The organism is Jannaschia faecimaris (genome assembly GCF_900107415.1).
Lineage (GTDB): Bacteria > Pseudomonadota > Alphaproteobacteria > Rhodobacterales > Rhodobacteraceae > Jannaschia > Jannaschia faecimaris.
In genome coordinates this window covers 1-57071 of record NZ_FNPX01000007.1, presented here as the reverse complement: position 1 = coordinate 57071, position 57071 = coordinate 1, and the positions used below count along the sequence as shown (strand labels likewise).

55 protein-coding genes (1 of these 55 running past the window's edge) are annotated in these 57071 nt (G+C 61.6%); 27 read left to right on the top strand and 28 right to left on the bottom strand.

What is annotated here, in order from left to right:
• The 5 genes in view from BLV27_RS09765 to BLV27_RS09745 are tightly spaced (at most 33 nt apart) and all read left to right on the top strand, a layout consistent with a single transcriptional unit that may run on beyond the window.
• Window positions 1–180 carry the end of an ABC transporter ATP-binding protein gene (locus BLV27_RS09765; RefSeq protein WP_092645400.1) on the top strand. It extends 906 nt beyond the left edge of the window, so the window shows 180 of its 1086 coding nt (coding positions 907–1086); its start codon lies off the left edge, out of view; its stop codon occupies window positions 178–180.
• A complete protein-coding gene (locus BLV27_RS09760) occupies window positions 177–1049 on the top strand; it encodes a carbohydrate ABC transporter permease (protein ID WP_092645398.1) in 873 nt (290 codons plus the stop codon). The genes BLV27_RS09765 and BLV27_RS09760 overlap by 4 nt, the downstream gene beginning before the upstream one ends.
• Window positions 1049–1939 (top strand): carbohydrate ABC transporter permease, encoded by an 891-nt coding sequence (locus BLV27_RS09755; RefSeq protein WP_425283653.1) that lies wholly within the window; start codon window positions 1049–1051, stop codon window positions 1937–1939. The genes BLV27_RS09760 and BLV27_RS09755 overlap by 1 nt, the downstream gene beginning before the upstream one ends.
• A gap of 12 nt (window positions 1940–1951) precedes the next feature.
• Window positions 1952–2227, top strand: a complete 276-nt coding sequence (locus tag BLV27_RS09750) for a DUF2160 domain-containing protein (protein WP_092645396.1) — start codon at window positions 1952–1954, stop codon at window positions 2225–2227.
• Window positions 2228–2260: 33 nt separating this feature from the next.
• Window positions 2261–3976 (top strand): ABC transporter substrate-binding protein, encoded by a 1716-nt coding sequence (locus BLV27_RS09745; protein ID WP_092645394.1) that lies wholly within the window; start codon window positions 2261–2263, stop codon window positions 3974–3976.
• A gap of 610 nt (window positions 3977–4586) precedes the next feature.
• Here the strand turns inward: BLV27_RS09745 and BLV27_RS09740 are convergent.
• A complete protein-coding gene (locus BLV27_RS09740) occupies window positions 4587–6101 on the bottom strand; it encodes a hypothetical protein (protein WP_211605500.1) in 1515 nt (504 codons plus the stop codon).
• Window positions 6102–6422: 321 nt separating this feature from the next.
• On the opposite strand from BLV27_RS09740, the gene BLV27_RS09735 reads away from it, so the two are divergent.
• A complete protein-coding gene (locus BLV27_RS09735; protein WP_092645390.1) occupies window positions 6423–6788 on the top strand; it encodes a response regulator in 366 nt (121 codons plus the stop codon).
• 25 nt (window positions 6789–6813) lie between these two features.
• Here the strand turns inward: BLV27_RS09735 and BLV27_RS09730 are convergent, their stop codons facing one another.
• The 6 genes from BLV27_RS09730 to BLV27_RS09705 form a co-directional block, all read right to left on the bottom strand.
• On the bottom strand, window positions 6814–7875 hold the full coding sequence (locus BLV27_RS09730) for a protein-glutamate methylesterase/protein-glutamine glutaminase (protein ID WP_092645388.1): 1062 nt from the start codon (window positions 7873–7875) through the stop codon (window positions 6814–6816).
• A 4-nt stretch (window positions 7876–7879) separates the two neighbouring features.
• The gene (locus BLV27_RS09725) at window positions 7880–8587 is read right to left on the bottom strand and encodes a CheR family methyltransferase (RefSeq protein ID WP_170831411.1); all 708 of its coding nucleotides are present in this window, start codon (window positions 8585–8587) and stop codon (window positions 7880–7882) included.
• 182 nt (window positions 8588–8769) lie between these two features.
• Complete coding sequence (locus tag BLV27_RS09720) at window positions 8770–9384, bottom strand: chemotaxis protein CheW (protein WP_092645384.1); 615 nt, start codon at window positions 9382–9384, stop codon at window positions 8770–8772.
• 11 nt (window positions 9385–9395) lie between these two features.
• A complete protein-coding gene (locus BLV27_RS19325; RefSeq protein ID WP_092645382.1) occupies window positions 9396–11657 on the bottom strand; it encodes a methyl-accepting chemotaxis protein in 2262 nt (753 codons plus the stop codon).
• Window positions 11658–11696: 39 nt separating this feature from the next.
• Entirely contained in the window at window positions 11697–12197 is a 501-nt protein-coding gene (locus tag BLV27_RS09710) for a chemotaxis protein CheW (RefSeq protein ID WP_092645380.1), read from the bottom strand.
• Window positions 12198–12214: 17 nt separating this feature from the next.
• Window positions 12215–14200, bottom strand: a complete 1986-nt coding sequence (locus BLV27_RS09705; protein ID WP_092645378.1) for a chemotaxis protein CheA — start codon at window positions 14198–14200, stop codon at window positions 12215–12217.
• A 484-nt stretch (window positions 14201–14684) separates the two neighbouring features.
• Here BLV27_RS09705 and BLV27_RS09700 point away from each other — a divergent pair, with 484 nt between their 5' ends.
• On the top strand, window positions 14685–16379 hold the full coding sequence (locus BLV27_RS09700; RefSeq protein ID WP_170831409.1) for a methyl-accepting chemotaxis protein: 1695 nt from the start codon (window positions 14685–14687) through the stop codon (window positions 16377–16379).
• Between the two features lie 1234 nt (window positions 16380–17613).
• Here the strand turns inward: BLV27_RS09700 and BLV27_RS09690 are convergent.
• The 3 genes from BLV27_RS09690 to BLV27_RS09680 all read right to left on the bottom strand — a co-directional run bounded on the left by BLV27_RS09690 (window position 17614) and on the right by BLV27_RS09680 (window position 20562).
• Window positions 17614–18384: an ATP-binding cassette domain-containing protein gene (locus tag BLV27_RS09690; protein WP_092645372.1), complete on the bottom strand. Its 771-nt coding sequence runs from the start codon at window positions 18382–18384 to the stop codon at window positions 17614–17616.
• Entirely contained in the window at window positions 18381–19463 is a 1083-nt protein-coding gene (locus BLV27_RS09685; RefSeq protein ID WP_092645369.1) for an ABC transporter permease, read from the bottom strand. Before BLV27_RS09685 ends, BLV27_RS09690 begins: the two co-directional genes overlap by 4 nt.
• A gap of 79 nt (window positions 19464–19542) precedes the next feature.
• Window positions 19543–20562: a sugar ABC transporter substrate-binding protein gene (locus BLV27_RS09680; RefSeq protein ID WP_092645367.1), complete on the bottom strand. Its 1020-nt coding sequence runs from the start codon at window positions 20560–20562 to the stop codon at window positions 19543–19545.
• 180 nt (window positions 20563–20742) lie between these two features.
• Here BLV27_RS09680 and BLV27_RS09675 point away from each other — a divergent pair, with 180 nt between their 5' ends.
• Together BLV27_RS09675 and BLV27_RS09670 are read left to right on the top strand one after the other, a co-directional pair.
• Window positions 20743–21939, top strand: a complete 1197-nt coding sequence (locus BLV27_RS09675) for an ROK family transcriptional regulator (protein WP_092645365.1) — start codon at window positions 20743–20745, stop codon at window positions 21937–21939.
• 80 nt (window positions 21940–22019) lie between these two features.
• Window positions 22020–22580: a DUF2585 domain-containing protein gene (locus BLV27_RS09670; protein WP_092645594.1), complete on the top strand. Its 561-nt coding sequence runs from the start codon at window positions 22020–22022 to the stop codon at window positions 22578–22580.
• An 8-nt stretch (window positions 22581–22588) separates the two neighbouring features.
• Here BLV27_RS09670 and BLV27_RS09665 read toward each other — a convergent pair whose 3' ends face one another.
• The 4 genes from BLV27_RS09665 to BLV27_RS09650 are packed head-to-tail and all read right to left on the bottom strand — an operon-like array spanning window position 22589 to window position 25460.
• A complete protein-coding gene (locus BLV27_RS09665) occupies window positions 22589–23500 on the bottom strand; it encodes a ribokinase (protein ID WP_092645363.1) in 912 nt (303 codons plus the stop codon).
• Window positions 23500–23958 carry an RbsD/FucU family protein gene (locus BLV27_RS09660; RefSeq protein WP_092645361.1) on the bottom strand — a complete coding sequence of 153 codons (459 nt, stop codon included), beginning with the start codon at window positions 23956–23958 and terminating at the stop codon, window positions 23500–23502. The genes BLV27_RS09665 and BLV27_RS09660 overlap by 1 nt, the downstream gene beginning before the upstream one ends.
• Before the next feature lies 1 nt (window position 23959).
• Complete coding sequence (locus tag BLV27_RS09655; RefSeq protein WP_092645359.1) at window positions 23960–24598, bottom strand: SGNH/GDSL hydrolase family protein; 639 nt, start codon at window positions 24596–24598, stop codon at window positions 23960–23962.
• Window positions 24599–24620: 22 nt separating this feature from the next.
• Window positions 24621–25460: a LysR family transcriptional regulator gene (locus BLV27_RS09650; protein WP_092645357.1), complete on the bottom strand. Its 840-nt coding sequence runs from the start codon at window positions 25458–25460 to the stop codon at window positions 24621–24623.
• A gap of 94 nt (window positions 25461–25554) precedes the next feature.
• On the opposite strand from BLV27_RS09650, the gene BLV27_RS09645 reads away from it, so the two are divergent.
• Complete coding sequence (locus tag BLV27_RS09645) at window positions 25555–26838, top strand: serine hydroxymethyltransferase (RefSeq protein ID WP_092645354.1); 1284 nt, start codon at window positions 25555–25557, stop codon at window positions 26836–26838.
• Window positions 26839–26856: 18 nt separating this feature from the next.
• Window positions 26857–27882 carry an aldo/keto reductase gene (locus BLV27_RS09640; RefSeq protein ID WP_092645353.1) on the top strand — a complete coding sequence of 342 codons (1026 nt, stop codon included), beginning with the start codon at window positions 26857–26859 and terminating at the stop codon, window positions 27880–27882.
• 3 nt (window positions 27883–27885) lie between these two features.
• Here BLV27_RS09640 and urtE read toward each other — a convergent pair whose 3' ends face one another.
• The 8 genes from urtE to BLV27_RS09600 form a co-directional block, all read right to left on the bottom strand.
• Complete coding sequence (urtE, locus tag BLV27_RS09635; RefSeq protein ID WP_092645351.1) at window positions 27886–28575, bottom strand: urea ABC transporter ATP-binding subunit UrtE; 690 nt, start codon at window positions 28573–28575, stop codon at window positions 27886–27888.
• Window positions 28568–29320 carry an urea ABC transporter ATP-binding protein UrtD gene (gene urtD / locus BLV27_RS09630; RefSeq protein ID WP_092645349.1) on the bottom strand — a complete coding sequence of 251 codons (753 nt, stop codon included), beginning with the start codon at window positions 29318–29320 and terminating at the stop codon, window positions 28568–28570. Before urtD ends, urtE begins: the two co-directional genes overlap by 8 nt.
• Window positions 29317–30534 carry an ABC transporter permease subunit gene (locus BLV27_RS09625; protein WP_092645347.1) on the bottom strand — a complete coding sequence of 406 codons (1218 nt, stop codon included), beginning with the start codon at window positions 30532–30534 and terminating at the stop codon, window positions 29317–29319. The genes urtD and BLV27_RS09625 overlap by 4 nt, the downstream gene beginning before the upstream one ends.
• Window positions 30531–32474, bottom strand: coding sequence for an urea ABC transporter permease subunit UrtB (urtB, locus tag BLV27_RS09620; protein ID WP_092645345.1), 1944 nt, complete (start codon window positions 32472–32474; stop codon window positions 30531–30533). Before urtB ends, BLV27_RS09625 begins: the two co-directional genes overlap by 4 nt.
• A 68-nt stretch (window positions 32475–32542) precedes the next feature.
• Window positions 32543–33781 (bottom strand): urea ABC transporter substrate-binding protein, encoded by a 1239-nt coding sequence (gene urtA / locus BLV27_RS09615; protein WP_244504614.1) that lies wholly within the window; start codon window positions 33779–33781, stop codon window positions 32543–32545.
• 294 nt (window positions 33782–34075) lie between these two features.
• Window positions 34076–35629 carry a glycerol-3-phosphate dehydrogenase gene (gene glpD, locus BLV27_RS09610; RefSeq protein ID WP_092645341.1) on the bottom strand — a complete coding sequence of 518 codons (1554 nt, stop codon included), beginning with the start codon at window positions 35627–35629 and terminating at the stop codon, window positions 34076–34078.
• Between the two features lie 158 nt (window positions 35630–35787).
• A complete protein-coding gene (locus tag BLV27_RS09605) occupies window positions 35788–36612 on the bottom strand; it encodes a bifunctional allantoicase/(S)-ureidoglycine aminohydrolase (RefSeq protein WP_092645339.1) in 825 nt (274 codons plus the stop codon).
• The gene (locus BLV27_RS09600; protein ID WP_092645592.1) at window positions 36609–37406 is read right to left on the bottom strand and encodes a phytanoyl-CoA dioxygenase family protein; all 798 of its coding nucleotides are present in this window, start codon (window positions 37404–37406) and stop codon (window positions 36609–36611) included. The genes BLV27_RS09605 and BLV27_RS09600 overlap by 4 nt, the downstream gene beginning before the upstream one ends.
• A gap of 111 nt (window positions 37407–37517) precedes the next feature.
• Between BLV27_RS09600 and BLV27_RS19705 the strand changes: the two genes are divergently transcribed.
• From BLV27_RS19705 to BLV27_RS09570, 6 genes are all read left to right on the top strand, one after another.
• A complete protein-coding gene (locus BLV27_RS19705; RefSeq protein ID WP_244504611.1) occupies window positions 37518–37913 on the top strand; it encodes a methyltransferase family protein in 396 nt (131 codons plus the stop codon).
• Between the two features lie 314 nt (window positions 37914–38227).
• The gene (locus tag BLV27_RS09590) at window positions 38228–38686 is read left to right on the top strand and encodes a (2Fe-2S)-binding protein (protein ID WP_092645590.1); all 459 of its coding nucleotides are present in this window, start codon (window positions 38228–38230) and stop codon (window positions 38684–38686) included.
• Complete coding sequence (locus BLV27_RS09585; protein ID WP_092645337.1) at window positions 38686–40920, top strand: xanthine dehydrogenase family protein molybdopterin-binding subunit; 2235 nt, start codon at window positions 38686–38688, stop codon at window positions 40918–40920. Before BLV27_RS09590 ends, BLV27_RS09585 begins: the two co-directional genes overlap by 1 nt.
• On the top strand, window positions 40917–41444 hold the full coding sequence (locus BLV27_RS09580) for a hypothetical protein (protein ID WP_092645335.1): 528 nt from the start codon (window positions 40917–40919) through the stop codon (window positions 41442–41444). Before BLV27_RS09585 ends, BLV27_RS09580 begins: the two co-directional genes overlap by 4 nt.
• Window positions 41435–42106, top strand: a complete 672-nt coding sequence (gph, locus tag BLV27_RS09575) for a phosphoglycolate phosphatase (RefSeq protein ID WP_170831408.1) — start codon at window positions 41435–41437, stop codon at window positions 42104–42106. The genes BLV27_RS09580 and gph overlap by 10 nt, the downstream gene beginning before the upstream one ends.
• Before the next feature lie 81 nt (window positions 42107–42187).
• Window positions 42188–42652 (top strand): NUDIX hydrolase, encoded by a 465-nt coding sequence (locus BLV27_RS09570; RefSeq protein ID WP_092645330.1) that lies wholly within the window; start codon window positions 42188–42190, stop codon window positions 42650–42652.
• Between the two features lie 359 nt (window positions 42653–43011).
• On the opposite strand, the gene BLV27_RS09565 is transcribed toward BLV27_RS09570, so the two are convergent.
• Entirely contained in the window at window positions 43012–43821 is an 810-nt protein-coding gene (locus BLV27_RS09565; RefSeq protein WP_092645328.1) for a protein-disulfide reductase DsbD domain-containing protein, read from the bottom strand.
• A gap of 52 nt (window positions 43822–43873) precedes the next feature.
• Window positions 43874–44842: an L-threonylcarbamoyladenylate synthase gene (locus BLV27_RS09560; protein WP_092645326.1), complete on the bottom strand. Its 969-nt coding sequence runs from the start codon at window positions 44840–44842 to the stop codon at window positions 43874–43876.
• 73 nt (window positions 44843–44915) lie between these two features.
• Here BLV27_RS09560 and BLV27_RS09555 point away from each other — a divergent pair, with 73 nt between their 5' ends.
• The 5 genes from BLV27_RS09555 to BLV27_RS09535 all read left to right on the top strand — a co-directional run bounded on the left by BLV27_RS09555 (window position 44916) and on the right by BLV27_RS09535 (window position 49086).
• On the top strand, window positions 44916–46586 hold the full coding sequence (locus BLV27_RS09555; RefSeq protein ID WP_092645324.1) for an acyl-CoA dehydrogenase: 1671 nt from the start codon (window positions 44916–44918) through the stop codon (window positions 46584–46586).
• Between the two features lie 64 nt (window positions 46587–46650).
• Window positions 46651–47703, top strand: a complete 1053-nt coding sequence (locus tag BLV27_RS09550) for an MBL fold metallo-hydrolase (RefSeq protein WP_092645322.1) — start codon at window positions 46651–46653, stop codon at window positions 47701–47703.
• Between the two features lie 48 nt (window positions 47704–47751).
• Window positions 47752–48255, top strand: coding sequence for a DUF6173 family protein (locus BLV27_RS09545; protein ID WP_092645320.1), 504 nt, complete (start codon window positions 47752–47754; stop codon window positions 48253–48255).
• 61 nt (window positions 48256–48316) lie between these two features.
• On the top strand, window positions 48317–48454 hold the full coding sequence (locus BLV27_RS09540; protein WP_092645318.1) for an aa3-type cytochrome c oxidase subunit IV: 138 nt from the start codon (window positions 48317–48319) through the stop codon (window positions 48452–48454).
• Between the two features lie 5 nt (window positions 48455–48459).
• On the top strand, window positions 48460–49086 hold the full coding sequence (locus tag BLV27_RS09535; protein ID WP_211605499.1) for a hypothetical protein: 627 nt from the start codon (window positions 48460–48462) through the stop codon (window positions 49084–49086).
• Window positions 49087–49391: 305 nt separating this feature from the next.
• Here the strand turns inward: BLV27_RS09535 and rpsU are convergent, their stop codons facing one another.
• Window positions 49392–49598: a 30S ribosomal protein S21 gene (gene rpsU / locus BLV27_RS09530; protein WP_055082236.1), complete on the bottom strand. Its 207-nt coding sequence runs from the start codon at window positions 49596–49598 to the stop codon at window positions 49392–49394.
• Window positions 49599–49718: 120 nt separating this feature from the next.
• Here rpsU and BLV27_RS09525 point away from each other — a divergent pair, with 120 nt between their 5' ends.
• On the top strand, window positions 49719–50405 hold the full coding sequence (locus BLV27_RS09525; RefSeq protein WP_092645316.1) for a COQ9 family protein: 687 nt from the start codon (window positions 49719–49721) through the stop codon (window positions 50403–50405).
• A gap of 41 nt (window positions 50406–50446) precedes the next feature.
• Window positions 50447–51118 (top strand): 5,6-dimethylbenzimidazole synthase, encoded by a 672-nt coding sequence (bluB, locus tag BLV27_RS09520; protein ID WP_092645314.1) that lies wholly within the window; start codon window positions 50447–50449, stop codon window positions 51116–51118.
• Window positions 51119–51136: 18 nt separating this feature from the next.
• On the opposite strand, the gene BLV27_RS09515 is transcribed toward bluB, so the two are convergent.
• Entirely contained in the window at window positions 51137–51625 is a 489-nt protein-coding gene (locus BLV27_RS09515; protein WP_092645312.1) for a GFA family protein, read from the bottom strand.
• Window positions 51626–51880: 255 nt separating this feature from the next.
• Entirely contained in the window at window positions 51881–52240 is a 360-nt protein-coding gene (locus tag BLV27_RS20200; RefSeq protein ID WP_092645310.1) for a GFA family protein, read from the bottom strand.
• 409 nt (window positions 52241–52649) lie between these two features.
• On the opposite strand from BLV27_RS20200, the gene BLV27_RS09500 reads away from it, so the two are divergent.
• Genes BLV27_RS09500 through BLV27_RS09490 form a run of 3 tightly spaced genes read left to right on the top strand, consistent with a single transcriptional unit; the run spans window position 52650 to window position 55366 of the window.
• Complete coding sequence (locus BLV27_RS09500) at window positions 52650–53636, top strand: NAD(P)H-quinone oxidoreductase (protein WP_092645306.1); 987 nt, start codon at window positions 52650–52652, stop codon at window positions 53634–53636.
• Between the two features lie 4 nt (window positions 53637–53640).
• Window positions 53641–54168, top strand: coding sequence for a GNAT family N-acetyltransferase (locus BLV27_RS09495; protein WP_170831407.1), 528 nt, complete (start codon window positions 53641–53643; stop codon window positions 54166–54168).
• A gap of 55 nt (window positions 54169–54223) precedes the next feature.
• The gene (locus tag BLV27_RS09490) at window positions 54224–55366 is read left to right on the top strand and encodes an alpha-hydroxy acid oxidase (RefSeq protein WP_092645302.1); all 1143 of its coding nucleotides are present in this window, start codon (window positions 54224–54226) and stop codon (window positions 55364–55366) included.
• A 12-nt stretch (window positions 55367–55378) separates the two neighbouring features.
• Here the strand turns inward: BLV27_RS09490 and glpK are convergent, their stop codons facing one another.
• Window positions 55379–56851, bottom strand: a complete 1473-nt coding sequence (glpK, locus tag BLV27_RS09485; protein ID WP_092645588.1) for a glycerol kinase GlpK — start codon at window positions 56849–56851, stop codon at window positions 55379–55381.
• Between the last annotated feature and the right edge of the window lie 220 nt (window positions 56852–57071).

Genomic DNA, 57071 nt, shown 5'->3' with positions numbered 1-57071 from the left:
GTGGAAGATGTCGGTCGCCACAAGATTGTTCGCGCGGATGTCTTCGGGACAGAAGTGAACATCATCATAGGCGAAAGCGAGGAAATCCCTGCGGACGCCAACCGCATCACTTTCGACCCCGAGGGCGTCAACGTTTACGCCGATAGCTGGCGCATCAAGCCCGAGGGGGAAGCGGCATGAACAAGACCGTCAATCAGAAGGCCTGGTTCCTCATTCTTCCGGTTCTGGTACTGGTCGCGTTTTCTGCCGTGATCCCGCTGATGACCGTGGTGAATTACTCGGTTCAAGACACCTTCGGGAACAACCAGTTCTTCTGGGCCGGCATCGAATGGTTCCGCGAGATGCTTGAGTCCGACCGGATGTGGCAGGCGCTTGGCCGTCAGATCGTATTCTCGGCCATCATCTTGGCGATCGAGATTCCACTGGGTATCTTCGTGGCGCTCAATATGCCCAAGAAGGGTTTCTGGGCGTCGCTCTGCCTTGTGCTGATGTCGCTCCCCCTGCTGATCCCGTGGAACGTGGTTGGCACGATCTGGCAGATCTTCGGGCGCGTGGACATCGGCCTGCTTGGCTATGCGCTGGACGCCATCGGCATCGACTACAACTACACCCAGGACTTCTACGCCGCCTGGGCGACAGTCATCGTGATGGATGTCTGGCACTGGACGTCGCTGGTGGCGCTGCTGGCCTATGCTGGTCTGCAATCCATTCCCGACGCCTACTACCAGGCCGCCAAGATCGATCAGGCAAGCCGCTGGAAGGTCTTTCGCTTCATTGAACTGCCCAAGATGATGGGCGTATTGATGATCGCGATCCTGCTGCGATTCATGGACAGCTTCATGATCTACACCGAGCCGTTCGTCGTGACCGGCGGTGGCCCCGGCAACTCGACGACGTTCCTGTCGATCGACCTTGTTAAGATGGCCCTCGGTCAATTCGACCTTGGCCCGGCGGCGGCGTTCTCAATCATGTACTACCTCGTGATCCTGCTGATTTCCTGGGTGTTCTACACCGTGATGACGAACCTCGACAAAAGGGATGGTGTCTGATGTCCGATACCGCACAGGCTCCCGGCGCGGCTTCACTGCCCGGCAAGATGACCGCCTCCGTGCCGCGCGCGCGCACGCGCCGCCAGTTCCGGCCCAGCGGCTCGGCCGTGGTGATGGGACTCTATCTGCTGTTCCTTCTGCTGCCGCTTTACTGGCTGCTGAACATGTCGCTCAAGACGAACACGGAAATCCTCTCGTCCTTCACGCTCTGGCCGAATGACCTGACGCTGGAGAACTACCGTACGATCCTGACGGACCCCAGCTGGTACATGGGCTACATCAACTCGATGATCTACGTGACGATGAACGTCACGATCACGCTGGTCGTGGCTTTGCCCGCTGCCTATGCGTTCAGCCGCTACAGCTTCATGGGCGACAAGCATCTGTTTTTCTGGCTGCTGACCAATCGGATGGCCCCGCCAGCCGTCTTCGCGCTGCCGTTCTTTCAACTCTATTCCTCGGTCGGCCTGTTCGACACGCACATCGCGGTCGCGCTGGCGCATTGCCTATTCAACGTTCCGCTGGCCGTGTGGATCCTGGAAGGGTTCATGCGCGGCGTGCCTAAGGAAATCGACGAGACAGCCTATATCGACGGCTACTCCTTCCCGCGCTTCTTCATCCGCATATTCATGCCCCTGATCGCGAGCGGGATCGGCGTCGCTGCGTTTTTCGCCTTCATGTTCTCATGGGTTGAACTATTGTTATCGCGCACTTTGACAGCCGTCGATGCCAAGCCAATCGCGGCGACCATGACCCGCACCGTGGGGGCATCGGGCGTCGACTGGGGTGTGCTGGCCGCCGCGGGGGTGCTGACGATCCTGCCCGGCGCACTCGTCATCTATTTCGTGCGCAACTACATCGCCAAGGGCTTCGCCCTGGGCCGCGTCTGAGGAGAACTGACCATGCTTGACTGGATGGCCTGGACTTGGCCCACAGCGCTCTTCTTTATCATCATCGCGGGCATCCTGCTGGTTTTCACAGTGCTTGCGATCAAATTCCCGGAGACGCCGCGGACCGGCATTCTCCGGATCGAAACGACGCGGGGTGACAGGTTGTTCATCACGCTTCTGGGCTCGGCCTTTATTAACCTGGCCTGGCTCGGTCTCAGCGGACTGCCCCAACTGGGCGCGCTGGTCGTCTGTGCCGTCTACGCCGCAGCGGTGTTCCGCTGGGTCTGACGCGCCAATAATTGTCACCAAGGGAGGAAAGACATGAACAAGATCTTTACCACAACCACGGCATTAGGGCTTGCGCTGTTCGGCGCGCCAGCCTTTGCCGACATGGACGCGGCACGCGCGTTCCTCGACTCGGAGATCGGCGATATGTCCTCGATCGACCGCGCCGCACAAGAAGCCGAAATGCAGTTCTTCGTCGATGCCGCAGCACCTTACGCGGGCATGTCGATCAACGTCGTGTCGGAAACGATCACCACGCACGAGTATGAATCGCAGGTCCTGGCCCCGGCCTTCACCGCGATCACCGGCATCCAGGTCACACATGACCTGATCGGCGAGGGCGATGTCGTCGAGAAGCTTCAGACCCAGATGCAGTCGGGCGAGAACATCTACGACGCCTACGTCAACGACTCGGACCTGATCGGCACCCACTGGCGCTACCAGCAGGTACGTAACCTCACCGACTGGATGGCTGGCGAAGGTGCCGCCGTGACCCTGCCCACGCTGGACGTCGCCGACTTCATCGGCACCAGCTTCACGACCGGGCCGGACGGCAAGCTCTACCAGCTGCCGACCCAGCAGTTCGCGAACCTTTACTGGTTCCGGTACGACTGGTTCAACGACGAGCAGAACAAGGCCGACTTCCAGGAGAAGTACGGCTACGAACTGGGCGTTCCGGTGAACTGGTCCGCCTACGAGGACATAGCCGAGTTCTTCACCGGCCGTGACCTGAGCCGTCTGGGCGTCGAAGGTGAAGTCTTCGGCAACATGGACTACGGCAAGAAGGATCCGTCGCTCGGCTGGCGTTACACCGACGCATGGATGTCCATGGCCGGAATGGGCGACGTGGGTGAACCGAACGGCCTGCCCGTCGACGAATGGGGCATCCGCGTAAACGAGAACTCGCAGCCCACCGGCTCCTGCGTGGCACGCGGTGGTGCGACCAACTCACCCGCGGCCGTCTATGCCGTGACCAAGGCGATCGAGTGGCTCAACAAGTACTCGCCGCCCACCGCAGCCGGCATGACCTTCGGCGAAGCCGGCCCGATCCCCGCGCAAGGCAACATCGCCCAGCAGATGTTCTGGTATACCGCCTTCACGGCCGACACGGTGAAGCCCGGTCTGCCCGTGATGAACGAGGACGGCACGCCCAAGTGGCGCATGGCCCCATCCCCGCACGGCGTCTACTGGAAAGAGGGACAGAAGGTCGGTTACCAGGACGCAGGGTCCTGGACGCTGATGAAGTCTACCCCTGTCGACCGGGCGCAAGCCGCATGGCTCTATGCCCAGTTCGTCGTGTCCAAGACGGTGGACGTGAAGAAGTCCCAAGTGGGTCTGACCTTCATCCGCGAGTCGACGATCCAGCACGAGTCCTTCACGGAGCGTGCCGACAAACTAGGTGGTCTGGTCGAGTTCTACCGCTCGCCCGCCCGCGTTCAGTGGTCGCCGACCGGGACGAACGTGCCCGACTACCCGAAGCTGGCTCAGCTGTGGTGGCAGAACATTGGCGACGCAATGTCCGGTGCAAAATCCCCGCAGGAGGCGCTGGATTCACTCTGTGCCGATCAGGAGCGCGTGCTTGAGCGTCTTGAGCGGGCTGGTGTCCAAGGTGACCTAGGACCCGTCCTGAACGAAGAGCAGGACGCCGAGTACTGGTTCGAACAGCCGGGTGCGCCCTATGCCAAGCTGGAGAACGAGGACGAAGAGCCGATGACCATCTCCTACGATGAGCTCATCCAGTCCTGGAACTAAGCCAGACGCGGGGCCGGTTCGCCGGCCCCGCCCCTTCGCGGGCACACCTGCGCACTTTCAGTCAGTTAAAATCGGCAGCGTCGACCCACGCACCAGTTGCACGACGCCTTCGCGACTGATCAGAGGTCAGCGCGCTTTCGTCTGAAGCGCCAACCATAGAACCCGTTGCCCCAAAGCTCCACGCGCGAAGCACGCTGCGTCATCATCAACGCGCGTCATCGTCTGGGTACCAAGATGACGGCCCCCTTCCGCCGTCATGACGTCAGCCGGTCAGCCAGCCGGTCAAAAATTGGCCGAACCCGTGCAGACGGGATTTAAGTTAGGATTCTCGGTGGAGACGCACATCAGGAATGCGACCGTTCCATGGGAAATAGTGCTCGCACATCCGAGGGCTCGTGGAGTAACGCGCTAAACGGGCCTAGCACCTCGCTTGAGTTGGAGGCGGTCAACATCGTATTCTATCTTGAAGTGAACCAAATAAAGCAGCGCGAAGCAAGAAACGTGCGGTTCACGGCCCTTTGCGAGGGAAGCCGTTGCGCTATTATTGAGGTGTTCTCTCCTTGGGTGATGGCGGCGGATCGGTGCCTTGAAGCACATTTTTGCATCGACGCTAGAATAGAAGATCATCGATGTCATCGCCCTCGGGTGCCGATGAAGAATGCCCTTCCGGTGTGCTGTAGAGCGCCGCGTGAACGGCACGCTCTTGGTCCATCGTATAAAGCGCCCAAGCCCAGTCAATCAGGTCCTCAGCCGGCGGAGCATCGTCGTCCGGAAGCGCCGCGAGCGCATCGAGTTCGGCCAAGATCACATTGAGCCGGGTTGTATCTTCCACGACTGCGGAAAGCTTACCGAGAAGGACGCGGGTTTCCTCGCCGGCCTTTTCTTGAAGATCGAACAAGACAGTCAGCCGTCTACCACAATCGGACCGCCCGCTCCGAATGTTTTCCATGGAAAGAGCGAGAGCCTCGCCCTGCGCAAGAAATGCTTCCTGTCTACGGATGCTCCGCGACGTCAGGCGTTCGAGGGCAGCACTCCCGCCGATCGTGGCCCGAACGGAGTTCTTCGCGATCTCCTGAACCTCTGCGGACAGAACGACTTGAGCCTTTGCAGTGGTGCCCGATTGAGACGCCATCAGAGCGGAGTTGATACTGACAGTCCGAATATCGCGAGATGCGCTCTTGATGCTATCAAGGCCACGGGTGACCGCCGCATCTGACAACGCAAGGGCCTTCACGTCTAGCCTGGCATCCTGAAATGCTAGTTCCGTTGCCGCAAGGCGTTCGCCTATCGTGTCTATCATGTCAGCTTGCCGGTTCATGCTCTGTTCAATGGTTCCGGCAATCTCCCCCGAAGAGAACAGGTCCGCACTCCCTCTGGCCGCAGTTGTAAGCCCTTCTATGATCGCCCTAAGTTCGGCCCGGGTATCACGAATGTCACTCGCGATATCACTTGCTTGACCTCGCCGAAGCCGATTCAGCCCCGGAAGATTACAGTCGCAAATCTGCTTGAGATGATCCAACCGTTGGGCCATTCGATCAGAGAACTGGATGACAACGATAAATGCCTTTAAGTGTACGCCACATTGTTGAGACAGCGCCGCCGCCCGCAAATCGATATCACGGGCGAGATCGATTTCTGTCGCACTCAGCTTTGCTATCTCGGCACGTTGTTGCGACATGAACGGCAGAGACCCCTGCAGCCCCCCAGCTGCGGCGTCGCAGCTGTTTTCAACACGTCCACGCCGTCGGTCCAAAGTCGAGAGTTCGTCAACAACAGCACCGACAACCGTTTCAATTCGATCCGCAATCTCGCCGAGATCAGCTAGGTAAACCTCAAACCGGCCAGTCTTGACCGACGCCGAGATCGTACGAGCCAGCGTTATCACGGGACCAAGGGTTCGACTGACTTGCAGGATCATCTGAAGGCTCCGCTCCGCTTCCATCGCGTCTCGGCGATCCTTGGCACTCCGACTTCCCTCGACGATGTCTTTGAGCGCCCGAATTACTCCTGTCATGCGGGCCTCGACCTCCTTGATCTGGTCTTCGGCACCGGCACCATCGTCTTCAGTCCCCTGCCTGACAAGTGTCGAGAAGGCCGCGAGATTATCCGTCATCTTCGCTTGCAACGTTCGGATTTCCATCAGCCCGGTCGTAATCTCGGAAAATGCAGCGATGCCCTCACCGACCATTGCCTGCGTCAGCCCATTTCCAGCGTAGGACTGTGCCGACGGGTCGAATTGGGCAAGCGATGAGGACATTGAAACTCCAAGGCAGCGAGGTATGAGCCCCTTCTGCCCTTCAGGTCTTAAGAACACGCTAAAAATCGGTCTTTATCCCGGTGGGGCGGCAACTACGGTCTCCACCCTTTATTCATCAAATCGATGTAGGTCGTGGAGAGCAACTGAACTGCGCCTTCGGCGCGCATTCCACCGGCAGCGGGAAAGCAAATGGCAAAAACAATTCTTACCATCGACGACAGCAAGGCCGTCCGAGACATGGTCGCATTCACGCTTGAGCCCGAAGGATTTCGGGTGATCGGGGCAGAAAACGGCGCGGAAGGCTATGACCGGATGCGCGATCAAAAGCCCGACCTCGTGATTACGGACCTCAACATGCCGATTATGGATGGACTGACTTTCATTACAAAGGTTCGCGCGGACAAGATCGGTGACGGGACGCCAATCGTCCTGCTCACGACCGAAAGCGCGCCGGAAATGAAGGCCCAAAGCAAAGCTGCCGGGGCAACCGGATGGATAAACAAGCCCTTTGACGCCAACAAACTTATTGCAGTGACCCGGAAGCTTCTGGGCTAGGCGCGACGCGCTGTTGACACCCCTGTCAGGGGCCGGCGGCGCGCAAAATACCGGCGGGGAGCCCATCAAGCGGCAGCTGCTTATCTACGGCCCCGCGCTCGAATGCAACGCGGGGCATACCATAGACAACCGAGGTCGCTTCGTCCTGACCTAGGGTGCACGCTCCAGCTTGGTGCATTTCTCCAAGTCCGATGGCCCCGTCATCGCCCATTCCCGTCATGATAACACCCACCGCGTTCGATCCCGCGGCCCGCGCAACAGATCGAAAAAGAACGTCAACTGACGGCCGATGGCGAGAGACCAGCGGCCCATCGCGGACCTCCACCTGATATTGGGCCCCGTGCCGTGTAACGATGAGGTGGTGTCCGCCGGGTGCGATCAAGGCCTGCCCCCGCAGGAGCCGATCGCCCGTTTCGGCCTCCTTGACAGTGATCTGGCAAACACTGTCGAGCCGTTTCGCAAACGCGCGCGTAAAAGCCTCTGGCATATGCTGGACAATCACGATCGGAGGGGAATTCAGCGGCATCGACTCAAGAAGAAACCGCAATGCTTCCGTTCCACCTGTGGAAGCGCCGACCGCTACGACCTTTTCGGTTGTCTTTGTCATCGCATAGCGACCAGGTGCGGCAAGAACATCATCGGGGGAATGTCGCGGCTGCGCCTTCACAGAAGGAACACGAACTTGACGCGCACTGGCCGCGGCACGGATCGCATCGCAAATCTCGATCCGGCTTTCATTCAGGAACCCCTTGACGCCCAACTGCGGCTTGCAGATGACATCGACCGCACCTGCGGCCAAAGCTTCGTGCAGTGTCTGAGAATTCGGCTCTACCAGTGACGAACACATCAAGACAGGGATCGGGTACTGGCTCATCAGGCGGCGCAAAAATGTGATCCCATCCATTCGCGGCATTTCCACATCAAGTGTAATGACGTCCGGCACCTGCTTACGGATTAACTCGGCGGCCCGGATTGGGTCAGCCGCCGTCGCCATGACCTCCAGATCCGGAGCGCTTCGCACAAGGGCTGACATTGCTTCGCGAACTGCGGCACTGTCATCCACGATCAAGACTTTAATACGCCCCATGGCTTCAGAATTCCTTTCGATAGATCGACGATCCGATCGCAAGCAATCCGCTATGCCTGCTTCGCAGAGATTCTGTATGCCCTGTCAATAGGATGCCGCCGGGTAGCAATCGTCGGACCAGAGCATCCACAACCTGAACCTGCGTCGACGGATCGAAATAGATCAAAACGTTGCGCAGCATTATGACATCAGCTTGCGGCGGGCCGTCACTGACCAAATTCGTCAGGTTGGCGTAAGACCAACGGCAAAGATTGCGTAACTCTGGCGTGAGGCGAAATCGATCGGATCCGTCCTTGGCACGCATCAGAAACCGCCGGTGCCGCGCCTCATCCAAACCGCGGACATCTGCCCGTGGATAGACCGCAGTCCGCGCGTTCTGCAGGATTCGGGTAGAGATATCGGTTCCGAGCCCTTCCATACGAACAGGCGTGCCAATCTCGTCCGAGTGCTCAATGAGGGAAATCATCGCGCTGTAGAGTTCCTGTCCACTTGAGCAGGCTGCGCTCCAAACCACGAGAGGCCAGTCTCGCCCCGCCCCGCGCTCGATCAGATCAGCCCAGCCGGTCCGACCGAGCCAATCGAAGTGTGGCTGCTCCCGAAAAAATGAGGTCGTATGGGTTGTCAGCGCCTCGACGAAAGACCGGATCTCTGCCCCCCCCATCCCGGACATTTCCAAAAGCCTGCAATAGCTGGAAAATTTTGTCTGGCCCATAGTGGCCACCTGCCGGGCAAGACGCTGGTGAAGGAACTCAATTCGGCGCGGATCAAGGTGCAGCCCAGCGGCACGATGCGCGACTTCAACAATGACCCGTGCTTCTCTTTCTGTTGGATAATTGATGTCGGACGTTGACACGTCGCCGGGCCGCAATGGCGACTCCCTTTGCGCTTTCCCACTCATACAAAGTCGAACAAGTCCGCGTCGATCGATGGGGAGGCGTTTTCAAACACGGCCCGCATGTCCATCACGATCACAATCTTGTTGTCGATCCGCGCCACGCCCATCACCGCTCTACGATCCCATGATCCCAACGTTTGCGGGGCCATTTCAATCTCGCCAGCGCCCAACACCAGAACGTCCCGCACCTCGTCTGTGCGAACGCCAATCGGGATCGGGGATCCTTTATCCGTGTTCGCCTCGAAAACGATAATTCGGGTCACAGTCCCCCGCCCCGCCGGGGGGAAACCCAAATGGCGGGCCAAATCAACGACTGCAATCCCGCTGCCGCGGACATCGATCATGCCCTCTATTTCAGAAGGAGTCTTCGGCAACGGGGTCACCGTCTGTTCGGCCAAGATTTCCCTCACCTGAGCAACGTCACATGCAAGCCAATGACCACTTAGCTTAAAGATCAGAAAGGCACGCGCCTCCCCCTCTGAGATAATCGGATTTATGCCTTCGACTTGGCCGATATCCGAGAGCGGATCCCATGGTATCAATGCGTTTTTCAACGCAGTTGCTTGACGCTGCATGTTCATCATCCTGTTCTTGATTGGCAAATCGCTAGGCATCGGCGCTTGCTTCAAACGTAGCGTTCAAAATCGCTGTCAGAAACTTCCAGACCGAGATCCAGAGCCACACCACCGATGACCGTTGCGTCCTCCGCGCGCAGGCCAGAACGCAATTGATTACGATTGGTTGCGTTATCGAGGACTTTAGATTCCGAGACTTTTGCATTTATGATCTGCGACGGCGCAGTTTTAGATTCTCCTAAAACAGATTTGCGCGGCCGGTTCAGCGGCTTTTCTCTAACCTGCCGGGCAGGGCTGACGGCATCACCCGAAACGGCAATTTCGCCCTTAACTCCAGGATCGAACTCCCCAAGCATATTCCGAAGCGCTTTGGCCTGCGTCACAAGATACACTGCCGCCGCCACGCTTTCGTCCGTAGAATTCGCGCGGGTCTGGGTTTCCTGGGCAAGTTTAGCGATCGCTTCTTTGACTTGGCCTGCGCCCACCGCCCGTTCAGAGGCCGAAGCCGAAAGCCCCAAGGCGAGATCTGCGGTTCGTTGGATGTCAGGGATAAGTTCCGCTAGCATTTCATTGGCTCGCTCGCCAAGTCCTACGGTACTCTGCGCCAGCCCAGATATCTCGGACGCGGAAACTTGACTGCGTTCTGCCAATTTTCGCACTTCAGAAGCGACTACTGCAAAACCGAAACCGTGCTCACCGGCCCGCGCCGCTTCCACTGCTGCGTTCAGGGCCAATAGGTCAGTTTGACGTGCGACCTCTTTGAAGGAGTCGATTTTACGTGCCATTTCTCGAATTGCAATCACCGCGTCGCCCATTGCCTGCTCGCCCTCTTGGAACCGGGAGGACAACTGTTTTATGGCCTGCTGATTTCGTCTGCCATTTTCATTCGGTATAAGATTTTCATCCATCAGTTCAGCACATGAACCAGAAGCATCCTGAATTACGGCCACCTTCCAATCAGTATCTTCTTTCAACTGCCTTGTTAAAGTCAAAAGCCTTTCTGCCCCCTCAATCATTCTATGTGAACATTGGACAGAGTTCTTTGTGGCGGGACGTAGTTTGTCCAACATATCCCGAAGCGCCAGTCCAAGCGTGTCATCAGAATTTCGAGGGCTGTGCTCAACGGAGAGATCGCCAGCGGTAATGCTTGAAGCAATGGCAGCCGCCTGCTTTAGATTCGACCGCACTCGGAAGAGTTCTTCTAAAAGTATTCCAATCTCGCCACGCCGAAATTCCGCATAGTCTTTAGGACTGGACACGTTGCCGTCGGCCAAGTCTCTGCTAACGGCAATCGCGCGGGCAAGGCCTCGAGTGACGCGCACGATAATCCAGAGCGCGGCACCGAGACCCATGCTCATCGCAACGCCAGCAAGCGCCGTCACGGCGCTTATAGCTCTCCCGGTGCCTTTATTCCTGGCCTCCCGCTCTTTGGCGATAGCGGCAGTGACTGCACGCGACATCTGATCAATTAATGCAAGCGCCTCGTGATGCGCGGAAACTATATCTGCATCCAGCATCATCGTGGTATTCGCACCTAAAATTCTAACAAACCGTCTGCTCGCGTCTGGTATTTCGCGAAAAATGGGTAAGAGAACCCTCGCCGCATTCGGATCTACCAGCGAAACCATTCTATTCAAGCGAGAGATTGAAAGTGTCAATTCGTGAAGGATGTCTGAGTGGGCAGTTGCGAGCGCATCATTCGTCTCGGGGTCGGTAGATTTCAACATTGCCCTTTCGATATTTCTAGCACTGTCAATGAAATGGCTGATTGCTGTCCCTAGTGTGAAAATCCGATTACGGAGACCCTCTTCAAGCGAGCCGGCATCTTCAACTAGCGTGACAAGCGCCGCATCAGCCTCGTCCCAAGCCGCGCGACTCGCCGAACTAAAGTCGACTCGGAGGGCGGAACTTTTCCGAGCTTGTACAACGGCCTGCCGGAGAGCTTCAGCAAAGCTGTGAACCTTGTTAAACATTACGTCGCTTTGGTCCCTACCGCCCGGCCTCGCCAGGCCCTGCAGTTTGCTTATGGCCTCCATCATAGTGGCTGATTGATGCTCGATTTGGATCGCGAGATCCTCGACATCCGCATCTGTCGCGGCGCGAATTATACTTTCGTAAGCGACGGCAGCTGCAGCGACTGCTGTCAACAGTTCAAAACTTGTAGTTAGAGCGACCTCTTCCTGTTCCGCCGCCTTGGACCATTGGACCGCTTGCCGCTCAAAATTCTGGAATACCAAGAGGGCTGCAAGGCCAAACGCCGCCCCGATTCCCATGAAGAAAATCAGAGCCTTTTTTTCGATCGAGATGCGCATTTCAAGTTCCCTTTAAGAGGCACACGCGAAGCTGACGGCTTAGGTCTCGACTGAGAACAAGGCCACGGCATCGAACAATACGACGATGTCATCATCATGATGTAGGACACCCTCAATTAGTTCCGGCGGCCAGAGCGTTCCCAAATCCGGGATCGGTACAATTGAAGTTGGATCGCTCTCAAGCACATTCTCGACCGCATCCACTGGGATTGCGAGCCGCGTAGGTTCTCCTCCGAGATCAAGGTCGAGTACAACGGTCCGTGCGGCGGCTACAGTCTCCGATCTGGAAATTCCCAGACGCTGGCGAATATCGAACAGTGGTACGATCGAACCGCGCACATTAATTAAAGCCGGAACATAGACCGATGCACGGGGCACCGGAGTCTGTTGGATGGGGTCAAGAATCTCATTTACGTAATCGACACGAAGGGCGAATCGCTCTTCGTTTAGACGAAATGTAAGGAGCATCTTGCTTCGTTCAGTTAGGGCCTCGTTTCGGTTTTCTTTTGGCGTGGCAGATTCGCTACGGGCTGGAAACATGGCTTTGCTTCTTTCAATCAAGCAGCATCGAACACGCCGGCGACTTGGTCTTCGGCGATCGACCGAAGCAACGCCGGCGGGTCGAGGATGAGAGCAACCTGGCCATCGCCTAGAATCGTGCTGCCAGCGAACCCCGGAATATTGCGGTGGAACCGACTGAAGGTCTTGATAACGGTTTGATGCTGTCCAATCACGTCATCCACAACGAGGCCGACCCGGAGCCGCTGATCATTGACGATCACGACACGTCGTCTTGTCCCATCCTCTGACTGCTTGCCAAAGGCGCGGTCAAGTTTGACAAACGGAACGAGTTCATCCCGAATTTTCAGGAGTGTCCTTCCGCTTGCCCGGTCATAGTCGAGATTGTTCAATTCAACGCATTCATGGACCGCCGAGAGCGGGACAACGAAAACGCCGTCGCCTACCCTGACCAGGAGCCCGTCAATGATCGCCAAGGTCACCGGCAGACGTAGCGTAATCGACGTCCCGACACCCAAACCTGTGCGAATATCGATTGCACCTCGCAAATCGGCAACGACCTTTCGAACCGCATCCATACCAACGCCGCGGCCCGATACGTTCGATACGGTTTGTGCCGTAGAGAACGCAGGTTCGAAGATCATCTGGTGAAGCTCTTCTGGCGCAAGTATCTCATCGGGTCCGATAAGCCCGCGCTCAACAGCACGCGTTCGGATCGTACTCTCGTTAAGACCCCCACCGTCGTCACTGACACTGATCAGGACTTCGCCTCCGGACTGGCGCGCAACCAATGCAACTGTCGCCTCTTCGGACTTACCCGCAGCGATACGCTCGGCCCTACACTCAATCCCATGATCTATCGCGTTGCGGATCATGTGAACCAGAGGTTCTGTCAGCCCGTCAATAACGTTCTTGTCAAGTTCTGTCTGTCCGCCTTCAGTGACAAGGCGTATATTCTTACCTAGATCATCTGCAAGGGACCGTACGATCCGGCGGAATTTTCCAAATGCTATTTCTATGGGAAGCATCCGCATTGAGAGTGCAGATTCGCGCAACCCGGCAATCAGGCGATTGACCTCTTCGGAGACGGAGTTCAGAGCAGGGTCAGACGATCCAACCGCCAGACTCGCCAGCTTGGCCTGCGCGATCACGAGTTCCCCGAGTTGGTCCATGAGGTCATCCAGACGGGTAGCCGGAATTCGCAACGACGGAACGTTCGCTCTCGATTTGTCGGAGGCGGCCCGTTCAATTGGCAGGGCATCGCCCACAACGTTCTCATCCTTGCCCGACATAACGGGTCCTAAAAGTATGCCATTTTCGTCAGTGATCGAGAACTCTGCTTCATCCACAAAAACGAAGATTTCCCTAATATCTTCGAGAAGACGATCGGTCTTCAGCTGAACGTTCCAGACAAGATAACTTGCCTGCGGATCAATCTTCGCCAGACAGGGAACAGCTGTTGCGTCGCAACTCAAGTCGACATTGCCCAAGCTGTACAATTCTTCGAGGAGAAGGTTTGGACGAGCGCCAAATCTAAAACTTTCACTCGCTGGCGCGTATCGAATTCTCACGGTTCGGCTTGACGCAAAATGCTTTACCGGTGCGACAGGATGTCCCCGCTCGGGGCCAGGGGCCCCTGACTTCACGAATCCTGCGATCTGGCGTTCAAGATTTCTTGCACTGTCCGACGTCTCGATTTCAACTAGCCGGGCTGGATCGCCGTTGTGGTTTAGAAGCTCCGCCATGTGGTCACGTGCCGCGAGTGACAAATCGATGAGGACACGGTCAAGCGGCAGTTCACCACCGCGTACAAGCTCGAATGCATTTTCGAAAAGGTGCGTGAAGCGCGCAAGCGCGTCGTATCCAAACATCGCACCCGACCCCTTGATCGTGTGCATCGTCCGAAACAGATCATCCACCAGGGCAGCGTTCGGTGAGTCCTCGAACCGAAGTAGTAGGCTTTCGATCGCCTCCAGCCCTTCAAGCGTTTCCGCCACAAAGGTGTCGGTTGGGAAATCGTTCATGCTGCGGGTTCCCTCTCAGTGAAAAGCCGCGGCCCCACCGGGTCGGAAACCGTAACCCGTGCCGCCAAGCCACGTTCAATTGCTGAGCGCTGCGCAGCGACGGCCAATTGCACGGCCACTGAACTGACGAGCGACGGAAGTCGGAACTCCAGATGTGCACCCTTTGGGGCTTCTGATATCCAAGCTTCAAGCAATGGGAGCAACTCTGTCGCGCCGTCTAAGGAAAGATCTCTGCTGAGATCGAATACCCGGTGCGGGTTCGATGCTTCTTCTGCAAGCGTGCAGCCGGATTGTCCGCGGTCTGTCATGTGGCTCTTCCCGTCCAAGTCTCCAAGCCGGTCTAAAGGGCAAACCTTTCCATATTCTTATTGCGGAACGATTTTTTTCCGCCTCGCTTCACTCAATCTTAGGATAATACCCGCACAACTCGCCCATCCCGCCGTCTAAACGGTCGGCTAGTATGTCATGGAAAGAGGTCCGTGGAATGGCGTTTTCGTTAAAGTATAAGGCGATAGTTCTCACTATAGCTGTCGCGTTCGGCACGGCCGGTTTGATTATCGGGACTGAATTATGGGAAAAACGAACAGAGGCGACTACGGAAAAACTGCATGGCAGTATGCGAGTGGCAGCCTCGGTTATCGAACTCGGAAAAGACTCGGTCAGTTTGACAATCGGTGACGATGGGAATTTGGAACGGATCGAATGGACCCTTCCGCCAATGTTTCTGAACCACGAATTGATGGACGAAATCGGCGCGATAACCGGCGAAAAATCTACTGTCTTCGTCCTTGACAGGGAACAGGGTGAATTTGTCCGCCGGTCAACCAACATTCTCACCGTCGACGGTGAACGAGCAATTGGAACGGCCCTGGACAAGACAAGCGAAATTCATGCAGCGGTCAGTGCCGGTGAGATTTTTGAAGGCGAGGCAACCGTTCTTGGAGTCGACTACAAGACGGAGTTTTTCCCAATATATGGAAAACGAACGGGCGAGGTCGAAGGGATTCTCTATATTGGTGTCAGCAGTAGCGGGCTGGCTAAAGCATGGTGGGCGTATGCGAAACACAAGGGTTTCTTGGCCCTTGTGGCAATTGCGCTCGCGTCGATCATCACATTTGTTGCGGCCCGATCTGCCGGTGCCGCCCTTGACGAGGCCGTTCGCGTCGTCCGCGAGGTTGCACGGGGAAATCTCGACATCGAAATCGAGGCTCGCCGAAACGACGAAATCGGGGCTCTGCTTCGTGAGATGGCGGCCATGACGTCGGATTTGCGCGCAATGAGCCTGGCGGCAGAGCAGATATCATCAGGTGACTTGACTGTATCGGTCGAACCGCGGTCAGAATCCGATCGCCTTGGTATTGCCCTTCGCGACATGGCGTCCCGCATCCGCAGGGTAATCGCAAATGCGGCGCGCAGTGCCGAGAGCGTATCGGAAACGGCAGAATTGATGTCCCGCACAGCCGCGCAGCTTTCAGCAGGCTCTACTGAGCAGGCGGCAGCAGCAGAGGAAGCATCGGCGTCCATCGAGGAGATGACCGCAAATATTCGGCAGGCCGCCGATAATGCCGGGCAGACAGAGAAGATTGCAAATCAGTCCGCGAGCGATGCTCGTGTTTCGGGCGAGGCTGTCGAGCGCGCGGTACGCGCCATGCGGACGATCGCCGAAAAAATCAACGTGATCCAGGAAATTGCACGGCAAACGGACCTCCTCGCTCTGAATGCGGCTGTAGAGGCCGCCCGGGCGGGACAACACGGTCGGGGCTTCGCGGTCGTAGCTTCCGAAGTTCGCAAGCTTGCAGAACGCAGCCAGGATGCTGCCGCCGAGATCGGGTCACTTTCCGGTGAAACCATCGAAGTCTCAGGGGAAGCCGGGCGCATGCTGCAAACGTTGGTCCCGAACATCCAGCGAACCGCGGACTTGGTGGCCGAGATTTCTGCTTCAACGCGAGAACAAAATGTGGGGGCGGATCAGATTAACCAGGCAATCCGCGAACTTGACCGGGTCATTCAGCAAAATGCGACTTCAGCGAACGAAAGCGCAGAGACTTCTCGCATGCTAGCTGGACAGTCTTTGCAACTGAACGATGTCATCTCATTCTTTGATATCGGTGATGGCAACATGGAGGATTCCGAAGATATTGATGACCATGAGCTCTTTGAAAAAAATGCAGCCGCATAACATGACAGTTCGCGCAGCACTGATCTGGCCGCCGATCAAGAGATCAATTAGGTACACTTCAGGAGGTCTTGGTTCATCGCGTCAACCTTTGGCTTTCGGCGTTGGTCGAGTTACTCCGAACATGCGGAAACGAGCCCGGGCCCAAATCAAAGAGAGGAGGCGCGCGGAACTGGTTGTGCGCTTTTCGCCAGTCGCGCTCAGCGAGGGTTGGGGGCTACGGACCGTATGGCTCGTGCATATGCCCAACGCTCACAGCGGATCAGGTCCAGTCGCTTGCCTGGGAGGCGAAGACGACCAAACGATAGGTCACGAGATTTCTCAGTTTCAAGCTGATCCAGTTACAGGCGCAGTGTCCACTTTTAGCGCGGCACAAAAGACGTGGCGGACGGAAGCCGTGATCCTTGGCCCGATGGGACCCGCTCTGCGGCAGGCATACCGCCACCCGCGAACCAGATCGGGCGGACTGAACTGCCGGGCTGGCCAGACCATCGGCGTGGGTCCCATCGAAAAAGGCGCCGAAGCGGAGAAACGCCGGACCATCGGGCAGGTTCACATCCAAGCGAGCGCAGTTGGTCGAATTCGCGCAGCCTGTCATCCGGATCATGCCCAAGCCAGGCCCCAAGTATCATAAGCTCCGTCTTAGGGCACATGCCACAACAAGAATTGTTACGGAGTACTGACGTGACCAGACGAAGTTCGAGTTGCCCCTCCAAGAGTGGACTGTCCAACACGTTTCAGGGTTTTTTGAAAGCGCATCTCGGCTCTATATGCACCAGTCTTCAACGGCCTTTCAGGGCCCGGTCTTGGCTCTTCCTCGCACAAAGTTGAACAGGAGGTGGGAAGCGACCCGCAGTGTCTGCCTCCGGATCAGCAAAGAATTAGACACTGCCTGTGTCGCGTACTGCTGGCGCGGCCATCCATCCAGTCGCGGACCGGCAAAGGGGTTCTGCCGGGGAAAGTGGGACTTCGGAGCCGTCGCGTCCCGACCCGGAGTAGTGCCAAGTCGTGTGACTTCACGCGAGTACATCAGGAGCATTCGGGCACGGGGCAATGCAGGATCAAACAATCCTCCCCGCATAACTTGCAATTGTCCTCGCGCCTCATTGCCAACTTCGTTTGCCGCACCAGCATCGCAGCCTACCAATCACATGACAAGAAATTCGATCCAGAGCCGAATCTGAAACCCAACTCCGACCGCTTCGGGACCGAAAGGGATTTTTCCGATGCCGAAAAGTCAGGCAGCCAAGGGGGCGTCCTTGGCACCAGTCATGAAGGCCACCGCGTCGGACATGGTGTAGTCCTTGGGGTCAATCACACACAGCCGCTTGCCGAGCCGATGTACGTGAATCCGGTCCGCCACCTCGAAGACATGGGGCATGTTGTGCGAAATCAGCACGATGGGAATTCCTCGGGACCGCACATCCAGGATGAGTTCCAGCACCCGGCGAGACTCCTTGACGCCAAGCGCGGCTGTCGGTTCGTCCAAGATGATGACTTTTGAGCCGAATGCCGCAGCGCGGGCCACCGCCACACCCTGCCGTTGTCCGCCAGAAAGGGTTTCAACCGCCTGGTTGATATTCTGAATTGTCATCAGTCCCAAATCCGACAGCTTGTCGCGTGCGACCTGCTCCATCTTCGCGCGGTCGAGCTGTCGCAGAACGGACCCGCGCCAACCGGGCTTTCGCAGTTCCCGGCCCATGAACATGTTGTCCGCGATCGACAAGGCGGGCGACATGGCAAGCGTCTGGTAAACCGTCTCGATCCCTTCGGCCCTCGCATCGTTGGGAGTGTTGAAACGAACCGGTTTACCTTCCAGAAGGATTTCCCCTGCATCGGGGACGACCGCACCAGACATCGCCTTGATCAGCGACGACTTGCCCGCCCCGTTGTCACCGATGACGGCCACGATCTCGCCTGCGTGCAGGTCGAAGTCGCAGTCATCCAGCGCGGTAACTCGACCATAACGCTTAACGAGGCCCCGGGCCTGAAGGATTGGATTGCTCATGCCGACACCTTTCTAATCCATTGGTCAACCGCGACGGCGGCAATGATCAGGACACCGATCAGAAGGTATGTCCATTGCGCATCCGCCCCGGCCAAGCGCAGCCCCAAGGTAAAGACGCCGACGATCAGGGCCCCGAAGAACGTGCCCATGATCGACCCGCGCCCACCGAAGAGAGAGATGCCGCCAATCACCACGGCCGTGATGCTTTCGATGTTGAGAAGCTGACCAGACGTGGGGCTGACGCTACCGATCCGGCCGATGAGTGCCCAGCCTGCGATCGCACAGATGAACCCGGTCAGCGCGTAGACAGAAATCAGGGTGCGGTTGACGTTCACGCCGGACAGCTGCGCCGCTTCCGGGTCGTCTCCCACAGCGTAGACATGACGCCCCCAAGCCGTTTGGCGCAGTGTATAGGCCAGTATGACCACGATTAGGACCATCGCAATCACGCCGTACGTAAACGTCGCCCCGCCCCGTCCGTCTGCGTCAGCACCGATCTTGAAGGTCGTGCCAAGGAATTGCAGCAGCGGGGCCTCGGCCTCGATTTCCTGACTGCGGATGGTTTCGTTAGCGGAATAAAGGAAATTCGCGGCAAGAACAATCTGCCACATGCCCAGCGTGACGATGAAGGGCGGAAGCTTCATCCGCGATACCAGCCAACCGTTGAGTGCACCGATAGCCGTGCCGAATGCCAGGCCCAGCGCCACCGACAGGCCGACCGGGATGCCGTACCGGAACGTGAACTGCCCCATAATAACCGAGGAGATGACCGCAATAGCACCCACGCTCAGGTCGATGCCGGCAGTCAGAATGACAAGGCTCTGGGCTGCGGCCACGATCCCGACGATTTGCACCTGTTGCAGGATCAGCGTCATCGCGAACGGGCTGAAGAAACGCGAACCCAGCAGAAGGCCGAAGACGAGAATGGACGTCAGCAGCACGAACAGCGGGACAAGCGCGGGATTGACGTGCAGCGCGTGTTGCACCTTGGCCATGAACCCCCGGCGTTTATCCTCGAACTGGGCAACAGCCTCGACCCTGTTGCTTGCGCCTTCGTAGTTATCCGAATCCGTCGTCATGGTGCCCTCTCCCACGTCTGCCAGACGGGGCGACCGCGATGCGACCGCCCTGTCGATTCCATATCATGAAATGAGGCGATTAGCCCCAGCAGAGTTCCTTACCCTCGGCCACCGAGATGCTCTCGACGCCATCAACTGGCTGATCCGTAACCAAGGCGACACCGGTGTCGGTGAAATCCTTGCCCTCGGTCGGCTCAGGCATGGTGCCGTCGGCGGCGAAGGCGGCAATCGCCTCGATACCCATCGACGCCATCAGCAGGGGATACTGCTGCGAGGTGGCACCGATCACACCGTCTTCGATGTTGGCCACCCCGGGGCAACCGCCATCGACCGAAACGATCAGCACGTCGTTTTCCCGGCCAATGGAGCGCAGCGCCTCGTAGGCACCGGCGGCGGCGGGTTCGTTGATGGTATAGACGACGTTGATCTCGGGATCGACGGCCAACAAGTTCTCCATCGCGCGACGCCCGCCTTCCTCGTTGCCGGCGGTGACGTCGTTGCCGACGATACGGGGGTCGTCCTCGTCGCCGTTCACGTTCGGATCGGCAAGGTCGATACCGAAGCCCTGCAGGAAGCCCTGGTCGCGCAGCACGCCGACGGTGGGCTGGCTGACGGCGAGGTCGAGCATAGCGATTTTCGCGTTCGCGGCCTCATCGCCCAGCGACGCTGCGGCCCACTGGCCGATCAGCTCACCGGCCAGAAAGTTGTCGGTGGCGAATGTCGCGTCGGCGGCATCGATGGGATCAAGCGGTGTGTCCAGCGCGATAACCAACAGACCGGCGTCGCGGGCCTGGCTTACGGCACCGACGATGGAAGAGGTGTCGGATGCGGTGATCAGGATGCCCGATGCGCCATCAGCGATGCAGGTCTCAATGGCGGCGACCTGGGTCTCGTGGTCCCCGTCGATCTTACCCGCATAGGAGCGCAGCGTGATGTTATTCTCGGCGGCGGCAGCTTCCGCACCTTCACGCATCTTGACGAAGAACGGGTTGGTGTCCGTCTTGGTAATCAGGCACGCCGAAGTGCCATGTGCATCGGCAAGGGCCGCACCCCCCGAAAAGGCAATGGCAGCAGTGGAGCAGATAAGAAGCTTGTTCATGGTGTTCCTCCCTAGAACGTAAAACTGAACGGTCGCAGCGGCATGGCCGTGTTGGAATCGCCGTCCTGTGGGCCATTTCCTGCCAGCCTGCCGACACTGTGTCAATTAATTAATTAGGTTTCTTTACTAACTAAGGTAGCACAGCTAGATAGGATTTATGCGTCCCATTGAAGGAAGTGCATGAGCAATAGCGTCGTCAGAACAATCTCGACCGGGCTGAGCCAGAAGGGTGTGAGAAACCACAACGAAAGACTGCTTCTTTCGTTGCTCCTGCGCCATGGCTCTCTTCCTGCAAGCGATCTGTCGCGGCGTGCCGGGCTGTCGCCGCCGACGGTTTCGGCGATCCTGAAACGGCTGGAGTCGGACGGCCTTCTTGAACGCGGAGAGCCGGTGCGCGGGAAGGTCGGTAAACCGTCCCTTCCGATGCGGTTGTCCCCGGATGGGGCCCTGTCCTGGGGCCTCAAAATCGGGCGCCGCTCAGCGGAATTGGTGCTGATCGACCTGAGCGGAGAGACCCGCGCCTCTAGGGTCGTGACCTATACAAGACCAGACCCCGGCGAAGTGTTCGCCTTTCTCGACAACGCCACATCGGCGATTTCGGCCGGCCTGACGTCGGCTCAACTGTCACGGATCTGCGGCATTGGCGTCGCCGCCCCCTTCGAGCTGCAGGACGACCGGGAGACAGTCCGCAGCGGCGGCCCGTTCAAAACCTGGTCTGGCATCGACATTGTCCGGCGGGCCAGCGCACTTACCGGGTTGCCCGCCTCGATCGCGAACGACGCCACCGCAGCCTGTCAGGCGGAACAGGTATTCGGGCGCGGCAAGGAGTTTCGAGACTACGCCTACTTCTTCGTCGGGGCCTATGTCGGCGGCGGTGTGGTTCTCAATCACTCGGTCTACGAGGGGCGATTGGGCAATGCAGGCGCGCTTGGCTCACTCCCGACCATGGGACCGAATGGAGAAAGCCTTCAACTGGTCGACACCGCCTCAATCCATCTTCTGGAAAAGCGATTACGCGAATCCGACATCAGCCCGTCTGCCCTTTGGGCGCAGCCCCAAGATTGGAGCAACATTTCCCGCCATGTCGATACCTGGCTGGGTCAGATCGCGCAGGAGTTGGCCCGCGCCTGCCTATCGATCTGCGCCGTGATCGATTTCGAGGCGATCCTGATCGACGGAGCATTCCCGTCAGAGATCCGCATCGAATTGGCCGATCGGATTCGTCGCTATCTGGCCAATCAGGACACGCGCGGCCTGATTCCGCCCCGGATCGAAGTCGGCACAATCGGCCTTGGCGCGCGGGCGGTCGGTGCCGCCAGCGGGCCCATTTCATCGCAGTTCCTTCTGGACATGAACTCGGGTCTGGCCGCGGGCTGACACCGCGCTCAATGCGCAAAGGCACCACGCCCCGCAAGATCGCTCTGGACGGATCATCGCGGCTGTGCCCCCTTGGTGCGATGACTAAAAACCGCCTCCCATATGTCCTGGCCGCCGCGATGGTCTTGGCGTCCGCCGCATGGCTTCTGTGGATCGGGCGTGCGCCCATCTGCGAGTGTGGTTACGTCAAACTCTGGCACGGCACGGTTGTCAGCTCCGAGAACTCCCAACACCTCAGTGACTGGTATACGCCGTCGCACGTCATCCACGGCTTTGTGTTTTTCGGCCTGCTCTGGATGGTTATGCCGCAGCTTTCCTTTGGTTGGCGAATGGCCATCGCGACGGCGGTGGAGGCCCTATGGGAACTGGTAGAGAATTCTGACGCAGTCATCGAACGCTACCGCGCGGTGACGATCTCACTCGATTACTACGGGGACAGCGTCCTTAACGCGGTGGCCGATATCGGGGCAATGATGGTCGGATTCTGGCTGGCATCGAAACTGCCGGTCTGGGCAACCGTCGCTCTTATCCTCCTGTTTGAGGCAACGACGGTCCTGATCATCCGCGACGGGCTGGCGTTGAACATCCTGATGCTGCTCTATCCGCTCGACGCCGTGGCCGAGTGGCAGGCTGGACGCTGATCCGCCCCCTACAGCAGCTTGTCGATCTCCGCCCGCGTCGGCATGGACGCCGCAGCACCGGGCCGTGTCACCGACAGACCAGCACAGGCGCATCCGAACCGCGCCGCCGCGACTGGGTCCATCCCCTCGGCCAGGCCGGTCGCAAATGCCCCGTTGAAGGCGTCACCCGCGCCCGTCGTCTCGACCACCGGGCCCGCCGTGATCGCCGGGACCGGCACTGACCGGTCACGGTCATGATAGAGTACGCCCTGCGCACCCAAGGTCACGATCACCGCCTTGGCGACCCCCATAGCCAAGAGCGCATCCGCCGCTGCGCGGGCTGATGTCAAATCGCGCACTGCAATCCCGGAAAGGGCCTCGGCCTCGGTCTCATTCGGGGTGATGTAGTCGCATAGGGACAGCATCCCCTCAGGCAGTTCTGCCGCCGGAGCCGGATTCAGGATTGTCGCCGCCCCCCCCTCCCGTGCGATCTCCAGCCCGCGCATCGCAGCGTCCATCGGCTGTTCCAACTGGGTGATGAACACCGAGGCACCGCCGATCACGTCGGCCCGCGCCTCCACATCCGCGGGGGTGATGCCGCCAGCGGCACCGGGGACCACGATGATGGCGTTGTCGCCCGACCCGGCCTCGATGAAGATCATCGCGGCCCCCGTCGCCTCGTCCGAGTCGATGACCGCAGGCGTGACGCCCGCCTCAGCCCAGACCTTGCGCGCCATGTCACCGAACGCATCGCGCCCGATCCGCGCGACGAAATGCGCCTCCCCCCCCGCGCGACCCGCCGCAACTGCCTGATTCGAGCCTTTGCCCCCCGGCCCGAGGGTGAAGGAGTTGCCCAGGATCGTCTCACCCATCCGGGGTTGACGGTCGGCGTTGAAGGTTGTGTCGGCGACAAAAACGCCAAGGATCGCAACGTGCCCCATTACCCAGCCCTCCCATCCGGGCCAACGATGCCCTTGCGAAGCATGACGTTGCCATAGGGGCGGCGCTCCCCCGTCTGGATCAGAACATAGGCCTGTTTCGCGAGCTCGTAGAACGCAAATCGCTCAACCGCCGGGATCCGGCGCGTCTCACCCACTGCCGACAGGGCATCCTGCGCGTCAACATGCACTTGAGGCACCGCCTCTGCATGCCCGACCACGGCCATGGTCGCGGCGAAGTCGTCGACAAACGTGTCCAGCGGGAACACGGACAGGATCGCGTCCATCGCGGCGCGCGTGTCGATATTCTCCATCAAAAGCGATCTGCCATAGACCGTACCACGGCCCAGGCTGTCCGCCGGAAAATTCGTGTCCACCAGCACCAGCGTATCGCCGTGCCCCATCGCACGCAGCGCATGCAGCACGTCGGCGTTCAGGGCCGGGTGCAATCCGATCAACATCTCATTCCCCCTTCATCACGAGTGCCACGGCATCCGCCATGGCCAGCCCGAGTGTCGCCTGCGCCGCCGCGTCCATATGCACACCGTCCATGATGTCGACATGTGCGACGCGGCCTGCATCGAAAAAGGCACACCCAAGCCGCGCCGCTTCGTCCCGCAAGGCGGGCGCGATGGCGCGGGACCGGGCCCGCCCGCCCTGGAACATCTCGGCCAGGACGCCCGACTCCTCGACGGGCACCGGGGCCACGAGCATGACACGCGGCGCGTCACCGCCCGGCCCCGCGTTGGACGCCTGAACCACCTGCGCCAGTTTGCCGACGCCTGCGGCAATATCCCAACCCCGCAGCCCGAACCGCGCCTTGCAGTCATTCGTGCCCAGCATGATGATCACCAGCTCAAGCGGGCGGTGACTCTCAAGGATCGCGGGCAGTGCCCGCATCCCGTTCTTGAACGCCCCGTCTATCGGGTCGTCGTGCACCGTTGTTCGTCCCGGATGCCCCTCGGAAACGACCTCAAGTTCCAGCGCCTGCGCCATGACATCGGGCCAGCGCGCGGATTTCGGATGGCGGTCAACGCCCCCCAGCTTCGCAAGCGGCATCGTCCCGTGGCTGTTGCTGTCGCCGAAAACCAGTATCGTCATCCCGTTCCCCCTTCGTGGCACGCTAGCCGTGGCCTCTCTGCTCCGCAATCCATGCCGAAATCTGCCGCGCCACGCGTCGCGCCACCGTAGACGATCCGAGCACTGTCACCTGCATGCCCTGGTTAAGCTGGACACGGGACCCGACCTCCTCCAACCGACCCTCGGCCAAAAAGGACTCCACCAAGGACAGTCGCGCCATCAGTACGCCGCGTCCCGACAGCGCATCCTCGACCGCAAGCGCATAGAGCGAGTGCACCGCACCGGCTCCGCGTCCGGGCAGAGCCTCGCCCGGCAGAGCGCGCTGCCAGACGGTCCAGTCTCCGGCCCAGGTTGCATCCGACAGGCGCGGAAGGTCCGTTCGCCCCGACGGTGCGACCGGAACCAGCACATCGCGCCCGCCGGGGCCGAAGAACAGAGCGATGTCCGCCGTCTCCCGCCGGGTCGTGGGCGCGGCCTCCATAGCGGTGATCGACACGGCCAGGCCGGGCATCGCCGCCTCCAGCGCGGCCAGGCGCGGCCGTAACCAAAGTTGGGCGACCGATGGCAATGTCGCGATGGTCAGGGAGAGCGGGGCCGCCTCCTGACGCAGGGCGGTCTGCGCGGAATCCATTGCATCGAAGGCGGCGGTAAGGCTCGGCAGAACCCTCGTGCCGGCCTCGGTCAGGCGCACGCCCCTGACTTCGCGGGTAAACAGGCTCAGCCCCAGTCGCGCTTCCAACCCCTTGATCTGCGCGGTGATCGCGGCGGGCGTGACACCCAGTTCCGCCGCCGCCGGGGCAAATCCACCCAGACGCGCGGCAGACTCCAGCGCCCGCAGCGCCGTCATCGGCAGGTCGGGCGCGCGAGCGGGACGAACGGCCATGATACACCTTCAGATTTCCTGACCCTCAGTTTCATGAAACCTGAATTGACCGCAAGCCCGCGCCGGCGCGACAAGACCACCAAAGGAGATACGCATGACCGACCTCGCCCCCCGCCCCTGGCTCAGCGACGCTGTGCAGAAGAGGATCGATGCGATCCCGCTGGGCCGCGACCCCAGCGCACGGATCGAGGCGCTGGCCCACGCCGCCACTGTCACCCACGACACCGCGTTCAACCTGAACCCCGCGACCAACGTGATGAACCCGCGGGCCGAGGCGCTGTTATCGTCAGGGATCGGCGCGCGACCCTCGCTTGGCTATCCGGGCGACAAGTACGAGATGGGCCTGTCCGAGATCGAGGAGATCGAAACGATCACCCACCGGCTGGCCTGTGCCGTGTTCGACGCGACCCATGCCGAGGCGCGGGTCCCGTCCGGTGCCATCGCCAACCTGATGGTCTTCATGGCACTGGCCAAGCCGGGCGACGCTGTGATCGTTCCGCCAGCAAGCATCGGTGGCCATGTCACGCACCACGGGGCGGGCTGTGCGGGACTCTACGGGCTGAACATCTTCGAGGCGCCGGTCGACGCGGACGGCTACACCGTCGACGTCGATAGCCTGCGCGATCTGGCCAAACGGGTGCGCCCCCGGATCATCACGTTGGGCCAGTCGCTCAACCTTTTCCCGCACCCTGTCGAGGAGGTGCGCCGGATCGCCGATGCCGTCGGCGCGCACCTGATGTTCGATGCGGCGCATCTGTGCGGGATGATCGCGGGGCGCAAGTGGGAAAACCCGTTGACGCTGGGTGCGCACGTAATGACCATGAGTACTTACAAATCACTGGGCGGTCCGGCGGGCGGGTTGATTGTCACGAATGACGCGGACGTTGCGCGGCGGGTTGAAGCCGTGGTCTTCCCCGGTCTGACCGCCAATTTCGACGCCGGGAAAACCGCCGCCCTTGGCGTAACCTTGCAGGACTGGCGCACTCATGGAGAAGACTACGCCAGCGCGATGGTAGCACTTGCCACCGCCCTGTCGGACGCGGCCACGGCAGAGGGTCTGACTGTTTATCGTGGCACCCGGAGCCATCAATTCGCCCTTGATGCGCGCGCCCTCGGTGGCGGGCAGGCCGCTGCGCGGCGGCTTGAACGCGCGGGCTTCCTGACCTGCGGTATCGGCCTTCCCCTGCCCGAAATTTCGGGCGACCTGAACGGACTGCGACTGGGCACGCCCGAACTGACGCGGCGCGGCGTGACACCGGCGGACGCGCCTGCGATGATGTCGCTCTTCGCGCGCGCCCTGCGGGAGGAGCCGGAGAAGATCCGGCCCGAAGTCCGGGCCCTGCGCACACGCTTCACCGAGACGCGATTCTGCGACTGACATATCGAAAGGCCCGCCATGCCCCTCAAGACACGCCACTGGGATCGACTGCAAAACAACGGCCTTACGGTCACGGAACTGGGTTTCGGCACCGCGCCGCTGGGCAATCTCTACCGCGCGATCACGGACGACGAGGCACAGGCGACGCTGCAATCTGCCTGGGATGGGGGTGTACGCTATTTCGATACGGCACCGCTCTATGGGTTCGGCCTGTCCGAAACGCGTCTCAACCGCTTCCTGCGCGACAAGCCGCGTGATGAGTACGTGCTGTCCAGCAAGGTAGGCCGCATCCTGAAGCCCGCGACCGAAGCGACCCGCGACGGCATCGGCAAGTGGTTTGAGGTGCCCGCCCGCAAGGAGGTCTACGACTACAGCTATGACGGCGTCATGCGTTCAGTCGAGTTCAGCCTGGAGCGGCTGGGCGTTGACCGGCTCGACATGCTGTTTGCCCATGACATCGACGTTCCCAATCAGGGATCGCGTCAGAACGTGAACGCCAAGGTCGATCAGTTGATGGCCGGTGGATACCACGCGCTGGAGCGGCTGCGGCTGGACGGCACGATCAAAGCCTTCGGGGCCGGTGTGAACGAATGGGAAGTCTGCGAACAGTTGCTCCAGCGCGGCGATTTCGACATCTTCCTGATGGCGGGGCGTTACACGTTGTTAGAGCAGGAGGCACTGACGTCCTTCCTGCCGCTCTGCGAGGCGCGCGGCGTCGGGATTATCACGGGTGGCCCATACAATTCGGGCATCCTCGCCACAGGGCCGGTGGATGGCAGCTACTACAACTACGATCTTGCCGGGCCTGAGGTGAAAGCCCGTGTCGGACGGATCGAAGCGATATGCCACGCCCACGGCACGCGCCTGGTCGATGCGGCGTTTCAGTTTCCGTTGCTGCACCCGGCAACGCTGTCGGTCATCCCCGGTGGCCAGAGTCGTGCGGAATCCGAAGGCAACCTGCGGGCCGCGGCCGCCGACATTCCCGCCGACCTTTGGGCGGAGTTGAAGCGCGAGGATCTGATCAGACAGGACGCGCCCGTCTGAGCGTCAGACGGAAACATCCGCAAGGATTGCGGCCCGGTCAGCCTCGCCCCGCGCCTCGTCGCGCAACACCGCCCCCCGGCGCAGGGCGACGATCCGATCGGCCAGCCCCCAGGCGAAATCGAAACGCTGCTCCACCAGAACGATGGCCATGTCACCCGCGTCGCGCAGGCCGCGAATGACGTGGCCGATCTGGTCGATGATGTTGGGCTGAATGCCTTCCGTCGGCTCATCGAGAAGCAGGACACGCGGCTTCGTCACCAGCGCGCGGGCAATGGCAAGTTGCTGCTGCTGCCCGCCCGAAAGGTCGCCGCCCCGCCGCCCGGCCATGTCGCGCAGGACCGGAAACAGGTCGAACACCTCCTCCGGGACGCGGCGCGCGTCGCGGGGTAGGCAGGCAAAGCCCGTGGCCAGGTTTTCGGCAACCGTCAGCTGCGGAAATACCTCTCGCCCTTGCGGCACATAGGCAATCCCCGCCTGCGCCCGCGCCTTGGCCCCCGGCGGCAGTGGCTTTCCGTCAAGCGTGACGGTCCCCTGCATCGGGTGTCGCCCGGCCATCGCCTTTAGGAGGGAGGTCTTACCCGTCCCGTTCAGGCCCATCACGCAGGTAATCTGGCCCCGTTTCGCCGTCAGGTCGATGCCATGCAAAATCTGACTTCCACCATAGAAAAGGGTGATGTCGCGCGCCTCAAGCATCGGTCGTCTCCGATCGCCCCAAGTAAACGTCGATGACGCGCGGATCGGCGCAAACATGGTCCAGCGACCCTTCGGCCAGCGCGTGCCCCTCGTGCAGGACGGTCACGCGGCAGTTCAGGCGGCGCACGAACTCCATATCATGCTCGATCACCACAACGGCGCGGGTCTTGGCCGCTTCGACCAGCATTTCGGTCGTCCGCTCCCGCTCCGCGCTCGTCATACCAGCGGCGGGTTCATCGACCAGCAGCAGGCGCGGCTCTTGTGCCAGCAACATCCCGATTTCCAGCCATTGCTTCTGCCCATGGGACAGGATCCCGGCGGGGGTGCCCATCCGATCCTCCAGGCCCACACGTGCCGCCGCTTCACGCGCTGCTGCACGCGCGTCGACCCGCCGGAACAGGACCGCGAACGGTGATCGGGGCGCGGCCAGTGCCATCGTCAGATTTTCGCCCACGGTCTGATCCTCGAAAACGGTGGGTTTCTGGAACTTGCGCCCGATGCCCGCCCGCGCGATCTGCGCCTCGGACATCTTGGTGAGGTCGCGGGACAATTCTCCGTATCGGATGGAACCCGTGTCCGGGCGGATCTTGCCGGTCACCAGGTCCATGAAGGTCGTCTTGCCGGCACCGTTCGGGCCAATAATGGCGCGCAATTCGGGCTCGTTCACGGAAAAGCTCAGGTTGTCGATGGCCTTGAAGCTGTCGAAGCTCTTGGAGACGCCGGAGACTTCCAGAAGCGCGCTCATATCGTTTCCTCCTCGGCGCGCAACGCGCCTTGGTCGGGGCCCAGGTCACCCTGCCGCTTCGACGCGCGCCGTTCGGTCCACAAATCGACCAAACCGCCCAAACCTTTGGGTGCGAACAGCGTGACCGCCACGAAGGACAGGCCCAGCAACACCAGCCACCAATCGGTCCACTTGATCTCGTAGAAGCCCAGATCGATGTCAGGTGCGCCACCGCCGGTAAACCAGCTGGACGCGAGCGACACGACCGCAGCACCGATCACCGCGCCGTACAGCCGTCCGCGCCCGCCTATGGCGACCCAGACCGCCAAGTAGATCGACGCGATGGGCGCGATTTCTGCGGGGTTCACGATGCCGGCCTGCGGGTAATACAACGCCCCGGCGGTCCCGCAGGCCATGGCCGTGCCGGTGAAAATGGCGAGCTTGTAGCGCTCAACCTCGTAGCCAAGAAACCGCACCCGCGCCTCGTCGTCGCGAATGCCGCGCAGAACCGAGCCGAAGCGCCCCGAGACCGTCCAGGCCGCGACAAGGTAGGCCAACCCCAACGCGATGGCCGAGGCCCAGAGGAACCACAACGACAGAACCGATTGCGGCACCTCCGTCAGGCCCGGAATGTTCTGCAACCCCGACAGGCCGTTATTGCCGCGCAGGCCGTTGTCGTTCTGGAACAGCCAAAGTGACAGCGCCAAGGTGCCCGCCTGCGTCAGGATCGACAGGTACACGCCAACGACCCGGCTGCGAAACGCCAGCCAGCCGAAGATCAGCGCGATGAGACCCGGCACCAGCACCGCGAACGCCAGTTGCAGCGGCAATGAGCCGGCAAACGCCCAAAGCCATGGCACCTCCGAGGAGCCGACGACGCCGAATATCTGCGAGCCGATGGCCTCCTCGATTTCCAACGGGGTCGCGGGCAGCGGAGCGCGGGCCAGCGTGTCGAGCACGATCGCCTCCGTCCTGTCCCACATCAACCACATGCCGATGGCATAGCCGCCGATGCCGAAGAAGGCGAAGTGCCCAAGCGACAGGATGCCGGTGAATCCCCAGACGAGATCCATGGCGAGCGCGGCAATGCACAGGCACAGCGTCTTGCCCAGCAGCTTCACAAAGGAGGTCGAGACCAGCCCCGCCTGCGCCAGAAGCGTGGCGATCACGGTGACGAGCGACAGCGCGCACAGAAAGATCAGCACGTCGGTCCGGCGGAGAAGAGAAGATCTCACTGCACGAACCTCCCCTTCTGGGCGACGATGCCGCGGGGTCGGAACTGAATAAATAGGATGATGAACACGATCATGTAGGTCTGCGCCGCCAACGTGTTCGAGGGGTTCAGCCACTCGATCCCCTTTTGCAGGCCACCGATCAGCCCAGCCCCCGCAAGCGTGCCGAAAACCGACCCGACGCCACCGACCACGACCGTCATGAAGCTTTGAACGATGTAGCCCGCACCCATCTCGCTGGTGACCTGTGCGAACAGGCCGATCGCGACCCCTGCGACACCGGCGATGCCAGAGCCGAGCGCGAAGGTCGCCATGCCCACCCGGTCCGGATCAATGCCAAGCGATGCGGCCATGCCCGGATTCTGCGTAACCGCCCGCACCTCAAGTCCAAGCCGCGTGCGGCGGAGGATGAAGACCAGCAGCGCGAGGAAGAGTGCGGCCAGCACAAAGATCGCGATGCGGATATAGCTGATGCCGACCACGTCGTTGAGAACCCAGGCACCGGCCAGCCAATCGGGCGACGTCAGGGGAACGGCCTGTGTGCCGAAGATGTTCTTGAATATCTGTTGCAGAGCGACCGAAATGCCAAATGTCGCCAGCAGCGTCTCAAGCGGGCGGTGCGCCAGGTGCCGGATGACCAGCCGCTCCAACACGACGCCCGCAACCCCCGCGACGACGAACGCAAGCGGCAATGCAATGACGAGCGACAGCGTGTAGTCGGGAACAATCTGCTGCACGACATAGCCGGTGTAGGCCCCGATCATTATGAACTCGCCGTGGGCCATGTTGATGACGCCCATCACACCGAACGTGATGGCAAGGCCGATCGCGGCAAGAAAGTAGATCGACGCGAGCGAGACGGCATCGATTGTCAGATCCGCAACTTCCGCACGGGCGACGCGGGCATCGACCTGGGACAGCGCCGTCGCTGCGGCGGCGGTGATTGCGGGATCGGGCTCGTCGAACACCTCGGTGATCGGGTTCGCCGCCAACAGGGTTTCGACCGCGTCGACCGGCGGGCGAGGCGGGGCAAGAGCCGCATCCGCAAGTGCGGAATAAGCCGTCCAACGCGCCTCTTCCGTGTTCAGGTCGGCCACCGCTACGCCAGCGACGGTACCGCCGTCGATGTTGGCAACCAGCGCCGCATCCCGCTGCGTGCGGGTGACATTGTCAGGGACGATATCCTCGTCCGCCAGCAGATCCAGCGCCGCTTCGGCCGTGATATCCTTGCCGATTTCCAGAACACGGGCGACATTCGCGCCCTCGGGCGGCGTCCCGACCAGCGTATCAGTCGTCAGCACGGAATTGAGGGCCCCGCGCGCTTCCAGTGACAATTGGTCTGCCATCCAATCGATGGCCAACAGGCGGGCGGCCTGATCGGAGCCGAAGCGTATGGTGATCAGGCGGTCCAGGGCTTCCTTGCGATTGCGGATGGCCCGGTCTTCCTCACCTTCGATGGAGGCACGCAACGGTGCCAGCAGGTCGGGGGTCGGGTTACGCGACAGCGCGTCAAGCGCGGCGCGGCGACGATCCGGGTCGGGGTCACTCAACTGGAACTGCACCAGCGTAGTTGCAATCAGTTTACGCACCCCCGCATTGGGCTTGAGCTCAGTCGCGTCACGCCGCCCGACAGTCCCTGCCTCCGCTCCATCCTCGACGGAGCGCAGATTGTATACGTCGCCTTCCCGGTCTCCGTAAAAGAACAATCCGTCCTCGTCCCGCTGGACCACGCCCTTATCGGCCCAGGCCTCAAGGAAGGTGGTCATCGCGGGCAGTCCGCCGGCGGCAAGATCATCCAAAACTGGCTGAATCGTGCGCCGTGATGGCTTAGCGATATCGGCGGCATGGGTCTGCAGGAGCGTCTGCATGGGGCCATCCTGCGCCTGCGCCAGCGTGGGAAGCACGACCGAAATCGCGAGCAGAAGAAGGCGGAGGAAGTTCATGGCAGACCCGTGGTATTCAAATGCATCCCGGCCCGGAGATTATCCGGGCCGGGACAGGGGTGGTCGGATCAGTAGTTCGACTTGATCTGAACGCAGGTCTCGGCCTCGGTGTCGTACATTCCGCAGCCCAGGCCCGGCCAGTCAGAGGTCAGCTTGGCGCTTTCCGGCAGGTGGTCAGTCCAGGCATCGCCCTCGACCTCGGTGGTTTGCGAGACGATATCGAACTGCCCTTCAGCGGTGATCTCACCGATCAGGACAGGCTTGGCGAGGTGGTGGTTGGGCAGCATCACGGCGGTGCCGCCGGTCAGGTTCGGGAATTCCTGCCCGTACATCGCTTCGCGCACGGCGTCGACGTCGGTCGTGCCGGCGGCTTCAACGGCGTTCACCCACATGTTGAAGCCGATATAGTGTGCCTCCATCGGGTCGTTTGTCACGCGATCCTCGCCCATCCGCTCTTTCCAGGCGGCAATGAATTCGGCGTTAGCGTCAGTTTCGGCGGACTGGAAGTAGTTCCAGGCGGCTAGGTGACCCACGAGATTGGACGTATCCAGGCCGGACAGCTCTTCCTCACCAACCGAGAAGGCCACGACCGGGATGTCATCGGCGGAGATATCGGCGGCTGCCAACTCCTTGTAGAAACCGATGTTCGCGTCACCGTTGATGGTGGAGATCACACCGACCTGGCGTCCATCTTCCGACAACTCAACCACGTCACCGACGATCGTGGCCCAATCGCTGTGACCAAAGGGCGTATAGTTGACGAAGATATCCTCTTCGGCGATTCCCTTGGACTTCAGATAGGATTCCAGGATGTTGTTCGTGGTACGCGGATAGACGTAATCGGTCCCAAGAAGGGCGAACCGCTCGACCCCCAGCTCCTCCAGGAAGTAATCAACCGCCGGAATCGCCTGCTGATTGGGAGCGGCTCCGGTGTAGAAAACGTTCTTGGAGCTTTCTTCACCCTCGTACTGCACGGGGTAGAACATCAAACCGTTGAGTTCCTCCAGCACAGGCAGCGCCGATTTGCGCGACACGGAGGTCCACGACCCGAAGATGACATCGACATCCTCGACCGTCAGCAGCTCGCGCGCTTTCTCGGCGAATAGCGGCCAGTCGGAGGCCGGATCGACCACAACGGCCTCGACTTCGCATCCCAGAAGGCCACCGGCCTCGTTCTGCTGATCGACCAGCATCTCGACGGTATCCTTCAGCGTAGTCTCGGAAATGGCCATCGTGCCCGACAGCGAGTGCAGCACACCGACCTTGACAGGGCAGTCGGCCTGCGCGTGCGCAGCCGTGGAGGCCATCAGGAGCGGCAGGCCCAAAAGCAAAGTACGATACGTCATAAATAAGATCCCCTCGTTTGACCGGGAGACGTTCGCGAGCGGGTGGCACAAGTAGCAAGCGCGGTGCCTGTTCCATTGGCATGGCGGAGTTGAATGCAATCATTTGTGGCAGCTTCCGCCTGACATGCCTGTTTATGCGCCATCCAAAAAACGGGAAATCAGGCAGCCGAATCCCCACGACATCTCGCCAAAAGGCCGGATTCCGCACGATGCGGAACGCGCGGTGCGCCTTAATGCCATCGCCTAGAACAGGTGTCAGTCGGAGACGGCTCGTCCAGCCATGAAGCCGTCCAGCGCCGCGACCTGCGCTGCGTCCATTCTCAGGCCAAGCTTGGTGCGCCGCCACAGGACGTCCTCGGCGGCACGTGCCCATTCGCGGTCCATTTGCCAGACGACCTCCGATTCCGTCAGGGTGTGACCGAAGTCCTGACCCAGATCGGCCGCACTTTTGGCTTCGCCCAAGACCTCGGCCGCCTGCGTTCCATAGGCCCGCACAAGGCGCAGCGCCCACCAATCCGTCAGGAAAGGATAGGCCACCTTCAACTTGGCGACCTCTGCCTGCTGGCCGTCCACGGGGAAATCGCCACCCGGCAGAGGCGCGTCGTGGGTCCAGGGGCCGGTGATCGTCAGATGATCCCCGATCTTGACCAGCGCGGCATTCGCCAGCTTGCGGAATGTCGTGATCTTCCCGCCGAAGATGTTGAGAACCGGCGCGCCGGTTGCATCGACCTTCAGCACATAGTCGCGCGTCGCTGCCGTCGCCGATGTCGCGCCGTCGTCGTACAGTGGCCGGACGCCCGAATAGGTCCAGACGACATCGGCATCGGTCAGATCGCGCTTGAAGTAGCCGTTTGCAAAGTCGAGCAGATAACGCTGCTCATCGGGGGTGCATACGGGCTTGGCGTGAACGTCGTGATGCTCGGCGTCGGTCGTCCCGATCAGCGTGTAGTCGTACTCATAGGGGATCGCGAAGATGATCCGCCCGTCCTTTCCCTGGAAGAAATAGCATTTGTCGTGGTCGAACAGCTTCTTGGTCACGATGTGCGAGCCGCGAACCAGCCTTACGCCCTCCTTGGCGTTCGACCGGACGACGCCTTGAATGACATCGCCGACCCATGGACCGGCCGCGTTCACCAGCATCTTGGCGCGCACGGTACCCGTGCGCTCCCCCTCTAGCGTGATCAACCATTCGTCGCCGTCGCGTTCGGCGGAAACGACGCGCGTGCGCACGGCGATGTCCGCGCCCCGGTTCGCTGCGTCGCGCGCGTTCAGCACGACAAGCCGGGAGTCTTCGACCCAGCCGTCGGAATACTCGAATGCCTTGTGGAACCTGTCTTCCAACGGCGCGCCCTCGGGGGTGCCATCCAGCGAAATGGTTTTCGTACCCGGCAGCAGCGTCGATTTGGCCAGCCCGTCATACATGGCAAGACCGGCCCGGATCAGCCAGTCGGGCCGCCGCCCCTTCAGCCACGGCATGACTGTGCCCAGTAATTTCGAAGTGGGCGTACCACCCTCGAACCGCATGTCGGGCGACAGTGGAAGAACGAAGCGAAGCGGCCAGCTGATGTGCGGCATGTTGCGGATCAGGATATCGCGCTCGCGAAGCGCCTCGCGCACCAAGCGCACTTCCCAATATTCTAGATATCGCAACCCGCCATGGAACAGCTTGGTCGAGGAGCTGGAGGTCGCACCCGCAAGGTCGCCCATCTCGGCCAGACCCACGGATAGACCCCGGCCAACCGCGTCACGCGCGATTCCGCAGCCGTTTATGCCACCACCGATGATGAACAGGTCATAGGTTTCTCGCATCGTCTCCCCCCTCGCCTTCGCTAAAGCGAACTCAATCGAACATTTAAATGTTCCTTTTTGCGCGTAGCACGATTCAGGCTAACCCGCTAGACGCCGACGCCCCATAATTCCGACCGATTGGCGCGGATCCGGTGGAGACCGAGGTACAAAGCGCGACCCTAGCGCTGCCCCAAGACACCGCCCAATGCAGCATGGCGATTTACGTCTTTATAAAGCAGATATCGAAACCGCCCCGGCCCGCCCGCATAGCAAGCCTGCGGGCAGAAGGCGCGCAGCCACATGTAATCGCCCGCCTCCACCTCCACCCAGTCACGGTTGAGCCTGTAGGCGGCCTTTCCCTCAAGAACGAACAGGCCATGCTCCATCACATGCGTCTCCTCGAAGGGGATCAGGCCGCCCGGCTCGAAGGTGACGATGGTAACGTGGCAATCGTGGCGCAGGTCGGCCGGGTCCACGAAGCGCGTGGTGGCCCAGCGGCCCTCGGTGTCGGGCATCGGGGTTGGAACGACCTCGGCTTCGTTCGTCACGAGGGGCGTGGGCTTCTCGATACCCGGTGCGCCGATCCATCGCTTGCGGATCCAGTGAAAGCGCGCGCCCTTATCGGTGGTCAGCGACCAGTCCGACCCGGCGGGAACATAGGCGTATCCGCCAGCGGCCATCGCGTGCGTTGCCCCTCCCACCGTCAGCGACAGCGTACCATCCACGACATAGAGGATCGATTGCGCCGCCGTGTCCACCTCGGGTGCATCACTTCCGCCCCCGGCCTCCAACTCCACAAGGTAGTGCGAAAACGTCTCGGAAAATCCCGACATTGGTCGCGCCAAAAGCCACATCCGCATGCCTGTCCACCCCGGCAGGAAGGACGTCACGATGTCTGTCTGACAGCCGCGCGGGATCACGGCATATGCCTCAGTAAAGACGGCGCGGCCGGTCATTAGCGCGGTTTGCGGGGGCAGCCCTCCGCCCCAGGGTTTCTCGGTCATGTCGTCCTCCAGACAATCGGGAACCAATCTTCGCGCAGCCGGTCTCCCGGCGCATGTCCGTGCCCCGGAAAGGGCGGCGAGGTGGGGCCGGGGCGTTCGACATACCGGGCATCATCGCCCACGTAGCGCAGCGAGAACGCGCGCCGCCGGCCCGTCGCCGTATTTCCCCGCGCCCCGTGCACCGTGTCGAAGGAGAACGCCACGGCATCGCCCGGCTCCATCTCCCACTCCAGCACGCGCATCCCTTCGGCGTCCGGGTCCGGCACGGGCAGGTAATCCCCGGTAAAGAATGCCTGCTCAGACAGCCAACGCGTCGGTAAAACCGGCTTTTCCCAAAGGTGCGAGCCCGCAACCAGGCGTAGCGTCGCGTCGCGCACGGGATCGAGCGGAACCCAGAAACTGACCGTTTGACGCCCGCCGACAAAGTAATAAGGCCCGTCCTGATGCCAGGGCGTCGGCCGGGCCGTGCCCGGCTCCTTCACAAGCACATGGTCGTGAAAAAGTTGCACCGTATCCGCCCCCATAAGCGCGGCGGCAGCACCGGCGACAGAGGCATCGCGGGCGGCAGCTTCGAATTCCGGGATGCGCGACCAGTTGACGTAATCGTCGAAGAACCGCCCCGCCTCGCCCGCCACCGTGTTTTCGGCAGCATGGGGGCCGGGCACGGCCATGTTCCGGGCGATCCCATCGCGAAGGGCCTCGACGTGATCGGTAAAAAGCGCGCGCAACACCACAGCCCCGTCACGGGCGAAATCGGCGGCTGTCTGGGCGGGTACGGTGGGGATACGGTCCATGCCGGATACCTGCCCGACCTGCAGACCCACGTCCAGTCTCCGGGACGCTTCCAAAGTCTTATGCTAGGTTGTAGTCCGTTGTTCGACAGTGCCCTCACGCACGAGACCGCAGTGGCCGACACAACCGCCACCAAACCCGCCGATCAACTCCGCCGCATCGCGCTTCTGCGCCTGACGATGCTGATCTGTCTGCCCCTCATCATCTTCACCGAGCCGGGCGCGCCGATCGGGGAATTCCTGCGGGACGGCTTGGAGTCGGTCGGTATACTGCTCGTCATCGCCGGAGTTCTCGGGCGGGTCTGGTCGATTCTATATATCGGCGGCCACAAGAACGCCGTCGTCATGCAAGACGGCCCCTATTCGGTCTGCCGTCATCCGCTCTATCTTGCATCGACCACGGCGGTTCTGGGCTTTGGCCTGATGCTGGGAAGCATCATCCTGACGGTTGCGCTGACCGGTGCGGTGTTCCTGATCTTGTCGGACATTGCCGCAAAGGAGGAGCGGTAACTGCGTGCGATCTTCGGACAGGCCTACGACGAATACGCGGCACGGGTTCCACGCATTCTGCCCGCCTTGGGCCGGTTCTCGACCGCTCCGACGGTCACATTCGACGTGACCACCCTGCGTCGCAACCTGCGTGATGCGCTGATCTTCCTTAGCCTGATCCCTTTCGCGGAAGGCATGGAATTCTTCAAGGAACTGGGTGCCTGGCCAACGTTTGCGCTCTGGTAGATCTGATTGCCCCAACGGAACTGGACTGACCGGTTTGATCCAGTCCAATGGAGGCGTACCTTAAAGCCAACGACGAACCGGAGGCCCATATGAAACTGACTGTGGACGGAACCGAGCGGGAGCTTGATATTGAGCCTGACATGCCGCTGCTGTGGCTTCTTCGGGACGTACTTGGCATTCACGGCCCAAAGTACGGTTGCGGCATCGCCGCCTGTGGGGCCTGCACCGTGCATCTGGATGGCCTTGCCGTGCGCGCCTGCCAGATCACCGTGGGCGAGGTCGAGGGGGCCGAGATCACCACGATTGAAGGCCTCGGCACATCGGACGCGACCCACCCGGTCCAGCAGGCTTGGATCGACGAGCAGGTCGCACAATGTGGCTACTGCCAGTCGGGTCAGATCATGCAGGCGGCCTCGTTTCTGGCGTTGAACCCCACGCCCACCGACGCGGACATTGACGCGGCGATGTCCGGCAACTTGTGCCGCTGCGCCAGCTACCCGCGCATCCGCGCCGCAATCCGCCGCGCCATTCAGGCGGAGGGGGCATAATGGCATCCTTGGGCAAAATCGCGCGCCGCACGTTCCTGATCGGCTCCGCCGCCGTCGCGGGCGGCGTCGCTTTCGGCTTCTATGCGTGGCGCAAGCCAGTGGATAACCCGCTCTTGGCCGACCTGCCTCAGGGTAGCTACACCCTGAACCCCTATGTCATCATCGACGGCGACGGCGTGACGCTGATCACGCCCCGGTCAGACGTAGGTCAGGGGGCGGTGTCGATCCAGACCCATCTTCTAGCCGAGGAGCTGGATATCGATCCGCAGGCCGTACGCACCGATTTCGGGCCAGCATCGGGGGCCTATTACAATGGCAAGGTTGCCGCCGAGGGGATGCCATTCGCCGCCTGGGACGAGAGTTTTGTCTCGCGGAGCGGCCGCGCGGCAAGCGGCCCGGCGGGCAAGTTCCTTGGCCTGAACATCACCGGCGGCTCCACCACCGTACCTGATATGTATGACCGCCTGCGTGCCGCCGGGGCCAGCGCCCGTGAGACGCTGAAGCAAGCCGCCGCCAACCGCTTCGCCCTGCCCCGCGCCGAGCTGCTCACCCGGAACGGCACGGTCATATTGCCGGACGGGGACGAGGTCTCCTACACCGATCTGGCCGCGGAAGCCGCCTTGCTTGATCCGGTCGAAAGCGCTTTACGCGCTCCGGAAGACTGGAAATGGCTGGGCAAACCGTTCCTGCGCACCGACATAGTGGCAAAATCGACCGGCACCTTCCGCTATGGCGGAGATTTGGTTCTGGACAACATGATCCATGCGACCGTCATCACGAACCCCGCGATGGGCGGGGGCGTGGTGTCAATGGATGACGCCGCTGCCCGCCAGATGCGCGGGGTCGAGGACATCGTGCCAATTACCGACGGGTTTGCCGTTCTGGCCGACAACACCTGGCGCGCGATGAAGGCCGCGCGCGCGCTCAACATCGAGTGGGGCGACCTGGACGGCCACCCCGCCACCTCGGACGAGATGTGGGAGGCCCATGCAGCCGCCTTCGCCGACGACGCGCGCGACAGCCGATTTGCCGACGACGGTGACGTGGATAACGCGCCGGGCAACCTCTTCACCGCTGAATACCGCGCGCCGTTCCTGCACCACGCGCCGTTGGAGCCGGCGAATGCCACTGTGCTCCACACGCCCGAGGAAACGCAGGTCTGGACCGCCACGCAGGTGCCTATCTTCGTACGCGATGCCGTGGCCGCGATCACCGGCCAGGACCCTGAGGCGGTCAAGGTCCACAACCAGCCGTCGGGCGGCAGCTTCGGGCATCGGCTCGATTTCCTCTGGGTCCAGCAGGCCGCCGAAATCGCCGTGCAGGTGACGGGCCGGCCCGTGCGCCTGACGCTGAGCCGTGAACAGGACATGACCCACGGATACCTGCGCCCCATGGCAATCGCGCGCGGGCGCGGCACGACCGATGCGGGCCAGGTGCGCAGTCTGGACCTGTCGATCGCGGCCCATTCTGTGACCGAAAGCCAGATCGGCCGCACGGGACTGCCCGCTGCGGGGCCCGACGTGGCCATCGTTGCAGCCGCCTGGGACGCGCCCTATGCCATCCCCGACCGGCGGATCACCGGTTACCGCGTGCCTGCCGGGGTCGGGGTATCATCCTGGCGGTCCGTCGGAGCTTCCCACAACGGGTTCTTCTTCGAGACGTTCTTGGATGAGTTGATCACCCAAGCCGGGGCCGACCCTGTGGAGGAGCGGTTGCGCCTGATCCACCATGCCCCGTCGCGCAACGTTCTGGCGACCGTGGCCGAAATGGCATCATGGACCGGGCCGCTGGGCGACGGGACAGGCAGGGGCGTCGCGTTCACCTTTGCCTTCGGCGTGCCCTGCGCACAGATCATCGAAGTTTCGGATACCCCCGCAGGCATAAAGTTGGACAAGCTCTGGATCGCGGCCGACGTGGGGCGCGTGCTCGACCCGGTGAACCTGGAGAGCCAACTGTCGGGCGGGGCACTGTTTGGTCTTGGTCACGCGATGCATGCACAGATCACATTTCGAGACCGAGCAATTCAGCAAAATAACTACCACGAATACGAGGGCATGCGACTGTGGCAGACGCCTGAAATCAAAGTGCGCGCACTGGAAACGCTTGACACGATCCGTGGAGCGGGCGAGCCGGGTTTGCCGCCCGCCGCCCCGGCACTGGCCAACGCCATCTTTGCCGCGACGGGCACCCGCCTGCGCGAAATGCCCTTTTCCAAGACAGTGACCTTCGCATGAACAGGTTGATCCTTCTGACCGCACTGACTCTCGGCGCGTCCGCTACCGCGCAGACGTTCGATCCGATCGCGGACGTCCTTTTGCATCCGCGTTGCGCCAATTGCCATGTGGGTGCCGATGGTATCCCGTTGTGGTCGACCGACACGGGCGGAACCAGGCACCACGGGTACCACGTGCAGGCCGGAGAGAGCCGAATGGGGATAGAGACGCTGCCCTGCTCCACCTGCCACAGCGAACAAAACGGGGTTCTGGAGGGCAGCGCGCCGGGGGCCGAAGGCTGGGCCCTGCCCCCACCCGAGATGCAATGGGCCACGCGCACGCCGACCGAGATCTGCGAACAACTCAAGGATCCGGAGCGCAATGGCGGGCGCACCCTTGACGAAGTCGCCGATCATATCGTCCACGATCCCTTGGTCATCTGGGGATGGGAACCGGGTCCGGGGCGGCAACCCGCGCCCGGCACGCCGGAGAAAGCAGCCGCCGCGATCCTCGCCTGGGCCGACGCAGGTGCGCCGTGCAGTTGACACCCCTTGCCCCGACGCTACCCATCCGCGCCGTCGTGTTCGACCTCGACGGCACCCTTATCGACAGCGCACCCGGCCTGCGTTTGGCCGCCTGCGCTATGCTGGCCGAGCAGAATTTGCCGCAGCCCGACCTGCCGACCGTGATCGGTTTTATTGGCAACGGCGTGCCCAAGCTGGTCGAGCGATCGCTGCTCTGGGCCGGGGTCGCGCCGGCGGCTCACCCGGATGCTGTCGCCCGCTTCATGGAACATTATGACCGATACGCGATGACCGGCACGACGGCCTATCCGGGGGCCAAAGATGGGCTGCGCGCCCTGGCCGCGCGCGGTTTGAAACTGGGGCTCTGCACCAACAAACCCGTCGCCCCGACCCGTGCGATCCTCCGGGCGATGAGCCTTGGCCCGTTCGATGCCGTTTTGGGGGGCGACAGCCTGCCGGTGCGCAAACCCGATCCAGCCCCGCTCCTGCGGGTGATCGCGGATCTGGGTGCAACGCCGGATCAGGCAATTTACGTCGGCGACTCCGTTACCGACTGGAAAACCGCGCAGGCGGCGCGGGTCGCTTACGTCCACGTCAAGGGTGGATATCAGCTGACGCCGATCGACGATTTCGCGCCTTGGGCCGAAATTGCATCTTTGAAGCAAATCGAAGAACTTTCCTGAGACCCGGCCCGACCCTTCATTTGCGCGCGAGTCACATATATGGCACACTGCCTGATACCTTGGGGGGCCAAGGAGCCGGAAATGAAAAAAACCAAAGAGCAGATTGCGGCGCTTCCACTGCGTTGGAACGATAGAGACGAAGTTGAAGTCCTGATGATCACATCCCGCGGCACGGGTCGTTGGATCGTGCCTAAGGGCTGGACCATGAAAGACGTGAAGCCATGGGCCGCCGCCGCCATCGAAGCGTTGGAGGAGGCTGGGGCCAAGGGCCACATCGCGCGAGAGGTTTTCGGCACGTACAGCTATGACAAGATTATGGACGACGGCACGCCGCTGCCTTGCCGCGTGCGTGTCTATCCGATGATCGTCGAAAAGCTGAAAAACGATTGGAAGGAAAAGGGCCAGCGCACGCGCAAGTGGTTCTCACTCGCCGAGGCGGCCAAGCTGGTCGACGAGCCGGACTTGGCCGACATGTTGTCGCAGCTGATCGTCAAGCCCAAGAAGACGCCTGTTGCCGGTCCGATGCTGCGTCGCGCCGCCTCCTGATCCAACCTTGAGACTCGCCGTCCCCGGTCGATCGTCACACAACAAAAAGCCGCGCCTGTGGGGACGCGGCAATTGTCATTTCAATCACTGAGTTTTAACGGCGACGATGCCGTTCATCGTTACGTACTGGGATCGGGATTGCATCGGGTTGCGGTGCCAACGATCCAAGGAGTTCAGACAGACGGTCCGACACCGCGTCGATCACTTTGCGCAAGCCACTCCGCTTTCCGGCCATCTCAACTCTCCTTCTTCCTACTACGTAAGGTGGAACGGCTTGCCCCGGTCTTCAAGTGAAAGATGTGAAACTCGCGACATTATGACCACGTCGGCGGGGAATTGCGCAAATTCGGAGCAATCGCTTACCCCGTGCAACCCATCACCTCGACCGCGCCGCGGCTGCCGATGACGGTGATCCGCATCTGGCTGCGGTCGATGCCGAACGACCGGTTTCCCGACTTCAACATCTGCGCGGAGGCATCGATACGACCGCCGCGCCGGGTCACCCGTGCGTCCGTCACCCAGACATCCGGGTCGGGCATCTCAAACACGACGGCTTCGGCGCGCCCCTGCGACGGCACCTCGATCTGACCTGTAATCGCGAACCCGTTGGCGATCGGGCGCAGCAGGCATCTCGCCCGCGCCTCGACCCGGCGCGGACGGTCGGCGAGCGCAGCGCGAATGCCAGGATCCTCCTGTCCGCCGATATTCAGGACTGCGGCGACATCAACCTGGGCCGGCAAGCAGATGTCGGCGCAGACACCGATATCCACGCGCCCGCGCAGTTCCGCCGGTCCATTGCCCGCCGCGATCAGAAGCGGCAGAATAAAGTCCCGGTCGTACCCGATGGACAGCGCATCGCCTTGCCGGAAAACCGACGGCGTTGGCCAGGCCGGCGTTACCGACCGGACGTTGCGCGACCCGCGCCAATCCATCTGCGGCGAAATACCGGCCGCCCCGGCACTGCGCCAATAGGTCTTCCAGCCGCGTTTCAGACTGAACCTCAAACCTGCGACATGAGTGCCGTCAGCGCGCCGCCAGCCGGGCAACACTTCGACCGAGATAACCTGGGACATATCGGTGATCTGCGCGCGCGCCATCGCCGGGGCCACGGCACCAAGCAGCACTGCAAATGTCAGGAGTCGAATGAATGTCAGCATCTTCCGGATCATTTAGGCGATGATCCTGACCAATGGAAATCACGGCTACGGCATAAGTACGGCATCAAGGGCGCGGGGCCGCCGCGCGGCGCAGCCGGTCATTGATCGCGCGACCCAGACCGGTTTCCGGTACGGGGGCCACGTCGATCCGGACCTTACCCAGCGACGCGGCCAGCGCATCAATCGCGTGAAAATGGTCAAAGAGGTTGGCCGCCGCCTCGACCATATCGCCGGTGGGAGACAGGTTCAGGTCCCCCGCGATATCGCCGAAGCCCAGCAACACCGCCGTCGGATCTGCAACCGTCACGCCCATGCGAACCGGCCGTCCCGGGGCATAGTGGGACGACAATTGCCCTGGGGCCTGAACCTTGCCCGGCGTGACATCGCGCGGCAGGGTGCGCCCCAGCAATGCCTTTATTTCTTCCGCCGCCAGCCCACCTTCGCGCAGCAGCGCCAGGGGCGTCGCCCGCAGAATCGTCGATTCCAGCCCGACCGCGCAAGGCCCGCCATCCAGCACGCCGTCGATCCGGTCGCCCAGACCGTCGACCACATGCGCCGCCCGCGTCGCCGACACGCGGCCAGATGGATTGGCCGACGGGGCCGCCACGGGCCCACCGACCGCCGCCAGCAAATCGCGCGCCAACGGGGACGCCGGTACACGCACCGCAACCGTGTCCAGACCTGCCGTCACCAGCGGCGACAACCGATGCCCCTTACGCAGGGGCAAGACCAGCGTCAGAGGGCCGGGCCAGAAATGCATCGCCAGATCGCGCGCGGCGGCGTCGAACATGGCAAATTCTTCCGCTGCCGCGATGTCCACCACGTGCACGATTAACGGGTTGAAGCTTGGTCGCCCCTTGGCCGCAAAGATGCGGGCGACTGCCTCACCGTTGGTCGCATCAGCGCCCAAACCATAGACCGTCTCGGTCGGGAAAGCCAAAAGTCCGCCCCCACGCAGGGTCTCAGCGGCCGCATCAACCTGGTGCGGGCCAAGAACCTGCACCCTGTGACGTCGTGTTTCAGTTGATGACATGCCCGTCCACGCCCTAAGTTCCGGATAACAGAAGGACCCCTACAGGTCTGGATCCTGAAATGGGAGGTTTCACATGCCCTATCGCGCACCCGTATCCGAATTGCGTTTCGTCCTCGATCACGTTGTCGGGTTCGACCGCGTCGCGGCCACCGACCGCTTTGCCGAGGCAACGCCCGACATGGTCGAAGCAATCCTGAAAGAGGCTGGCAAGATGTGCGAAGACATCCTGGCCCCTCTCAATCGCGCGGGCGACTTGAATCCCGCGACACTGGAGAACGGCGTGGTTCGCACGTCGCCCGGATTTGCCGATGGATTCGCGGCCATCGCCGAAGGCGGATGGCTGGGCATGTCGGCCGATCCGGAGCATGGCGGGATGGGCCTTCCCATCGCACTAACCATGGCAGTGAATGAAATGATGGGCTCGGCCTGCCTGTCGCTGCAGCTGAATCCCCTGATGACCCAGGGCCAGATCGAGGCGCTGGAGGCCCATGCCTCCCCCGAAATCCAGAAGACCTATATCCCCAAGCTTATCTCGGGCGAATGGTGCGGCACGATGAACCTGACCGAAGCGCAGGCCGGATCGGACGTCGGTGCCCTGCGCACCAAGGCCGAACCCAATGGCGACGGGACCTATGCAGTTACGGGTCAGAAAATCTATATCTCTTGGGGGGATAACGATTTTTCCGAGAACATCTGCCACCTCGTCCTTGCCCGCCTGCCCGACGGGACCGAAGGCACGCGCGGCATCAGCCTGTTCATGGTGCCCAAGCGCATCCCGGACGAAAACGGTACCCCCGGCGTGGCCAACACGCTGAAGGTCGTCAGCCTGGAGCACAAGCTGGGCCTGCACGGCTCCCCGACGGCGGTGATGCAGTACGATGGTGCAACCGGCTGGCTCGTGGGTGAGCCGCACAAGGGCATGGCCGCGATGTTCACCATGATGAACAATGCCCGTCTTGGTGTGGGCGTACAGGGCCTTTCCGTGGCCGAGGCCGCAATGCAGCACGCCATTGGCTATGCCATGGACCGCAAACAAGGCAAGACGCCCGGCGGCGACGGGACCATATTGGAGCACGCCGACGTGCGCCGTATGGTGCTGGGCATGAAGGCCGACACCTTTGCTGTCCGGGCCATTGCGCTTGATTGTGCCGTGGCGCTCGATATGGCCAAGGCGACCGGAGACGCAGCCTGGAAGGCGCGTGGTGCATTCCTGACGCCCATTGCCAAAGCGTTCGGCACCGACACCGGCATCAAGGTCGCCGGCGACGGAATCCAGGTGCACGGCGGCATGGGCTTCGTGGAGGAGACAGGTGCCGCGCAATACCTGCGCGACGTCCGTGTCACCGCGATTTACGAAGGCACCAATGGCATTCAGGCGATGGACCTGGTGGGGCGCAAGTTGATGGACGGCGGTGTCGCAGCCTTCGCCCTGATCGACGAGATCGAGGGCTTCGGGAACGAAGACCTGCGCGCCGCCGCATCGCATCTTCGCACCCTGACAAAGTGGATGCTGGATCAGGACATGCAGGACCGGTTCGCCGGGGCGGTGTCTTACCTGAACGCCTTTGCCCGAATCTTGGGGGCGTATTACCACCTGAAAGCGGCGAAGGCCGATCCGACCCGCGCGCCGCTGGCGACCTATGCCGCCGGGCGCATGATCCCCGAGGCCTTGGCCGAGATGGCCAAGGCTCGGACCGGTGCCGCGGAACTTTACGCGGTTTCCACGGACGTGATCGCAGCCTAAAGCCAAGGGGGCCAGCCCCGCCGCACCCCCAGGGATATTTCCGGCAAGAGGAAGGACGGTCCGCATGAAAGATAGTGACCTGCCCGACGGAAATGTCGGACTGACCTTTCCATGGGCCGAGCCCCCCGCCGAAGGCGACGCGATCGAGGTAGCCGAAGGCGTCCTTTGGGCGCGGCTGCCCCTGCCGATGGCGCTGGACCACGTCAACGTCTTCTTTCTACGGGAGGCTGACGGCTGGGCCATGGTGGACACAGGATTCGATACCAAGCGGACCCGTGCGATTCTGGACAGGCTGCGCGCAGGGCCACTTGGCGGCTTGCCGATCACTCGGCTTCTGGTGACGCATCATCACCCCGATCACGTTGGTCTGGCTGGATGGCTGCAAGGGCAAGGCGTCGAGCTTTTGATGACGCGGACGGCCTGGCTGATGGCGCGGATGCTGACGCTGGACGAACAACCATTGCCGACACCCGAAACGTCGGAGTTCTGCCGGCAGTGGGGCATGGACCCTGAAATCCTGGCCCGGCGCGCGCAGGAACGACCTTTCAATTTTTCCGACATCGTGGCCCCCCTGCCCGTCGGTTACACCCGGATTCAGGAGGGGCAGGAGGTCACTCTGGGCGGTCGTAGCTGGCAGGTTGCGCGGGGCGACGGGCACGCGGTGGAACATGCGGTGCTGTATGAGGTGGACGGCGACCTGGTGCTGGGCGGCGACCAACTGCTGCCCGGGATTTCCCCGAACCTGGGTCTTTATCCGACCGAGGCGAACGCCGACCCCATCGGCGACTGGCTGGCCGCATGCGACCGGCTCTCCCCGCTGGCACGGCCCGGCCACCTGGTCCTGCCCGGGCACAAACTGCCATATCGCGGGCTGCCGTCACGCATGGCCAGTCTGCGACAGAACCACGTCACCGCGCTGGATCGTCTGCACGCCCATCTGGCGGAGCCACGAACCGGCGGCGAGTGTTTTGCCCCGCTTTTCAAGCGCACGATCGGCGAGAGCCTTTATGGCCTGGCCTTCTTCGAGGCCATCGCCCATCTGCAACATTTGCACCTGACGGGGCGCGCGCGGCGCACAACACGGGACGACGGCGTCTGGATATGGCACGCGATCTGACGCGTTGTTGAGTTGTGCTGAACGGCTTCTGACCCCATGGTATGCGTTATGAACGAACCCAACACGACCGCTGATGCCATGGAGGCCGCCGCCCTGCACCGCTGCGCCGACTTGCGCGCCGACGGGCGCGACCATGCTGTGCCGGTGCCTGCCTCCGTAAGCCGCAACAAAGATAAGAGCCCGGCTGAATGGGCGTTCCAGCGCGTGATCCTTCAATTGAAAGCTTTTGAAGACAGCCTTGATGATGATCACGTAACGGGTATGGGCTTTGCCGGCGGTCCGTCCGGTGTTCTGCGCATTCAGGGCATCGGCTTCAGCGCGCCCGATCTGGTCACGTTTTCGGGTACGAACGAAAATGGCGAGGCAATGCAGGCGATCCAGCACGTGAGCCAACTGAACGTCATGCTCCGCGCCGTTGCAAAGTCCCCCAGTCAGGAGGTGGCCGAGCGCATCGGATTTCGACTGGCCCGCGCGTTGGAGGCCGCAGATGCGCCCAAGGCCGAACCACGCGACGATAACTTACCCGTAAATGAGGCGAACACGGCATCGTGACACCGCCCCGCGCATCCGCTAAACGGGCATCGATCATTCTATTCGACCAAAGGAACGCTACATGGCCGAGGAACATAAGCCCGGAAGCATGGACACGACTGAGCAGGAAAAGACATTTGCCGGCTTCATGACTTTCACCAAATGGACCGTGATCGCGATCATCGGCCTCCTGATCTTCCTGGCTATCTTCCGGACCTGATCGCCATGGTTCGCGCAATTGCCCTGATGCTCCTGTTGCCGCTGCTGGCGGCCTGCGGGGCGGACAACGTCTATGCGCCGTTGGCGGAAGTGGACCGGCGCGCATATCGGGCCGATGGGCCAACGACGCTAACGTTGCTGACGGCGATCAACAATCGCTCGGGCGCGGGGGGGCATTCCGCGTTGATGATTTCCGGAAGCCAGCGGGTGATCTTTGATCCTGCCGGAACCTGGCACCACCCGACCGCGCCTGAACGTGGTGACGTGATCTTTGGCATCACGCCGACCATGCTTGAGTTCTACATCGATTATCACGCGCGCCCGACCTATCACATGGTCAGCCAGGAGATCGTGGTTTCGCCGGACGTGGCCGAGCAGGCGCTACAGATGGTCCAGTCACATGGTCCCGCAAGCAAGGCGACCTGCGGGCAGGTCGTCTCGGGCATCTTGCGGGATCTTGGCTTTAACCAAGTCAATCGCCGCTGGTATCCAGACAAGATCATGCGGGATTTCTCAGCCGTCCCGGGCGTGCGTGAAGAAAAAGTCTTCGACGATACCGTCGACCCCCATTCGCCCGAGCGACCGGCGGTGGCGCGAATCACCGACGACGGTTTCGAGACGACTCAGGGATAAACGGCGTCCCGCATCGCCTTGGCACGAGCACGCATTCAGAGCCATGATCCCAGCCAATGGATGCAGGTTTTCCAAAGCCATTCATCCGCGTTCCGATCAACATCGAAACGATTTTTCATCTGCGGCGCGACCGTGTTTTGATCATCCTGCCGCTGCAAGACGGACTGCAGCCGACGAAACCACCCCACGGCTGATCGACCGATCGAACAGGCACCGGCGCGCTGCGATTGCAGGCCGCAGAATGAAAAACCCCCGGACGCTTGCGGCATCCGGGGGTCTATTCTGCGGCTTGGCAGTGGGGCGACTTACATCATCCCTTCGCGCTGAGCCTTCTTGCGAGCGAGCTTACGAGCACGGCGGACGGCCTCGGCCTTCTGGCGTGCTTTCTTCTCGGAGGGCTTCTCGAAATGTTGCTTGAGCTTCATTTCACGGAAGACACCCTCGCGCTGCAACTTCTTCTTCAGAGCCCGGAGGGCCTGATCGACGTTGTTATCGCGAACGCTAACCTGCATGTGGTTTTCACCACCTTTCTAAGTTTGAGTGGGTCGGATAAATCCGTGCAGGAGATGGTCATATAGGAGCGTGGCCCTATGTTGTCCAGCACCCGCTGAGACCCCAACACGGAGCGCGACATGAACGACCTGAAAGACCGCTTGCTGGACGCCGCGCTGCCCCACGTGGCTTTTGACGGATGGTCCGAAGCCACTTTCCGCGCCGCGATTGAAGATGCGCAGGTCACGCCCGCGCAGGGCCGCGCCGCTTGCCCGCGCGGTGCGCTGGACCTCGCCTTCGCCTTTCATTCGCGGGGCGACGACAGGATGGTCGCACAGATTCGCGGACAGGACCTGTCGGAGATGCGGTTCCGCGACCGGGTGGCTCATGCCGTGCGCACCCGGATCGAAATCGCCAGCGAGAACCGCGAGGCCGTTCGGCGAGGCGTGACGCTTTTTGCGCTGCCGATGCACGCCGCCGACGGGTTGCGTGCGCTTTGGGGGACATCCGACGCTATCTGGGATGTGCTTGGCGACACCTCGGACGACGTGAACTGGTACACCAAGCGCGGCACGCTGTCGGGCGTCTATTCGGCGACAGTGCTTTATTGGCTGGGCGACACCTCGGACGGCTACCGGGAGACGTGGGACTTTCTGGATCGGCGCATCGATAACGTCATGCAGATCGAGAAGGTGAAGGGCCAAGTCCGCAAGTCCCCGGTCCTGTCGCGGCTGATGGCAGGGCCGAACATGATCCTTGACCGGATCAAGGCACCTGTACGCGGCGCTCGGTCGGACTTGCCGGGTCACTGGCGCGATCCTTCCTGAGGAGACTTGCGACAAGGGCCTGACCCGCCTACCCCCTAGGCATGACCGACACACTCGCCCCCGCCGGCCCGTTTTCCGCGCCCGAGCGCGACGCCGTCTACCGCGCGATCAAGACGCGGCGTGACGTACGCAGCCAATTCTTACCCGACCCGGTTTCCGACGATGTTCTGCGTCGCCTGCTGACGGCCGCGCATCACGCACCATCTGTCGGGTTGATGCAGCCCTGGAATTTCGTCGTCATCCGCGACCCGTCCGTAAAGGCGCAGGTCGCGCAGGCCTTCAGCCGCGCCAACGAGGAAGCGGCTGCAATGTTTCCGGCCGAGAGACGCGCGCTTTACTCCTCGCTCAAGCTGCAGGGCATCGAACAGGCTCCGGTGAACCTGCTGATCACCTGCGACCGCACGCGCGACGGTGCCACCGGGCTGGGCCGGACGCATGCGCCCGACATGGACCTGCATTCGACCGTCTGCGCGGTTCAGAACCTCTGGCTTGCCGCGCGGGCCGAGGGTGTCGGGGTTGGCTGGGTAAGCATCGTCACCGACGCGGACCTGCGCGGCATCTTCGGGTTGCCCGATCATGTGGTCCCGGTGGCTTATCTTTGCATTGGCCACGTGGCGGAACTTCACACGGAACCCGAATTGCAGGTCAAGGGCTGGGCCAACCGCCTGCCGCTGGACGATCTGATATTTACGGATCGCTGGGGGCAACACTAGGCCTCGGTGATCACCGGCTTATTCCTTTTCAATGACATGTGGGGCATCAAACACAGTCGGCGCGATTGGTGTTCCATCGGTCCGGAAGGCGTGTTCGCTGTAGGTATCGACGCGCGCCGGGATGACCGTGCCCCTCTGCGCCACACCTAGAAAGATGTGCTTGGAGTTCTCGGGCGTCAGTTCGAACCAATTCGGATCATCGAATGTCCCGCCGTAGACCCCTACGGCATCGGCGAAGCGTTCAAACTGCAGGAACAGTTTTGTTCCGCAGGTGTCGCAGAAATGGACGAAAACCTCTTTCCCGCTGCCTCCCGAGACATGAGTATATGTCTTCGGTACGCCTTTCGTCAGACGGAAGGCCTGCGCCTCGAAGATCGGCTCCACCAAGTAAGCACCGCCGGTCGCACGCTGACAAAACCTGCAATGACAAAGGGTTACCTTGACAGGCTGACCCCGCGTTTCGTATCTGACGTTGCCGCACAAGCAGCCACCTTGGGCATTTTTCATCGTCGCACCTCCGGGCATCACATAGGGCACTGTTACTCCCTTGCGTGGATTGATCAAACACCTCCGAAACCAAGCGCTCCCCACGCATCGGAATGGCCGATCAAGAAGGTAGCAGGTGGTTGTTTGGGGGACCGGGGGGCTGTGTAGAGGGCGCGCAATGCGGACGAAATCGACCCCTAGTTTCTTCTATCCAACGGCACCATCTAGATCTTTGTCTTGAGCGTTGTCGGCTTGTATCTACAGACCAAAGCACTGCTACAGAAGTTTCGAGCCTTTCGCAGCGGCGTCTTGCAGCCCTTTTTCATGGGTGGGCAGACTGTCACCTGCGCAAGTCCAAGGAAGACGTTCTGACCAAAAAATATGCGCGGTTGGCTGATAGACTTCTGGAGTATCTAGAGTTGCGGCATAGAGATGGGTTTCATCGGCAAAAACCTCGGGTTCGAAGGACAAAGGGGAACCACATTCACCACAATAGCTTCGTTCAACTCGCGCTGACGAGCGATATACTTTTCGCGGGCCTGACCATTCGATTGTTTGTCGCTTGACCCCGAGCCAACTCACATAGTCTGAAGAGGCTGCACGCCTGCAATCCTCACAATGACAAAGCGCGGCCACAGAATGCTAGGTGCCGACCTCCAGTGGACTGCGCCGCAAAAGCATCGCCCTGTAAGATCGTTCATCAATTCTTCCTCTCGATGCCTGCGTAGCGTCAGATTGTGGCAGGGTAACTAGACCTGCGATCAGACGCCAACTTGAGAGCGCCGGTTGAGATGCCTAAACCGCCCACAGCCGACAGTCGTGCGGTCCTGAGCATTGGTGTTTTTGGGTCCCATGCCGCCAGTCGGAGCAGCGTCCCATAGGCGTACCGCTCCGCGCAGATCAGATCAATCAGCCGCAACCGCATGGCCCACCAGCCCACGGCCTGGAGATCCGGCTCCTTGTGGAGTTCATTTAAGCTGCCCTTCTGCACTGGCCCTTTCCCATCCCGGCCTGCTAGCTGTCTTGCATGCAGCAGGAGACCGCGATGACCCTCCCCGACACGATGCGCGCGATCGAGATATCGAGCCCCGGCGGCCCCGACGTGCTTACGGAAACGACCCGCCCCGTGCCTGTGCCCGGTCCCGGCCAGATCCTGATCGCGGTCGATCATGCAGGGGTGAACCGGCCCGACGCGTTGCAACGTGCGGGGGCCTATGACCCGCCGAAGGGGGCGAGCGACCTGCCCGGCCTCGAATGCTCGGGCACGGTCGTTGCCACCGGCCCGGGCGTGAGCCGCTGGCATGAGGGAGACAAGGTCTGCGCCCTGCTGCCAGGCGGCGGATACGCGGAATATGTGGTTACGCCCGCCGACCATGCGCTGCGCGTGCCCGAAGGCATGGAAATGGCGCAAGCTGCCGCCCTGCCCGAGACGTATTTCACCGTCTGGACCAACGTGTTCGAGCGGGGCGGTCTGAAGGGTGGCGAGCGCTTCCTCGTTCACGGCGGCACGTCGGGTATCGGGACCACGGCAATCCAACTGGCCCGTACCTTTGGCGCACGCGTCTTCGCCACGGCCGGGTCCGACGGCAAGGTAACCGTCTGCGCCGATTTGGGGGCCGAGGCGGTCAATTACCGCGACACCGACTGGGTAAAGACCATGACAGACGCGGGCGGGGCGGACCTGATCCTGGACATGGTCGGCGGCGACTACATCAACCGCAACCTGCGCGCGCTGGCCGACGATGGACGGCTGGTGCAGATCGCCTTCCTGACCGGACCCAAGGCCGAGGTAAATTTCGCACAGGTCATGGTGCGTCGCCTGACGGTGACCGGATCGACGCTGCGGCCCCAGTCAGATCTGGCCAAGGCGCGCATCGCACAATCTTTGCGGGACAGGGTCTGGCCGCTGTTGGATGCTGGGACCATCGGGCCGGTCATGGATCAGGTCTTCGATCTGGCCGACGCCGCCAAGGCCCATATGCGGATGGAAGCTGGTGATCACATCGGCAAGATCGTCCTCAGAGTGCGATGATGCCATGACCGCCTCTACGGACATTCGCCCGACCGATCCGGCGGACCTGCCCGGCCTAATGGCGCTTTATGCCCGGGCCTTCCCCGAGGAGGATCTGACGGGCACCTTAATCGCGCTACTGGCCGGTGATTGGCCGGTGATGTCGTTGGTCGCGGCCCCATCGTCGCGCATCTTCGGGCACATCCTGTTCACGCGTTGCGGGACGGGACAGGGCGACCGCGACGGGACGTTGCTCGCCCCCTTGGCGGTAGACCCTGAGCATCAGGGGCGGGGCATTGGTACCGCGCTGGTACAGGATGCCTTTTCCCGGCTGACCGCAGACGGCGTACGACAGGTGTTCGTGCTGGGCGATCCGGGCTATTATGCACGCTTCGGTTTTGCGGCGGAGGATCGCGTGGTCCCGCCCTACCCTCTGCCCTCGGAATGGGCCGCCGCCTGGCAATCCCGATGCCTGGAAGGTGCCGCCGCTCTCGGGGACGGCCCCCTACATCTGCCTGCTCCGTGGTGCGATCCGTTGCTTTGGCGACCGTGAATCAAGACTGATATCCGGGCTGGCCCACATCCGCGTCGCATGCGACGATCGGGACATGGATCTCGATGTTTCTCACCCCGCCCTTTCCGATCTGCGCGCCCGTGCCAAGCGCCGTATGCCGCATTTCGCGTTCGAATACCTAGACAGCGGGACAGGCCGCGAAATGGGGGTGCGCCAGAACCGCGCCGCATTGGACGGCGTGCAATTCCACCCTGCTATCCTTCAGGGCGAGATCGCTCCAGACCTGAGCCGCGCGACGCTGGACTATACGAACCCGGCCCCCTTCGGTGTCGCACCGATCGGCATGGCCGGCGTACTCTGGCCCGACGCCGAACGTCTGATGGCCGAGGGGGCCGCACGCCTGCGCATGCCTTACGGCCAAAGCACGGTCGCCGCCGCCACCCCCGAAGACACCGGGCCAATCGTCGGAGATCTGGGGTGGTATCAGCATTATCCCGTCAATGACCCCGAGATCCGTCGCGACATGCTGGCCCGGATCAAGGCATCCGGTTGGCGCGTGCTGGTCGTCACGGTGGATGTTCCGGGCGAGAGCCGCCGTGAACGCCAGCGGCGCGCCCACGTGTCGATGCCCCCGGTGATGACGCCCAGCATCGTCGCGTCGATCATCGCGTCGCCCGCCTGGGCGATGGGCATGGCGAAGAAGGGCAAGCCCGAAATGGTCTTCCCGAACAGCTATACAAAAGGCAGGACCGGGGCCGACGCCTTCACACATGCGGGCCGATTGATCCGGGGGTTTCCCGACTGGTCCTATATTGAAGAAATCCGCGGCGAATGGGACGGTCCTCTAGTTATCAAAGGCGTACAGGACCCCAAAGACGCAGAACGGCTGATCGGCATGGGCGTTGACGCGATCTGGGTGTCCAACCACTCGGGCCGCCAGTTCGAGGGAGGGCCCGCGGCGCTGGACGCCTTGAAGCCGGTGGCGGAGCGTGTGGCGGGGCGTGTGCCGGTCTACTATTGTTCGGGCATCGAGGGCGGCCTCGACATCCTGCGGGCGCTGGCCGTCGGGGCGGATTTCGTTTTCCTCGGTAAGGCGTGGTACTTCGCGCTCGCCGCGTTAGGGCCCAGAGGGATCGACCACCTGCACCACATCCTGACGGCGGACATGGTGGCGAACATGACCCAGATCGGGGCATCGTCGCTGGATGACTTGAAAGGGCGGCTCGTCACCAACTAGGAAACGCGGACGTCAGCGCGTCAGGGTACGACTGACCGCGTCCTGCCATCCGGCATAGCGAGTGGCGCGCTCGTCCTCGGACATCTTCGGCTCGAACCGCTTTTCCAAGGCCCACATCTCGGCAAATCCCGCCTGATCGGGATAGACGCCGGCGCGCATGCCCGCCAGCCACGCCGCACCCAAGGCCGTCGTTTCGAGCACTTCGGGCCGGTCGACCGGCGCGCCCAGGATGTCGGACAGAAACTGCATGGACCAATCGGATGCGCTCATCCCGCCATCGACCCGAAGGACGGTCTTTCCCAAGTCCCCGACATCAGCCTTCATCGCCTCCAGCAAGTCGCGCGTCTGGTATCCGACGGATTCCAGTGCCGCACGCGCGAATTCTGCCGGGCCGGAGCCACGCGTCAGGCCGAAGATCGCGCCGCGCGCGTCGGGATCCCAATGCGGCGCGCCAAGGCCAGTGAAGGCGGGCACAAGATAAAGTCGCTGTTGCGGGTCCGCCTTGTCTGCAAGCGGTTGCGTGTCGGAGGCCTGACCAATGATGCCCAGACCGTCGCGTAGCCATTGCACCACAGCCCCCGCGATGAAGATCGACCCTTCCAGCGCATAGGTCGGCTTGCCGTCCAACTGATAGGCGATCGTACCCAGAAGGCGATGGGTGGACGTGACCGGCGTATCGCCCGTATTCAGAAGCGCAAAACATCCAGTGCCATAGGTGGATTTGAGCATGCCCTTGCCGAAGCAAGCCTGCCCCACGGTCGCCGCCTGCTGGTCACCCGCGACGCCCAGAATAGGGGTTTGCCCACCCAGAAGATCGGTCGTGCCAAAGTCGGCCGCGCAGTCCAGCACTTCGGGCAGCATATCCATGGGAACGTTCAGCAGCTTGCATATCTCGGCGTCCCACCGTCCCTCGTGGATATTGTAGAGCATCGTGCGCGCCGCGTTCGTCGCATCGGTGACATGGCGCTGGCCGCCCGTCAGTTTCCAGATGAGGTAGCTGTCAACAGTCCCGAACAGCAGCTTGCCCGCCTCCGCCTTGGCGCGCGCACCATCCACGTTCTCCAGGATCCAGCGCAGCTTGGTCGAGGAGAAATAGGGATCCATCAGCAAACCGGTGCGCGCGGTGACCATTGGCTCGTGTGACTTCATCTCGCGGCAATAGGCGGCGGTGCGGCGGTCTTGCCAAACGATGGCGCGATGCACCGGCGTGCCTGTCTCGCGGTCCCAAACAACGGTCGTTTCGCGCTGGTTGGTGATCCCGATCCCCGCCACGTCGGTCGCGGTGATACCCTGCTTGTCCAGTACGGTCCGGCACGTCTGCTGAACGCTGTTCCACAGGTCGTCAACGTCGTGCTCAACCCAGCCGGAGTCCGGGAAATGCTGCGTGAATTCCTGCTGCGCTGTGGCTGCGATCTTCAGGTCCGCATCAAACAGGATTGCGCGGCTGGACGTGGTGCCTTGGTCGATAGCGAGAATATAGGTCATGTCGAAGCCTCCCTGACTTTGGCCGTTTTTGCCGGAGGACGCCGCGCGGAGCAAGGTCGGCGCGTTCGCATTGGTTCGCTTTCGTTCGGTTTCACATGCCGCAGCCCCGCATATGGCGAAAGCCACCGATTCCTGAATCGCGCCCTGACGGGGTCTTTGCCCACGCACCCCCAGAGTGTTTCCGAAACGGAGAAGGAGGGAATTGTTACAATTTCCCCCT

Coding starts and splice junctions, on each gene's coding strand:
- BLV27_RS09760 (WP_092645398.1), top strand. CDS start 177: ATGAACAAGACCGTCAATCAGAAGGCCTGGTTCCTCATTCTTCCGGTT.
- BLV27_RS09755 (WP_425283653.1), top strand. CDS start 1,049: ATGTCCGATACCGCACAGGCTCCCGGCGCGGCTTCACTGCCCGGCAAG.
- BLV27_RS09750 (WP_092645396.1), top strand. CDS start 1,952: ATGCTTGACTGGATGGCCTGGACTTGGCCCACAGCGCTCTTCTTTATC.
- BLV27_RS09745 (WP_092645394.1), top strand. CDS start 2,261: ATGAACAAGATCTTTACCACAACCACGGCATTAGGGCTTGCGCTGTTC.
- BLV27_RS09735 (WP_092645390.1), top strand. CDS start 6,423: ATGGCAAAAACAATTCTTACCATCGACGACAGCAAGGCCGTCCGAGAC.
- BLV27_RS09730 (WP_092645388.1), bottom strand. CDS start 7,875: ATGGGGCGTATTAAAGTCTTGATCGTGGATGACAGTGCCGCAGTTCGC.
- BLV27_RS09725 (WP_170831411.1), bottom strand. CDS start 8,587: ATGGGCCAGACAAAATTTTCCAGCTATTGCAGGCTTTTGGAAATGTCC.
- BLV27_RS09720 (WP_092645384.1), bottom strand. CDS start 9,384: ATGCCTAGCGATTTGCCAATCAAGAACAGGATGATGAACATGCAGCGT.
- BLV27_RS19325 (WP_092645382.1), bottom strand. CDS start 11,657: ATGCGCATCTCGATCGAAAAAAAGGCTCTGATTTTCTTCATGGGAATC.
- BLV27_RS09710 (WP_092645380.1), bottom strand. CDS start 12,197: ATGTTTCCAGCCCGTAGCGAATCTGCCACGCCAAAAGAAAACCGAAAC.
- BLV27_RS09705 (WP_092645378.1), bottom strand. CDS start 14,200: ATGAACGATTTCCCAACCGACACCTTTGTGGCGGAAACGCTTGAAGGG.
- BLV27_RS09700 (WP_170831409.1), top strand. CDS start 14,685: ATGGCGTTTTCGTTAAAGTATAAGGCGATAGTTCTCACTATAGCTGTC.
- BLV27_RS09690 (WP_092645372.1), bottom strand. CDS start 18,384: ATGAGCAATCCAATCCTTCAGGCCCGGGGCCTCGTTAAGCGTTATGGT.
- BLV27_RS09685 (WP_092645369.1), bottom strand. CDS start 19,463: ATGACGACGGATTCGGATAACTACGAAGGCGCAAGCAACAGGGTCGAG.
- BLV27_RS09680 (WP_092645367.1), bottom strand. CDS start 20,562: ATGAACAAGCTTCTTATCTGCTCCACTGCTGCCATTGCCTTTTCGGGG.
- BLV27_RS09675 (WP_092645365.1), top strand. CDS start 20,743: ATGAGCAATAGCGTCGTCAGAACAATCTCGACCGGGCTGAGCCAGAAG.
- BLV27_RS09670 (WP_092645594.1), top strand. CDS start 22,020: ATGACTAAAAACCGCCTCCCATATGTCCTGGCCGCCGCGATGGTCTTG.
- BLV27_RS09665 (WP_092645363.1), bottom strand. CDS start 23,500: ATGGGGCACGTTGCGATCCTTGGCGTTTTTGTCGCCGACACAACCTTC.
- BLV27_RS09660 (WP_092645361.1), bottom strand. CDS start 23,958: ATGTTGATCGGATTGCACCCGGCCCTGAACGCCGACGTGCTGCATGCG.
- BLV27_RS09655 (WP_092645359.1), bottom strand. CDS start 24,598: ATGACGATACTGGTTTTCGGCGACAGCAACAGCCACGGGACGATGCCG.
- BLV27_RS09650 (WP_092645357.1), bottom strand. CDS start 25,460: ATGGCCGTTCGTCCCGCTCGCGCGCCCGACCTGCCGATGACGGCGCTG.
- BLV27_RS09645 (WP_092645354.1), top strand. CDS start 25,555: ATGACCGACCTCGCCCCCCGCCCCTGGCTCAGCGACGCTGTGCAGAAG.
- BLV27_RS09640 (WP_092645353.1), top strand. CDS start 26,857: ATGCCCCTCAAGACACGCCACTGGGATCGACTGCAAAACAACGGCCTT.
- urtE (WP_092645351.1), bottom strand. CDS start 28,575: ATGCTTGAGGCGCGCGACATCACCCTTTTCTATGGTGGAAGTCAGATT.
- urtD (WP_092645349.1), bottom strand. CDS start 29,320: ATGAGCGCGCTTCTGGAAGTCTCCGGCGTCTCCAAGAGCTTCGACAGC.
- urtB (WP_092645345.1), bottom strand. CDS start 32,474: ATGAACTTCCTCCGCCTTCTTCTGCTCGCGATTTCGGTCGTGCTTCCC.
- urtA (WP_244504614.1), bottom strand. CDS start 33,781: ATGGCCTCCACGGCTGCGCACGCGCAGGCCGACTGCCCTGTCAAGGTC.
- glpD (WP_092645341.1), bottom strand. CDS start 35,629: ATGCGAGAAACCTATGACCTGTTCATCATCGGTGGTGGCATAAACGGC.
- BLV27_RS09605 (WP_092645339.1), bottom strand. CDS start 36,612: ATGACCGAGAAACCCTGGGGCGGAGGGCTGCCCCCGCAAACCGCGCTA.
- BLV27_RS09600 (WP_092645592.1), bottom strand. CDS start 37,406: ATGGACCGTATCCCCACCGTACCCGCCCAGACAGCCGCCGATTTCGCC.
- BLV27_RS09590 (WP_092645590.1), top strand. CDS start 38,228: ATGAAACTGACTGTGGACGGAACCGAGCGGGAGCTTGATATTGAGCCT.
- BLV27_RS09585 (WP_092645337.1), top strand. CDS start 38,686: ATGGCATCCTTGGGCAAAATCGCGCGCCGCACGTTCCTGATCGGCTCC.
- BLV27_RS09580 (WP_092645335.1), top strand. CDS start 40,917: ATGAACAGGTTGATCCTTCTGACCGCACTGACTCTCGGCGCGTCCGCT.
- BLV27_RS09570 (WP_092645330.1), top strand. CDS start 42,188: ATGAAAAAAACCAAAGAGCAGATTGCGGCGCTTCCACTGCGTTGGAAC.
- BLV27_RS09565 (WP_092645328.1), bottom strand. CDS start 43,821: ATGATCCGGAAGATGCTGACATTCATTCGACTCCTGACATTTGCAGTG.
- BLV27_RS09560 (WP_092645326.1), bottom strand. CDS start 44,842: ATGTCATCAACTGAAACACGACGTCACAGGGTGCAGGTTCTTGGCCCG.
- BLV27_RS09555 (WP_092645324.1), top strand. CDS start 44,916: ATGCCCTATCGCGCACCCGTATCCGAATTGCGTTTCGTCCTCGATCAC.
- BLV27_RS09550 (WP_092645322.1), top strand. CDS start 46,651: ATGAAAGATAGTGACCTGCCCGACGGAAATGTCGGACTGACCTTTCCA.
- BLV27_RS09545 (WP_092645320.1), top strand. CDS start 47,752: ATGAACGAACCCAACACGACCGCTGATGCCATGGAGGCCGCCGCCCTG.
- BLV27_RS09540 (WP_092645318.1), top strand. CDS start 48,317: ATGGCCGAGGAACATAAGCCCGGAAGCATGGACACGACTGAGCAGGAA.
- BLV27_RS09535 (WP_211605499.1), top strand. CDS start 48,460: ATGGTTCGCGCAATTGCCCTGATGCTCCTGTTGCCGCTGCTGGCGGCC.
- rpsU (WP_055082236.1), bottom strand. CDS start 49,598: ATGCAGGTTAGCGTTCGCGATAACAACGTCGATCAGGCCCTCCGGGCT.
- BLV27_RS09525 (WP_092645316.1), top strand. CDS start 49,719: ATGAACGACCTGAAAGACCGCTTGCTGGACGCCGCGCTGCCCCACGTG.
- bluB (WP_092645314.1), top strand. CDS start 50,447: ATGACCGACACACTCGCCCCCGCCGGCCCGTTTTCCGCGCCCGAGCGC.
- BLV27_RS09515 (WP_092645312.1), bottom strand. CDS start 51,625: ATGAAAAATGCCCAAGGTGGCTGCTTGTGCGGCAACGTCAGATACGAA.
- BLV27_RS09500 (WP_092645306.1), top strand. CDS start 52,650: ATGACCCTCCCCGACACGATGCGCGCGATCGAGATATCGAGCCCCGGC.
- BLV27_RS09495 (WP_170831407.1), top strand. CDS start 53,641: ATGACCGCCTCTACGGACATTCGCCCGACCGATCCGGCGGACCTGCCC.
- BLV27_RS09490 (WP_092645302.1), top strand. CDS start 54,224: ATGGATCTCGATGTTTCTCACCCCGCCCTTTCCGATCTGCGCGCCCGT.
- glpK (WP_092645588.1), bottom strand. CDS start 56,851: ATGACCTATATTCTCGCTATCGACCAAGGCACCACGTCCAGCCGCGCA.